At 65.9% G+C, this 56287-nt stretch carries 53 protein-coding genes and 3 tRNA genes; 32 read left to right on the top strand and 24 right to left on the bottom strand.

All coding sequences use genetic code 11. The features are described 5' to 3' along the window. Positions 1-47 precede the first annotated feature (47 nt). From lpxD to rpsB, 11 genes are all read right to left on the bottom strand, one after another. Positions 48-1061: a UDP-3-O-(3-hydroxymyristoyl)glucosamine N-acyltransferase gene (gene lpxD / locus F792_RS0112325; RefSeq protein WP_018169863.1), complete on the bottom strand. Its 1014-nt coding sequence runs from the start codon at positions 1059-1061 to the stop codon at positions 48-50. Continuing rightward, the gene (locus F792_RS0112330; protein WP_018145581.1) at positions 1039-1542 is read right to left on the bottom strand and encodes an OmpH family outer membrane protein; all 504 of its coding nucleotides are present in this window, start codon (positions 1540-1542) and stop codon (positions 1039-1041) included. The genes lpxD and F792_RS0112330 overlap by 23 nt, the downstream gene beginning before the upstream one ends. Positions 1543-1586: 44 nt before the next feature. Beyond that, on the bottom strand, positions 1587-3920 hold the full coding sequence (gene bamA, locus F792_RS0112335) for an outer membrane protein assembly factor BamA (protein WP_369772414.1): 2334 nt from the start codon (positions 3918-3920) through the stop codon (positions 1587-1589). Between the two features lie 73 nt (positions 3921-3993). Then, positions 3994-5355, bottom strand: a complete 1362-nt coding sequence (gene rseP, locus F792_RS0112340) for an RIP metalloprotease RseP (protein WP_018169865.1) — start codon at positions 5353-5355, stop codon at positions 3994-3996. Continuing rightward, the gene (ispC, locus tag F792_RS0112345; protein ID WP_018169866.1) at positions 5352-6554 is read right to left on the bottom strand and encodes a 1-deoxy-D-xylulose-5-phosphate reductoisomerase; all 1203 of its coding nucleotides are present in this window, start codon (positions 6552-6554) and stop codon (positions 5352-5354) included. The genes rseP and ispC overlap by 4 nt, the downstream gene beginning before the upstream one ends. A gap of 21 nt (positions 6555-6575) precedes the next feature. Further along, positions 6576-7412 carry a phosphatidate cytidylyltransferase gene (locus F792_RS0112350; RefSeq protein WP_018169867.1) on the bottom strand — a complete coding sequence of 279 codons (837 nt, stop codon included), beginning with the start codon at positions 7410-7412 and terminating at the stop codon, positions 6576-6578. Continuing rightward, positions 7405-8154: a polyprenyl diphosphate synthase gene (uppS, locus tag F792_RS0112355; protein WP_026304822.1), complete on the bottom strand. Its 750-nt coding sequence runs from the start codon at positions 8152-8154 to the stop codon at positions 7405-7407. Before uppS ends, F792_RS0112350 begins: the two co-directional genes overlap by 8 nt. Before the next feature lie 12 nt (positions 8155-8166). Beyond that, positions 8167-8724: a ribosome recycling factor gene (gene frr, locus F792_RS0112360; protein ID WP_018169869.1), complete on the bottom strand. Its 558-nt coding sequence runs from the start codon at positions 8722-8724 to the stop codon at positions 8167-8169. Next, positions 8717-9454: a UMP kinase gene (pyrH, locus tag F792_RS0112365; protein WP_018145574.1), complete on the bottom strand. Its 738-nt coding sequence runs from the start codon at positions 9452-9454 to the stop codon at positions 8717-8719. Before pyrH ends, frr begins: the two co-directional genes overlap by 8 nt. Positions 9455-9557: 103 nt before the next feature. Then, entirely contained in the window at positions 9558-10427 is an 870-nt protein-coding gene (gene tsf / locus F792_RS0112370; RefSeq protein ID WP_018145573.1) for a translation elongation factor Ts, read from the bottom strand. A 60-nt stretch (positions 10428-10487) separates the two neighbouring features. Beyond that, entirely contained in the window at positions 10488-11264 is a 777-nt protein-coding gene (gene rpsB, locus F792_RS0112375; RefSeq protein WP_018145572.1) for a 30S ribosomal protein S2, read from the bottom strand. A gap of 244 nt (positions 11265-11508) precedes the next feature. Between rpsB and map the strand changes: the two genes are divergently transcribed. Both map and glnD read left to right on the top strand, forming a co-directional pair. Continuing rightward, the gene (map, locus tag F792_RS0112380; protein ID WP_018145571.1) at positions 11509-12294 is read left to right on the top strand and encodes a type I methionyl aminopeptidase; all 786 of its coding nucleotides are present in this window, start codon (positions 11509-11511) and stop codon (positions 12292-12294) included. A 58-nt stretch (positions 12295-12352) separates the two neighbouring features. Beyond that, complete coding sequence (gene glnD / locus F792_RS0112385) at positions 12353-15028, top strand: [protein-PII] uridylyltransferase (RefSeq protein ID WP_018169870.1); 2676 nt, start codon at positions 12353-12355, stop codon at positions 15026-15028. An 11-nt stretch (positions 15029-15039) separates the two neighbouring features. Here glnD and F792_RS0112390 read toward each other — a convergent pair whose 3' ends face one another. Both F792_RS0112390 and F792_RS0112395 read right to left on the bottom strand, forming a co-directional pair. After that, positions 15040-15807 carry an OmpA family protein gene (locus tag F792_RS0112390; RefSeq protein ID WP_018169871.1) on the bottom strand — a complete coding sequence of 256 codons (768 nt, stop codon included), beginning with the start codon at positions 15805-15807 and terminating at the stop codon, positions 15040-15042. Then, positions 15807-16862 (bottom strand): hypothetical protein, encoded by a 1056-nt coding sequence (locus F792_RS0112395; protein WP_018169872.1) that lies wholly within the window; start codon positions 16860-16862, stop codon positions 15807-15809. The genes F792_RS0112390 and F792_RS0112395 overlap by 1 nt, the downstream gene beginning before the upstream one ends. A gap of 391 nt (positions 16863-17253) precedes the next feature. Here F792_RS0112395 and F792_RS0112400 point away from each other — a divergent pair, with 391 nt between their 5' ends. From F792_RS0112400 to hpnC, 8 genes are all read left to right on the top strand, one after another. Beyond that, positions 17254-18114, top strand: a complete 861-nt coding sequence (locus tag F792_RS0112400; RefSeq protein WP_026305974.1) for a PhnD/SsuA/transferrin family substrate-binding protein — start codon at positions 17254-17256, stop codon at positions 18112-18114. Between the two features lie 321 nt (positions 18115-18435). Further along, entirely contained in the window at positions 18436-21228 is a 2793-nt protein-coding gene (locus F792_RS0112405; RefSeq protein WP_018169874.1) for an EAL domain-containing protein, read from the top strand. Positions 21229-21336: 108 nt separating this feature from the next. Then, positions 21337-21957: an NAD(P)H:quinone oxidoreductase gene (wrbA, locus tag F792_RS0112410; RefSeq protein ID WP_018169875.1), complete on the top strand. Its 621-nt coding sequence runs from the start codon at positions 21337-21339 to the stop codon at positions 21955-21957. Between the two features lie 131 nt (positions 21958-22088). After that, positions 22089-22481, top strand: coding sequence for a DoxX family protein (locus F792_RS0112415; RefSeq protein ID WP_018169876.1), 393 nt, complete (start codon positions 22089-22091; stop codon positions 22479-22481). Between the two features lie 82 nt (positions 22482-22563). After that, complete coding sequence (locus F792_RS0112420; protein WP_018169877.1) at positions 22564-23898, top strand: TRZ/ATZ family hydrolase; 1335 nt, start codon at positions 22564-22566, stop codon at positions 23896-23898. A gap of 14 nt (positions 23899-23912) precedes the next feature. Beyond that, the gene (gene ubiG, locus F792_RS0112425) at positions 23913-24659 is read left to right on the top strand and encodes a bifunctional 2-polyprenyl-6-hydroxyphenol methylase/3-demethylubiquinol 3-O-methyltransferase UbiG (protein ID WP_018145562.1); all 747 of its coding nucleotides are present in this window, start codon (positions 23913-23915) and stop codon (positions 24657-24659) included. After that, positions 24656-25345 (top strand): phosphoglycolate phosphatase, encoded by a 690-nt coding sequence (gph, locus tag F792_RS0112430; protein WP_018169878.1) that lies wholly within the window; start codon positions 24656-24658, stop codon positions 25343-25345. Before ubiG ends, gph begins: the two co-directional genes overlap by 4 nt. A 49-nt stretch (positions 25346-25394) precedes the next feature. Next, entirely contained in the window at positions 25395-26264 is an 870-nt protein-coding gene (gene hpnC, locus F792_RS0112435; RefSeq protein ID WP_018169879.1) for a squalene synthase HpnC, read from the top strand. Positions 26265-26298: 34 nt separating this feature from the next. Here hpnC and hemN read toward each other — a convergent pair whose 3' ends face one another. Next, the gene (gene hemN, locus F792_RS0112440; RefSeq protein ID WP_018169880.1) at positions 26299-27687 is read right to left on the bottom strand and encodes an oxygen-independent coproporphyrinogen III oxidase; all 1389 of its coding nucleotides are present in this window, start codon (positions 27685-27687) and stop codon (positions 26299-26301) included. Positions 27688-27864: 177 nt separating this feature from the next. Between hemN and hpnD the strand changes: the two genes are divergently transcribed. Genes hpnD through F792_RS0112455 form a run of 3 tightly spaced genes read left to right on the top strand, consistent with a single transcriptional unit; the run spans position 27865 to position 30861 of the window. After that, entirely contained in the window at positions 27865-28725 is an 861-nt protein-coding gene (gene hpnD, locus F792_RS0112445; protein WP_018169881.1) for a presqualene diphosphate synthase HpnD, read from the top strand. Between the two features lie 4 nt (positions 28726-28729). Further along, the gene (gene hpnE, locus F792_RS0112450) at positions 28730-30076 is read left to right on the top strand and encodes a hydroxysqualene dehydroxylase HpnE (protein WP_018169882.1); all 1347 of its coding nucleotides are present in this window, start codon (positions 28730-28732) and stop codon (positions 30074-30076) included. After that, the gene (locus tag F792_RS0112455) at positions 30073-30861 is read left to right on the top strand and encodes an SDR family NAD(P)-dependent oxidoreductase (RefSeq protein ID WP_018169883.1); all 789 of its coding nucleotides are present in this window, start codon (positions 30073-30075) and stop codon (positions 30859-30861) included. The genes hpnE and F792_RS0112455 overlap by 4 nt, the downstream gene beginning before the upstream one ends. A gap of 12 nt (positions 30862-30873) precedes the next feature. On the opposite strand, the gene F792_RS0112460 is transcribed toward F792_RS0112455, so the two are convergent. The 3 genes from F792_RS0112460 to F792_RS0112470 form a co-directional block, all read right to left on the bottom strand. Next, positions 30874-33183, bottom strand: coding sequence for a YgiQ family radical SAM protein (locus tag F792_RS0112460; protein ID WP_018169884.1), 2310 nt, complete (start codon positions 33181-33183; stop codon positions 30874-30876). 139 nt (positions 33184-33322) lie between these two features. Beyond that, positions 33323-33721, bottom strand: coding sequence for a globin (locus F792_RS0112465; RefSeq protein WP_018169885.1), 399 nt, complete (start codon positions 33719-33721; stop codon positions 33323-33325). A gap of 117 nt (positions 33722-33838) precedes the next feature. After that, on the bottom strand, positions 33839-35401 hold the full coding sequence (locus F792_RS0112470; RefSeq protein WP_018169886.1) for a glutamate synthase-related protein: 1563 nt from the start codon (positions 35399-35401) through the stop codon (positions 33839-33841). A 119-nt stretch (positions 35402-35520) separates the two neighbouring features. On the opposite strand from F792_RS0112470, the gene pdxH reads away from it, so the two are divergent. Further along, positions 35521-36165 carry a pyridoxamine 5'-phosphate oxidase gene (pdxH, locus tag F792_RS0112475; protein ID WP_018169887.1) on the top strand — a complete coding sequence of 215 codons (645 nt, stop codon included), beginning with the start codon at positions 35521-35523 and terminating at the stop codon, positions 36163-36165. Between the two features lie 82 nt (positions 36166-36247). Further along, positions 36248-36337 (top strand) — tRNA-Ser (locus F792_RS0112480). Between the two features lie 272 nt (positions 36338-36609). Here F792_RS0112480 and F792_RS0112485 read toward each other — a convergent pair. Next, positions 36610-36684 (bottom strand) — tRNA-Val (locus tag F792_RS0112485). Positions 36685-36829: 145 nt separating this feature from the next. Here F792_RS0112485 and F792_RS0112490 point away from each other — a divergent pair. The 6 genes from F792_RS0112490 (at position 36830) to F792_RS0112515 (ending at position 42369) form a co-directional block, all read left to right on the top strand. Then, positions 36830-36919, top strand: a tRNA-Ser gene (locus F792_RS0112490). A gap of 490 nt (positions 36920-37409) precedes the next feature. Beyond that, positions 37410-39482, top strand: coding sequence for a SulP family inorganic anion transporter (locus tag F792_RS0112495; protein WP_018169888.1), 2073 nt, complete (start codon positions 37410-37412; stop codon positions 39480-39482). Positions 39483-39604: 122 nt separating this feature from the next. Then, the gene (locus tag F792_RS0112500; protein WP_018145549.1) at positions 39605-40294 is read left to right on the top strand and encodes a Bax inhibitor-1/YccA family protein; all 690 of its coding nucleotides are present in this window, start codon (positions 39605-39607) and stop codon (positions 40292-40294) included. Positions 40295-40397: 103 nt separating this feature from the next. Further along, entirely contained in the window at positions 40398-41369 is a 972-nt protein-coding gene (locus F792_RS0112505) for a D-2-hydroxyacid dehydrogenase (protein WP_018169889.1), read from the top strand. Positions 41370-41374: 5 nt separating this feature from the next. After that, a complete protein-coding gene (locus tag F792_RS0112510) occupies positions 41375-41593 on the top strand; it encodes a SlyX family protein (RefSeq protein WP_018145547.1) in 219 nt (72 codons plus the stop codon). Between the two features lie 5 nt (positions 41594-41598). Continuing rightward, positions 41599-42369, top strand: a complete 771-nt coding sequence (locus tag F792_RS0112515; RefSeq protein WP_018169890.1) for a class I SAM-dependent methyltransferase — start codon at positions 41599-41601, stop codon at positions 42367-42369. A gap of 129 nt (positions 42370-42498) precedes the next feature. Here the strand turns inward: F792_RS0112515 and F792_RS0112520 are convergent, their stop codons facing one another. Next, the gene (locus F792_RS0112520; RefSeq protein ID WP_018169891.1) at positions 42499-43059 is read right to left on the bottom strand and encodes a hypothetical protein; all 561 of its coding nucleotides are present in this window, start codon (positions 43057-43059) and stop codon (positions 42499-42501) included. Between the two features lie 371 nt (positions 43060-43430). Here F792_RS0112520 and F792_RS0112525 point away from each other — a divergent pair, with 371 nt between their 5' ends. Genes F792_RS0112525 through cyaY form a run of 3 tightly spaced genes read left to right on the top strand, consistent with a single transcriptional unit; the run spans position 43431 to position 44528 of the window. Then, the gene (locus tag F792_RS0112525) at positions 43431-43766 is read left to right on the top strand and encodes a hypothetical protein (protein WP_018145544.1); all 336 of its coding nucleotides are present in this window, start codon (positions 43431-43433) and stop codon (positions 43764-43766) included. Further along, on the top strand, positions 43766-44152 hold the full coding sequence (locus F792_RS0112530; protein ID WP_018169892.1) for a DUF423 domain-containing protein: 387 nt from the start codon (positions 43766-43768) through the stop codon (positions 44150-44152). Before F792_RS0112525 ends, F792_RS0112530 begins: the two co-directional genes overlap by 1 nt. A gap of 52 nt (positions 44153-44204) precedes the next feature. Next, the gene (gene cyaY, locus F792_RS0112535; RefSeq protein ID WP_018145542.1) at positions 44205-44528 is read left to right on the top strand and encodes an iron donor protein CyaY; all 324 of its coding nucleotides are present in this window, start codon (positions 44205-44207) and stop codon (positions 44526-44528) included. Positions 44529-44549: 21 nt separating this feature from the next. Here the strand turns inward: cyaY and F792_RS0112540 are convergent, their stop codons facing one another. From F792_RS0112540 to crcB, 4 genes are all read right to left on the bottom strand, one after another. Next, entirely contained in the window at positions 44550-44972 is a 423-nt protein-coding gene (locus F792_RS0112540; RefSeq protein WP_018169893.1) for a hypothetical protein, read from the bottom strand. 29 nt (positions 44973-45001) lie between these two features. Continuing rightward, positions 45002-46006 (bottom strand): thioredoxin fold domain-containing protein, encoded by a 1005-nt coding sequence (locus F792_RS0112545; protein ID WP_018169894.1) that lies wholly within the window; start codon positions 46004-46006, stop codon positions 45002-45004. A gap of 88 nt (positions 46007-46094) precedes the next feature. Beyond that, complete coding sequence (gene serS, locus F792_RS0112550) at positions 46095-47381, bottom strand: serine--tRNA ligase (protein WP_018169895.1); 1287 nt, start codon at positions 47379-47381, stop codon at positions 46095-46097. An 85-nt stretch (positions 47382-47466) separates the two neighbouring features. Next, entirely contained in the window at positions 47467-47877 is a 411-nt protein-coding gene (gene crcB / locus F792_RS0112555; protein WP_018145538.1) for a fluoride efflux transporter CrcB, read from the bottom strand. Between the two features lie 81 nt (positions 47878-47958). On the opposite strand from crcB, the gene F792_RS0112560 reads away from it, so the two are divergent. The 8 genes from F792_RS0112560 (at position 47959) to F792_RS0112595 (ending at position 55173) form a co-directional block, all read left to right on the top strand. Then, complete coding sequence (locus tag F792_RS0112560; protein WP_018169896.1) at positions 47959-49455, top strand: FAD-linked oxidase C-terminal domain-containing protein; 1497 nt, start codon at positions 47959-47961, stop codon at positions 49453-49455. A gap of 35 nt (positions 49456-49490) precedes the next feature. Continuing rightward, a complete protein-coding gene (locus F792_RS0112565) occupies positions 49491-50441 on the top strand; it encodes a GGDEF domain-containing protein (protein WP_018169897.1) in 951 nt (316 codons plus the stop codon). A gap of 56 nt (positions 50442-50497) precedes the next feature. Continuing rightward, positions 50498-51469, top strand: coding sequence for a sensor domain-containing diguanylate cyclase (locus F792_RS0112570; RefSeq protein WP_018169898.1), 972 nt, complete (start codon positions 50498-50500; stop codon positions 51467-51469). 138 nt (positions 51470-51607) lie between these two features. Further along, positions 51608-52912 carry a citrate synthase gene (locus F792_RS0112575; protein WP_018169899.1) on the top strand — a complete coding sequence of 435 codons (1305 nt, stop codon included), beginning with the start codon at positions 51608-51610 and terminating at the stop codon, positions 52910-52912. Between the two features lie 318 nt (positions 52913-53230). After that, on the top strand, positions 53231-53434 hold the full coding sequence (locus F792_RS0112580; protein WP_018169900.1) for a DUF2892 domain-containing protein: 204 nt from the start codon (positions 53231-53233) through the stop codon (positions 53432-53434). 114 nt (positions 53435-53548) lie between these two features. Next, the gene (locus F792_RS0112585; protein WP_018145532.1) at positions 53549-53752 is read left to right on the top strand and encodes a DUF2892 domain-containing protein; all 204 of its coding nucleotides are present in this window, start codon (positions 53549-53551) and stop codon (positions 53750-53752) included. Between the two features lie 133 nt (positions 53753-53885). After that, positions 53886-54542 (top strand): phosphoribosyltransferase, encoded by a 657-nt coding sequence (locus F792_RS0112590; protein ID WP_018169901.1) that lies wholly within the window; start codon positions 53886-53888, stop codon positions 54540-54542. Then, a complete protein-coding gene (locus tag F792_RS0112595) occupies positions 54526-55173 on the top strand; it encodes a dienelactone hydrolase family protein (RefSeq protein WP_018169902.1) in 648 nt (215 codons plus the stop codon). Before F792_RS0112590 ends, F792_RS0112595 begins: the two co-directional genes overlap by 17 nt. On the opposite strand, the gene F792_RS0112600 is transcribed toward F792_RS0112595, so the two are convergent. Further along, a complete protein-coding gene (locus tag F792_RS0112600; protein WP_018169903.1) occupies positions 55163-56218 on the bottom strand; it encodes an NAD(P)-dependent alcohol dehydrogenase in 1056 nt (351 codons plus the stop codon). The genes F792_RS0112595 and F792_RS0112600 overlap by 11 nt on opposite strands. Between the last annotated feature and the right edge of the window lie 69 nt (positions 56219-56287).

A 56287-nucleotide genomic window follows, 5' to 3' on the forward strand; every position in this document is an offset into this window, starting at 1 on the left:
CGGCAAGGCCAGTTACTACCAGGGCCGATCGATCGCCCCTCGATCGCCTAACGCGCCAGACGGCGCAGTCGGGCCAGCATGCGATTCCACAACCGGGCCTCTTGATGCGGGACTCCAGAGGCGTAGTGACCCGGCCGCGTAATGGAGCGCGTGACCAGGGTCATCGCGTGAATGGTGACGTGATCCACAATGGACAGGTGACCCAGGATCCCGGCGCCGCCCCCGATTGCACAATGCGCGCCGATCCGGGCACTGCCCGCGATCCCCACACAGCCGGCAATGGCTGTATGGTCGCCAATCTCGACGTTATGGGCAACATGAACTAGGTTGTCGATCTTTACACCCCTCCCGATCCGCGTTGCGCGCAACGCCCCGCGATCGATGGTCGTGTTCGCTCCGATTTCCACATCGGAACCGATCACGACATGGCCCAGCTGTTCGATCTTCTCCCAACCCTGGTCGCCCGCGGGGGCGAATCCGAAGCCATCGGCCCCGATCACGCAACCACTGTGCAGGATGCAGCGATCCCCCACCTCGACCCCTTCGAGCAGGGTCACCCGGGGGTGCAGGAAGGTATCGGCCCCCACCGTCACCCCCTCGCCCACCACGCAGTGCGCCTCCACGACGCTCTGGCGCCCCACCGAAGCCCCTGCCCCGATCACCGCCCCAGGTCCCACGAATGCGTCGGGAGAAACCGACGACTCGGGATCGACAAACGCACCCGGATGGACACCCGCAGGCCGTGCCCGACGCGGCCTGCCCAGGCACTGACTCGCTCGCGCATAGCCCAGATAGACATCATCCAGGTGGATCAGGGTTCGGGAAGACGTCGCTTGCAGGCCCGCGGCCTCCGGCACCAGGACCACACCCGCGGCACTCGCCGCCAGGGCCTCGGCATGACGCCCGGCGTCCGTCACAAAACTCAGATCGCAGGGGCCCGCGGTGGCCAGCGGGCTCAACCCGGTGAAGCGGCGTTGGCCATCTCCCGTGAGCTGCCCGCCCAGCGCCTCGGCCAGCTCGCGGGCCGAATACCCGCCGTCAGTCTCGCTGCATTGTGGCAAGGATGTCGTCCGTGATGTCGATCCGGTCGCTGGCATACAGCACGTTGCGCTCGGTCAGGATCAGATCGATGTCGCGTTCCCGGGCGAGATCGACGATGGCATCGTTGATCCGTCGCTGCAGTTTGGCCAGCTCCTCGTTGCGGCGTACGTTCAGGTCTTCGCTGAAGCTCTCCTGCGCCCGCCGGAATTCGCGCGAACGTTGCGAGAACTCCCGCTCCAGGTCCGCCCGTTCCGATGGGTTCATCAGGTCCCCGTCACGTTCCAGCCGGTCACGCAGCCGCTGCAGCTCCTCACGCTCCGCCACCAGCTCCGAATCGCGCGGCGAGAACTCGCGCTCCAGTTCGCGCATGGCCTCTTCGGCCTGCGGCGAATCCTCGAGAATCCGGTTCATCGTCACGAATGCGACGTTCTGCGCCCCGGCGACAGCGGGTACCACCAGCCATCCGCTGACGACGAGAATCACCGCCGCGAACCAGGCCATCCCGGATCTCATGACGCCTCCCGATGCGCTTGCATCGATCATCCTCAGAAACTGGCCCCCAGCAGGAACTGGAAGCGCTGCAGCTCGTCACCCGGCTGATCGTTGAACGGCTCGGCCACGCTGAAGCTCAGCGGCCCCACCGGCGAGAACCAGGTCACCGCCACACCCGCCGATGCCCGCAACTCGCTGGTATCAAAGTCCGACACATCATGGAACACATTCCCCGCGTCCACAAAGGTACTCATGCGGACTGCATCGTTGTCGGCCGCAAACGGCATCGGGAAGAACAATTCCGCGGACAGCGTAGTCCGGAACCGCCCACCGTAGGGATCATCATTGGAATCGCGCGTCGCCACCTGACCATCGCGGATCGGTCGCAGATCGCCCAGCTGGTTGTCCTCGTAGCCGCGGACCGAGCGAATGCCCCCGGCAAACAGCCGTTCGTAGAACGGGACGTCATCCCCTCCGTAGCCATCCGCGTACGCGAGTCCGGCGGAGAGGCTGAAGGAGTACCGATCGGACAGCCGGAAGATCTCCTGGCCCGAATAGGTGAGCTTGTAGAACTCGCGGTCACTGCCCGGCACCGTGACTTCCAGGCCGACCCGATGGCGACGGCCTTCCGAGGCGAAGGTCGTGCTGTCCCGCGTATCGTGGACATAGCTGGTCTCGAGCTTGTAGAGGTTCGCGGAATCGCCAAATTCGTCCAGCTCGTCGATGATCTCGTCCGGGGTTCCGATACGAGTGTCGGACCGTTCGACCGTCTCGATTTCGATGTTCTCGAAACCCGGTCGCACCTGAATCCGGTCGAACTCCGACAGCGGAATCCCGTAAGTCACGTCGAAGCCAAAGCGGTTGGATGAATACCGCGAGATGTTGGCCTCCTCGGCGTCGATCTTGCGATAAAACACGGAGAACCCGCGACTCGCACCGGAGGGGGTGAAGTGCGGATTGGTGACGCTCATGCGGAACAGCTGGTTGACCTTGCTGGTACTCACCTCGGTGGAGAAGCGATTGCCGGTCCCAAGGAAGTTGTCCTGTGTCAGGCTCGCGGTCAGCAGCAGCCCCTGGTTCTGCGAGAACCCGGCGCCCAGCGACAAGGCCCCGGACTGCTGCTCGGTCACGGTGATATTCAGGTCCACTTCGTCATCGGTGCCGGCGACCCGCTCGGTCTCCACGTTCACGCTCTGGACGAACGGCAGCCGCTGGACACGCACCCGGGAACGTTCGACCAATGCCCCGTTGTACCAGGCACTCTCCATCTGCCGCATCTCGCGGCGATACACCCGTTCCTCGGTGTTCTGATTGCCGGTGATCCGGATGTTCCGAACATAGACGCGCGGGCCCGGGTCGACGAAGAACGTGATCGCCACTTCGCGGTTGTCCTCGTCCACGTCGGGTACCGGGTTCACGTTGGCGAATGCGAAACCCTCCCGAGTCAGGCGCTCGCTGATCCGTTCGGCGGATTCGGTCACCTGGCTGCGCGAAAACGGCGCATCGATGTCCACGTCAATCAGGCTCTCCAGCTCCTCCCGCGGGATCACGAACTCCCCGGCGAGATCCACACCGGTCACCGTATAGCGATCGCCCTCGTCGACGTTAATCGTGATGAACAGATCCCGCCGATCCGGCGTCAGCGTCACCTGAGTGGAGTCGATATCGAACTCCAGGAAACCCTGATCCAGATAATGCGAACGGAGCTGTTCCAGATCCCCGGACAGCTTCTCGCGCGAGTAATTGTCCCGCCGGCTGAAAAAGGCCCACCAGCGTGGCACGCCGGACTCGAAACGCCGGGTCAGTTCACGACCCGAGTAGCTCTCGTTACCCACCACATTGACCTGGCGGATTTTGGCCACCGGCCCTTCGGTAATGTCGATCTCGATGTCCACGCGGTTACGCGGCAGTTCCACGATCTCCACATCGACCTGCACGTTGTAGCGTCCGCGCGCGAAATACTGCTGGCGCAGCTCGCTCTCGATGCGGTCCAGCATCGTGCGGTTGAATACCCGCCCGGAACGCAGGCCGGCCGAATCCAGCGCCTCGCGCAAGCCCTCGTCGGGGATATCCCGGTTACCGGAAAAATTGATCTCGTTGATCGCAGGGCGTTCAGAGACGATCACAACCAGGACATCCCCGCGCCGGGCAATCTCCACATCGTCGAAGAAGCCGGTCTGGAACAGCTCGCGGATCACCTCCGGACTGCGATTGTCGTCGAAGGTATCCCCAACCTGCACGGGCAGATAACTGAGCGCGGTACCGGCGGTGATCCGTTCCAGCCCCTCGATCTCGATATCCTCGATCTCGTAGGCCTGGCCCCAGGCCGTCCCCGCCAGGCCCAGCAAACCGACCAGGGCCATTCCTCTCAAGCTGTTTCGCGCCATGCTCTCCGCCAAAAAATAGGCCGTTCGGTGGGCTGATCGAGGCACCCGGGATGCCGCTCCAGAGTGCCCTCGCCTAACCGAACAGTCGTGTCAAATCATTGTACAGGGCCAGCACCATCAGCCCCGCGATCGCCAGCAGACCCACCTGCTGACCGATTATCTGGGTGCGCTCCGACACCGGGCTGCCCTTCACCGCCTCGGCGGCGTAGTACAGCAAATGGCCGCCATCCAGCATCGGGATCGGCAGCAGATTGATGATCCCGAGCGACACGCTCACCAGCCCGAGAAATCCCAGGAACGCCGAAATCCCGATCAACGCCGAGACCCCCGCAAACTCGGCTATGGTAACCGGTCCGCTGATATTTTTAACCGACGCATCCCCGGTGATCATTCGCCAGAGGATGCCCAGTGTCAGGACGGTCACATCCCACGTCCGCTCCGCCCCCGAGACAAATGCCGATCCCGGACCCTGGCGCACCAGTACGGCCATGTCCCGTGCCGCCGATTGATCCGTATCCACGCCCGCGCCGATACGGCCAATGGCCACCCCCTCGTGATCCGTCGCCTCCGGCGTCATTCGTAGTTCCAGGGTGCGCCCGTCGCGCTCCACGGTGACCCGCAGATCGGCTTCTGGATGCGCACGCACCACCTCGACCCAGCGATTCCAGTCCGCGACCGGCTCGCCGTCCACTGCCAGCACACGATCCCCGACCTCCAGTCCGGCCGCCGCCGCCGGGCTCCCACCCTCGACGGCACCGATCCGCGGTTCCAGCATCGGCCGATAGGGCTGCAATCCCAGCTTGTCGAGGAACTGCCCCTCTGCCAGCAACGCCTGGCGATCCCGCAGATCCACCTCCCGCTCGATCTCAAGACCGTCCGTGCCGCGCAGCAGCAGGGTGACCGCGTCGCCGCGAACCGCATGGTCCAGCAGGCGCAGGTTGGCCTGCTCCCAGTCCGCCACTTCACGATCGCCCACCCGCAGGATCTCCTGCCCCCGCTCGAGGCCTGCCTCGGCGGCCGGCGTATCCGGCGCCACCTCGCCGAGAATGGGCTTGATCCCGCCCACACCCACCATGAACATCACGGCGTAGACCAGGATCGCCAGCAGGAAATTCGCCGCCGGACCGGCCGACACCACGAACGTACGGGCCCCAAGACCTTTCTGGTTGAAAGCCCGCGGGACCTCTTCCTGCGCCACCGGACCCTCGCGCTCGTCGAGCATCTTCACGTAGCCACCCAGCGGCAATGCGGCAATCACGAATTCCGTCCGGTCCCGCCCGAAGTAGCGCTTGAAAATCGGCCGGCCGAAACCCACCGAGAAGCGCAGCACCTTCACCCCCACCAGACGGGCGGCGAGGTAGTGCCCATATTCGTGCACGGTCACCAGTACGCCAATGGCCACCGCAAACGCCAGCAGGCTCGTCAGGAACGTCATGACAGGACGGGTCGTGCGTTCGCGACATACTCGCTCGCGACCTCGCGAGCCCGCCGGTCCGCACCCAGGACGCGCTCCAGCGAATCGGCTGCCTCGGCCTCGATCGCTTCCAGGGTCGTGGCGATCACCGCCGGGATCTCGCTGAAGGGCAGGCGCTCTCCCAGGAAGGCATCCACCGCCACTTCATTGGCCGCGTTGAGAACCGCGGTGGCCGTCCCTCCACGCTCCAGTGCGGCGTAGGCGAGACCGAGCGCCGGGAAACGTTCCGCTTCCGGCTCGGAGAACTCCAGCTTGCCCATCGTGAGCAGATCCAGCGGTTCAACGCCCGACTCCATACGCTCGGGCCAGGCCAGCGCATGGGCGATCGGTGTGCGCATGTCGGGATTGCCGAGTTGCGCGAGTACCGACCCGTCATCGTAGGCCACCATCGAATGCACGATGCTCTGCGGGTGAAGTACCACCTGAATCGTCGAGGGCGCCACGGCAAACAGCCAGCAGGCCTCGATCACCTCGAGCCCCTTGTTCATCATGGTCGCCGAGTCCACCGAGATCTTGCGCCCCATATCCCAATTGGGGTGGGCGCAGGCTTCGTCCGGCGTAATCCCGGCAAAGCTGTCCAGCGGACGGTCGCGAAACGGCCCCCCCGATGCGGTGAGCCAGATCCGGCGTGCCCCGTGCGGTGTCACCGACTCGGCACAGACGTAGCCATTGGGAAGGCACTGAAAGATCGCGTTGTGCTCGGAATCGATCGGCAACAGACAGGCACCGGAGCGGCGCACGGCATCCATCAGCAAGGCCCCGGACATGACCAGGGCCTCCTTGTTGGCGAGCAGCACCCGTTTGCCCGCCTCGGCCGCGGCCAGCGTCGGCAACAGCCCGGCTGCGCCCACGATCGCCGCCATCACCGCGTCGACCCGGGGCTCCCGGGCGACCTCCGCCAGGGCCTCCGCACCCGCCCGCACCTCGGTACGCGAGCCGACCGCCGCCAAAGCCGTGCGCAGAGCCTCGGCGGCATCGGGATCGACCATCACGGCCACCTCCGGGTGGTGGGCCAGGCACTGCGCGCGCATGCGCTCCACATTGCAATGCGCCGTCAGGGCATACACGCGGAAGCGTTCCGGCTGACGCGCCACGACATCGAGCGTACTCAACCCGATGCTGCCGGTTGATCCGAGAATGGTGATCTGCGTCGTCTTCATGGGTACCTGCGTCCGTTCGCGCTATGCCGCCACCGGCGGGGCCGGAATCAGCGCCAGCCACAACAACCCGGCCAGGAAAACCGGAGCCGCCGCGACCATGCTGTCGAACCGGTCCAGAATACCCCCGTGGCCCGGCAGCAAGGAACCACTGTCCTTCTCGCCAGCCTGTCGCTTCAGGATGCTCTCGAACAGGTCCCCCACGACCGAGACCAGCCCGATCAGCACCGACAGCAGCAGGAATACCATCGCGTCCATCGGCTCGAGGCCCCAAACGGCCGCCACCACGATCGCGAAGGCCAGCACCGTCAGTAGCCCGCCAAGCAAGCCCTCGCGGGTCTTCCCCGGACTGATATGCGGCGCCAACGGGTTGCGCCCGAACGCCTTCCCGGCGAAATACGCCCCGGTGTCGGCCAGGCCAACCAGCACCACCAGATAGACCACCAGCAAAGGCGCCAGGGCATGCAGCCAAACCAGGCCCATTCCCGCCGGCACCAACGTCATGATCGCGGCCACCGCAAAGAGGGTCCGACTGGATGCCGGTGCGGCCTTCTCGCGTTCGCGATAAAACGGCAACAGCAACAGGATCACCAGCCACCACAGCAACACCAGACCCAGGATCAGGTAGTGCAACCCCGCAACCGGCGCCAGACCAAGCGCAACCACGGGAACCACCACGGCCGCCACCAGCGCACCGCGTGCCAACGGGTTTTCGAGCCCGGCCAGTCCGCCCCACTCCCAGGTCGCCAACCCGAGGACCAGCGCGACCAGCGCCAGCACCGCCCAGTTCGGGCCCCAGGCCACCAGAGCCAGCGCCGGCAAACCCAGCGCCGCGGCCGTCAGAATCCGTTGTTTAAGCACTCGGCACCTCCCGCGCACTTGCCTCGGCGGCTCCGGTCACGCAGCCGAAACGCCGCTGGCGACTCGCATACCACGCCAGCCCCTGTCGCAGATCATCGGCTGTGATGTCCGGCCAGAACGTCTCGACGAAGAGCAACTCGGCATACGCCGCCTGCCACAGGAGGAAATTGCTGATGCGGCGTTCGCCGCCGGTGCGGATCAACAGATCGACGTCGGGCATCCCGGCCGTGCTCAAATAGCCGGCGAAAGAAGTCTCGGGATTCGCCCCTTCGTCGCCGGCGGCCACCCAGCGGCGGGCCGCCTGCAGGATGTCCCAGCGGCCACCGTATCCCAGTGCCACGACAACCCGCATACCCTCGTTGGCGGCAGAGGCCTGCTCGGCTTCCGCCATCCGCGTCTGCAGATCCGACGGGAAGCTTGCGCGATCGCCAATAAAGGTGAGCGCGATCCCGCGCTCGATCAGTTCCGGGAGTTCCGCCTCGATGGCGGACACAAACAGATCGAACAGTGCCTCGACCTCTTCGCGCGGGCGGCCCCAGTTCTCGCTGCTAAAGGCGAACAGCGTCAGGGTGCCCACGCCTTGTTCGGCGAAAAACCGCACGGCATGCCGCGTCGCCTCCAGCCCCGCCCGGTGGCCTTCGGAACGACTCAGACCTCGGGCCTCGGCCCAACGCCCGTTGCCGTCCATGACGATGGCCACGTGCGCAGGGAGCGCCTCGCTGGGTGAAGTAGTAACCGGCATCGCCTGCGCCGGTCAGACTTCCATCAACTCGGCTTCCTTGTCCGCAAGCATCGCGTCGACCTTGGCGATGTGGTCGTCGGTCAGCTTCTGGATCAGCTCCTGCGCCTTGTGCTCGTCGTCTTCGGACATCTCCTTGTCCTTGACCAGCTGCTTGAAGGCGTTGTTGGCATCCCGCCGGATATTGCGCACGGCCACCCGCGCGTGCTCGGCTTCGGCCCGGACGACCTTGACCAGGTCACGCCGACGCTCTTCGGTCAGCGCCGGCAGCGGCACACGGATCGTCGTCCCCATGCTCGCCGGATTGAGTCCCAGATCCGAAGTCATGATGGCCTTCTCGATCTTGCCGACCATGTCCTTCTCGTACGGGACCACGGAGAGCGTGCGTGCGTCCTCGGCATTGATGTTCGCGACCTGGTTGATCGGCACATCCATGCCGTAGTACTCCACATGCACATGTTCGAGCAGCGTGGGGTGCGCACGGCCGGTTCGAATCTTCGATAGCTCGTTGCGCAACGCTTCCAGGCTCTTGTCCATGCGTTCGCGCGCATCTTTCAGGGTGGCGTCACTCATTACGGGCTCCCTCGACCAAGGTGCCGACCGCCTCGCCCATCACGAGCCGCTGCAGGTCGCCCTTGGCAAACATGTTCATTACACGGATCGGCAGGCCATTGTCTCGGCACATCACCAGGGCCGTGGTATCCATTACGCCCAGACGCTGTTCCAGCGCATCGTCGAAGGTCAGCCGCTCGTAGCGTCGGGCATCCTTGGTGGTCATCGGATCGGCATCGTAGACCCCGTCGACCTTGGTCGCCTTGATCATGATGTCGGCGTTGATCTCGATCGCCCGCAGGCTCGCCGCGGAATCCGTGGTGAAGAACGGATTGCCGGTTCCGGCCGCAAACACCACGATGCGCCCCTTTTCCAGGTGCCGTACCGCACGCCGGCGGATGTAGTCCTCGCACACCTGGTTGATGCGGATCGCCGACATCACCCGCGAAAAACGCCCGGCGCGCTCGATCGCATCCTGCAGCGCCAACGCATTGATCACCGTTGCCAGCATGCCCATGTGGTCGCCGGTCACCCGGTCCATGCCGCCTTGTGCCAGCCCCGCACCACGGAAGATGTTGCCGCCACCGATCACGATGCCGACCTCGACCCCCATGCGGGAGAGCTCCGAGACCTCTTCGGCCACCTGCGCCAGGACATCCGGGTCAACCCCATAGGATTGCTGACCCATCAGGGCCTCCCCACTCAACTTCAGAAGGATGCGCCGGAACGCGGGCTGGCTGTCCTGACTCATGGGGTTCCTTATCTCGGGCTCGGTTGTTCTCGCTTGCCAGTTTTTTCTGGCCCTTTTATCCGGAAGCGGCCGCATCAAGCGGCCGCCCCGGAGTCCTGCTGGATCAGGCGCCGCGCGCCTGAGCCATTACCTCTTCGGCAAAGTTCTCGGTCTTCTTCTCGATCCCCTCGCCCACCTCGAAGCGGATGAAGCCGGAGACCGAAGCCCCCTTGCTTTCCAGCAGCTGTGCGACCGTCTGATCGGGATCCTTCACGAACGGCTGGCCCACCAGGGTGATCTCGCCCAGATACTTGCGGATACGCCCCTCGATCATCTTCTCGATGATGTTCTCCGGCTTGCCCGATTCCTCGGCCTGGGCCTTGAAGATCGCACGTTCCTTGTCGAGCATCTCGGTCGGCACCTGACTCTCGTCGATGCACACCGGATGGCTCGCCGCGATATGCATCGCGATATCCTTGGCCAGCTGCTCGTCACCACCGTTCAGACCAACCAGCACGCCAATCCGGGCACCATGCTGATAGAAACCCAGCGCACCTTCCGCCGTCATGCGTTCGAAACGGCGGACCTGGACGTTCTCGCCGACCTTGGCGATCAGCTGAGTACGCTGCTCTTCCAGGGTCTGACCATCGACGGTCTCGGTCATCAGGCCTTCCACCGAATCGGCGGCGGTGTTCAGCGCCACATTGGCGCAGGCGCTGGTGAAGGCACGGAAGTTGTCGTCATTGCCGACGAAGTCCGTCTCGCAGTTGATCTCGACGATCACCGCGCGCGAACCGTCGCTGGCAATCTCGACGCGACCTTCGGCCGCGACACGATCCGCCTTTTTGTCGGCCTTGGCCATGCCGGACTTGCGCATTGCCTCGACCGCCGCTTCCAGATCGCCGCCGGTTTCGGTCAGGGCCTTCTTGCATTCCATCATGCCGGCGCCAGTGCGCTCGCGCAGTTCTTTTACTTGTGCAGCAGTAATCTGCATCGTTGCTTGCTCCTGAATCATGCTCGAGCCGGCCGCCAGCGTGGCGACCGGCTCCTGTTATCAAGCGGGGTTGGCGGGCGACGCGGTGTCGGGGGCGTCAGTCGTTGCAGCGGCCGGCTCGGCGGCTTCTGCTTCGCCCATGCCACCCGTGGTCACCGCACCCTTGGCCTCGATGATGGTATCGGCGATCGCAGCCACATAGAGCTGAATCGCACGCATCGCGTCATCGTTGCCCGGGATCACGTAATCCACGCCTTCCGGGGAATGGTTGGAATCCACCACGGCGACGACCGGAATGCCGCGCTTCTTCGCCTCGGCCACCGCAATCTTCTCGTAGCCGACGTCAATCACGAACATCGCATCGGGCATGCGGTTCATGTCCTTGATACCGCCCAGGCTGCGATCCAGCTTGTCCTTTTCGCGGCGACGGCTCAGGGCCTCGCGCTTGTTCAGGACCTGGAAGCTGCCATCGGCGTCCATCGTCTCGAGGTCCTTCAGGCGCTTGATCGACTGCTTGACGGTGTTGAAGTTGGTCAGCATGCCGCCCAGCCAGCGGTGGCTCACGTGCGGCATGCCGCAACGGTTTGCCTCTTCGGCCACCACGTCGCGGGCCGAGCGCTTGGTGCCGACGAACATGATCTGGCCACCGTCGGCAGCGATCTTGCCGAGGAAGTTCAACGCATCGTTGAACATCGGCAGGGACTTCTCGAGGTTGATGATATGAATCTTGTTGCGTTCCCCGAAGATGTACGGGGCCATCTTGGGATGCCAGTAACGCGTCTGGTGGCCGAAGTGCACACCGGCCTCCAGCATCTGTCGCATAGTCACGAGGGACATGAGTTTTCTCCTGTAACGGGTTGAGCCTCCACGCATCCCGATCTGAAACCCGAACCGAATCTTCTCCGAGGGCGGGCACCCGACAGATCGTGCCGATGCGTGTGTGGATTAAGGTTTCGGGAGTCGCCCCGCAAAAGGCGGCTTCCGACCCCGCCGAATTGCCAGCGAGGCGCGCGCTTTATAGCATAGGACACTTACCCGAACCAAACGCCGAGCCCCTCCGGGCGCCGCGGCGGGAGCCCCCATGTCCGTTTCCATCAAGACCCCCGAAGAGATCGAACACATGCGCGTCGCCGGCCGCCTGGCCGCCGAAGTCCTCGAGATGATCGAGCCCCACGTGCAAGCCGGCGTGACGACCGGGGAACTGGACCGGATCTGTCACGACTACATCGTGAACACCCAGGACGCGATCCCGGCCCCACTCAACTATCGCGGCTTCCCAAGGTCGATCTGTACCTCGGTGAACCATCAGGTCTGCCACGGCATCCCGGGGGATCGCAAGCTGAAGAACGGCGATATCCTCAATATCGATATCACCGTGATCAAGGACGGCTTCCACGGCGACACCAGCCGCATGTTCGTGATCGGCAAGGCCGGTATCCAGGCCCAGCGGGTGATCGACGTGGCACGTACCAGCATGTACCTCGGCATCCAGCAGGTTCGCCCGGGCGCAACGCTGGGCGATATCGGCCACGCGATTCAGGTGTACGCCGAGGCACAACGCTGCTCCGTGGTGCGCGAGTTCTGCGGCCACGGGATCGGGCGCGGCTTCCACGAGGATCCGCAGGTCCTGCACTATGGCAAGCCTGGCACCGGCATGACCCTGAGAGAAGGCATGTGCTTTACCATCGAGCCGATGATCAATGCCGGCCGCCGCCACACCCGCATCCTGGCGGATGGCTGGACCGCCGTGACCAAGGATCACAGTCCGTCGGCGCAGTGGGAACACACACTACTGGTCACCGCCGACGGATACGAGATCCTGACCCTGCGCAAGGACGAAACCCCACCGCAGGAGATCGCGGCCTGATCGAACGCCATCACGCCTGTTCCCCGCCGATTCGAACCGCCCACTCCACGGAGCCCCAATGAATCCTGCGGGCAGCACCCCCGGCGAACTCGATACTCCGGCCTTCACCCCCGGCTGGGGCGAGGACTACCAGCGGCTGAGCCGCAACCCGGGGAATATTGCGCTGTTTCGGGACCGGCGCCGCGCCATCCTGGAACAGCAATACCAGGGCTTTCGCGACGGCATGCCGATCGCCGAGCTGATCCATGGCCACGCCCGGCGCATCGACGAGCTTCTCAAGCTGATCTGGGCTCAGAAGGGCCTCGCGGATGACGACCAGCTATGCCTGATCGCGGTCGGTGGCTATGGCCGCGGCGAACTGCACCCGGCCTCCGATATCGACATCCAGATCATCCTCGAGGGCGAACATGACCCCGCCCTCTTCGACCGGATCAGCGACTTCGTCACGTTCCTCTGGGACATCGGCATCGAGGTCGGGCACAGCGTGCGCAGTATCGACGACTGCACCCGCGAGGCGCGCGACGACATCACCGTCGCGACCAACCTGATCGAGGCCCGGTACCTGGCCGGCCATCTCAGCCTGTTCAACGACTTCCGTGGCGCCATAGAGCCCGACCGCATCTGGGACTCGCGCAGTTTCTATGCCGCCAAGCTGGCCGAACAACAAGCACGCCACCGGCGTTTTGGCGAGACCGCCTACCGCCTTGAGCCGAACGTCAAGGAAGGCCCCGGCGGCCTGCGCGACATCCAGATGATCGGCTGGGTCACCAAGCGTCATTATGGCGCCGAGCGCATCGAGGAGCTGGTGTCACTGGGCTTCCTTCGCGAGGGTGAGTTCCGCGAGATGATGGAGGGCCAGAACTTCCTCTGGCGGGTACGCTTTGCCCTGCACATGCTCGCTGGCCGCCGCGAGGACCGCCTGCTTTTCGATCTGCAGCGCCAGCTGGCCAACACCTTCGGCTTCGTCGACCAGAACCACAACCGGGCGGTCGAGCAGTTCATGCAGCGCTACTTCCGCACCATCAACGATCTCGAGCGGCTGAACGAACTGCTGCTGCAACACTTCAACGAGGCCATCCTCGACGATCCGGAAGCCCTCCAGGACCCCGTACGCATCCACCAGCGTTTCCAGGTCCGGGGCGGCTACCTCGAGGCGGCGCACGATCAGGTCTTCATGATCTATCCGCCGGCGCTGCTGGAGGTCTTCCGCCTGCTCCAGGAACACCCGGAGATCCAGGGCATCCGCGCCTCCACCATCCGCCTGATCCGGGCCCACCGCCACCTGATCGATGGGCACTTCCGCCGCAATCCGGTGTGCCGCGAGCTCTTCATGGACATCCTGCGCGCCCCGCGCGGGATCACCAGCCAGCTGCGCCGCATGAACCGCTACGGCGTGCTGGGCAATTACCTGCCGGCCTTCGGGCGCATCATCGGACGCATGCAGTACGACCTGTTCCACGCCTACACCGTGGACGAGCACACCCTGAACGTGGTGCGCAACGCGCGCCGCCTGGCGCTGCCCGAGTTCGCGCACGAACAGCCACTGGCGCACCAGATCTACTCCGGACTGGTGCGCCCCGAACGTCTGGTGCTGGCCGCCCTGTTTCACGACATCGCCAAGGGCCGCGGGGGTGATCATTCCGAGCTGGGGGCCCACGATGCCCTGCATTTCTGCCAGCATCACGGCCTGTCGGACGCGGATGCCGGCCTGGTCGCCTGGCTGGTGCGTTCCCACCTGCTGATGTCGCTGACGGCCCAGCGCAAGGACATCTCCGACCCCGAGGTCGTCATGGGTTTCGCCCGCGAGGTGGTCACCCGCGAACGCCTGGACTTTCTCTATCTGCTGACCATTGCCGATATCCGCGGAACCAATCCGGAGCTGTGGAACAGCTGGAAGGATTCCCTGCTCCAAACCCTTTATCACGCCACCCGCAATGTCCTGGACCGGGGTCTGGATACCCCGCCGGACATGGACGAACAGATCCGGCAAACCCGCACCGAGGCACTCGCGTTAATCGAACAACAAGGCTTCGATACCGATCAGGCCCGGAAGTTGTGGGACGAACTGGACGACGAATACTTCCTGCGCCATTCCGCCGACGAGATCGCCTGGCACGCCCGGGCCCTGCTGCCACTCCCCCCGGACGCCCTCCCCCTGATCCTGGTGCGCCCGAAGACCTCGCGCGGGAGCACGGAGATCTTCGTCTACGCCAGCGACCATCCCCGGATCTTCGCGCGCATCACCAGCGCCCTGACCCAGTTGGGACTGGACATCGTGGACGCACGGATCATCACGACCGCAGCCGGCCGCACGCTGGATACCTTTCTGGTTCTCGAAAGCGGCGGGGGCCAGACGGTGGATGCCGGTTATCGCTCCGAAGAGATCCGCCAGAGCCTCGAACGTGAACTCGAACGCGAAGGGACCATCCCCAACCCGGCCTCACGCCAGCTTCCACGCCGCCTCAAGCACTTCGACGTGGATACGCAGATCGAATTCGAACCCGCTGCGGGCGGCCAGGCAACGCGCATGCGGCTGCGCGCTTTGGACCGACCCGGCCTGCTGTCGACCATCGGGCATGTCCTTGCCGAGCAGGGAATCGACGTGCGGACTGCACGCATCGCCACGGCCGGGGAACAGGTCGAGGACAGTTTCCTCCTCAGCCGCCCCGACCACGCGGCGCTCGACGACGAGGATCAGGCCCGCCTGCGCAAGGCCCTGCTCGGCGCCATCTGACGGCAACCGGGTCAGCGGACGCGCGCCTCCAGAGGTCGAGGCCCTGCCTCGTCCGACGCCGTCCCCGCGCCCAGCAGGCGCGCCTCGAAATCGGTCAGGACACTGAACTCGACTCGGCGGGATGCCCGACGATCCTCCTCGCCGCGCTCGTCCAGCACCCGGCGCGAAGAGGACAACCCCACGGCCGCGACCCGCGAGCGGAACCAGTCCGCCTCCTGCAGGGGCTCCAGCTGATAGGCATATTCCAGCACCGCGCGCGTGCGGCGCTGGCTAAGATCCATGTTTCCGAAATAGGCATCCAGCGCATCGTCGCTGCCGGCCCACTCGCTGGAGGTGTGGCCCTCGATCCGCACCTCCCGAATGACCTCGGCGAACGGACGCAACTGTTCCGCGTAGCGCGGCATGAAGTCCTCGAGAATCGCCTCGAAGCGCGGCCGGATGCGTGCCGAACTGCGCTCGAACAGGACCTCCGGCTCGCGAAAGCGCAAGGTCAGGCTATCGCGGTCCAGTTCCGCATTCCAGCGCGGCAAATCCTCGCGAAACTCCTCCTCCAGAACCGAATAAATCGCCGCGCGCAAGGCGGCCGCCTCGTTGCGAACCTCGGTATGCACCGCACTCTCGCGCTCCACCTGAACCATGTGCAGCAGCGCGAGGAACAGGAAGATCATCATCAGCGCGGCCATCAGGTCCGCCACCGCCAGCCAGTGCGAACCCTGGTCGGCCTCGTTTCCCGCGGCCACACCTTGTCGCCGACGGCGTCGCGCCAACCAGGAAAACATCAGTTACGCCCGCCCGCGGAGGCGATGGCGGCGGAACGTTCCCCACCCCAGCGCGTCTCCGCCGCGAGCCCTGCCTGGACGGCATTCTCGATACTCTCGAGCATCGCCTCCAGCCGTGCGTCCATCGCCGGGAAGGCCTCGGTGGCACGATCCCGCAGGGCCGCGATGCTCCCCAGCAGGGCCTCCAGTTCCACCGTCTCGCGCCGCAGACTGGAGAGCGTCGATTCCTGATCCTCCACGTGCCGGGTGATCTGCAAGGCCTGCCCGGTCATGCGCTCCAGGGTCTGCTCGGTCTGTTCGACCCCGGCACGGGCCTGGTCGAAGGCCCGATGCAGGGTGTCCATCTGCTCGCGATACTGAGCCTGCCACTCCACCAGGCGAGCGACCGAGTCATCCAGACGCCGGAAGTTCTCGCCAAACTGTTCACCCAGGCGATCGTTGAAATCGTGGATCACCCGCTCCAGGGCCTCTACCAGGTGTCCGCTGCTCATTTCGGTGATACGTTCGGCCATGCCATCGAGCGCGCCGGTCAGTTCGCGGTGCTGTTGCTCCAGCCGGGCATCCAGGCGCTGATCGAGGGCCCGCACCGCCTCCACTACGGCCAGCGAGGCATCCCGTTGTTGTGCCGCCAGGTGCGCATTATCCAATGGTGCATCCGACGCACCCTCCGCAGACGGTTCGGGGGATGCCGTCGGTGCGGGTACCATCACCTGAACCATCCGCAACACCGCAGCCAGCAAGATGCCCACGATACTGGTCACGAAGGCCAGCTTGAGCCCCTCCAGCAAGGCCGGGATACTGGCCTCCACCCGTCCAGCATCAAAATCCAGCAGCCCAATGGCGACCCCGAGGAAGGTGCCGAGAATCCCCACGGTGGTCAGCAGCGCGGGCGCCGCTCCCTGCAAGGACTCGGCGCGGCGCAATGCCGTCGCCGTCAACGCCGCCAGGAACAGCCCAAACAGCAACAGCGCGAACAAGCCAATCACGCTTAATGGACTGAGCCCCTGCAACGTGGCCAACAGCGCCTCGGCGACCCGATCGAAAATTCCGGTCATGTGCTTCCTCCGTCCCGCGGCGCCGGTAGCGCCCGCGCGGTCGTGCGATTCGTAAGAACCGGATGCAAGCAAAAACAACGCCAGACCCACCAAAGACCGGTGGAACGGGGCTTTCAGGCATGACCGGACCGGGCGCGCCACAAGATGCCGACGGATTCCCGACACCCACGGACCAGACGGCCAAGCCCAACCAAAGCCCAATCGTCCATTCTTTGACGCCCCGGAACGGGACGAAATCGCGCGCCTGCCCCGTCTTACCTAGTGAAGCCCAATAGACGGTGGCTCCATGCCTGCGACGGTCACGCCTGCTGCGAACATGTCATGCAAGCCCACCGGCCCGCCCCGGCGGCGGCCGGCGCTCGTCTGGCTGGCACTCGCCATCCTGCTCTGGTTGCTGAGCACCCCGGCTCAGGCACAAGCCCCATTCACCTTCGGGATTCAGCCATTTGCCAGCCCGCCAGCGCTGTTCACACGCTACGCGCCCCTGCGCGACTGGCTGGGAACGGAACTCGGCCAGCCGGTACGGCTAGAGTCCGCACGCGACCTGCCGACGCTCCTCGAACGCACCCGAGAGGGCCGCTACGACTTGATCCTCGTGGCACCGCAGGTAGTGCCGCTCCTCACGGAAAACGGGCCCTACCGCTTACTGGTACGCAGCGAGGAAGAGCTGGCGATGGTCCTCCTGGTGCGGCCCGGGGGTGGCATCGATTCGCTTGCCGGCCTCGCAGGCCGATCCCTCGCAGTCCCGTACAAGGAAAGCCGCGCCGCGACCCTCGCACGCAGCCTGACTGACGCCGAGGACTGGCCCGACCCACCCGGCCCGCCCCGCTACCTGCACTATCACCACAACAACGCGGCAGTGGCCGCATTCCAACGCGGAATCGCCGATGCCCTCGTCATGATCATCGAAGGCAACGTATTGCCGGTACGACCGGATATGGAAGGCACCCGCCAACGCCACATGTCGCTGGGCGACGGAAGCCTGGTGCGTATCCTCGCCCAATCCGAACGGTTCCCGGGGCTTACCCTTCTGGTCCACAAACGTCTGGATAGCGACACCCCGCGGTTGCACCATCGCCTGATCACGCTGCAGCAGAGCCCGTCCGGCACGGCACTCCTGAGGCATATCGGACACCGCGGATTCATCGCGGCGCATGCCGGCGAGTACGCGGCCTTCCAGGGTGCGCTGGATGAGTTGGAAGCCAAATTCGATCTCCGGACCCCCATCCCGGCCGGGAACCCGACCCCGTAAGTCCAGCCCGCAGCATCCATCACGCCCGCCGCGCGGGCGCGGACCGCTCCTGGGCTTTCCGGCTTCTCCCCCGCTACCTCGCCATCCACCCACCCCAACGATCGCCCCCGACCGCCGTGGCCTTCCCCACATTTCAAATGCGGGACGGGCATCCTTCGTCCAGTACCGCTAAAATGGGCGCGATAAATCCATGGCCGCACCACGCGGTGACTCTGGCGCGCACGCAACCCGGATTCCGTCGATGCCCCTTCCCGGCCCGGCTCCAACCAGCTCTGGCCCAACCTCTGCCGGCATCGCCCCACAGGCGTCGGCGCCCCCCACATGCGCCTGAATTTCGCCTGGCAGATCATCATCGGCACCGTCGCGATCCAGGTCGCGATGGTGGCAGCGCTGATGATCAGCGGCATCTCCCAGGTGCAGCACAACCAGTCGCAGATGCTGGAACGCTTTGCCGAACAGCAGGGCCGCCTGCTCTCCAGCGCGCTGACCCCCGGCCTGGCCTACGCGGATCCGGCGATGCTGCAGGACCTGCTCGAGCTCGTCGCGGACGACTCCCATGTCCTCTATGCCGTGGTACTCGATGCCCAGGACCAGCCGATGGCGTCGGTGGGCATCTCGCCGGACACCATCCCGGCACGCCCGGACGGCACTCGCACCACGCCCGGGCAGATCGAGATCCTGCGCGACATTGAGCTGGCCGGGCAACCGCTCGGGACCCTGGCGGTGGGCTATTCCACCGATGCGATCGACGCCCTGTCCGCCACCCTCCTGCAGCGCAACGTCCTGCTGGCACTGGGCGTGCTCGTGTTGTCCATGCTGGCCGCGGTGGTCTTCAGCCTGGTTATTACTCGCCGCCTGCGCCTGTTGAACCAGGGCGGCAAGGCGCTACAGGGCGGCCGTCTGGACCATCGCATCCCGGTGCGGTCGCACGACGAGTTCGGCGACCTCGCGCGCACCTTCAACGATGTCGCCGCCCATCTGGGGTCCACCCAGACCACCCTGGAACAACAGAACCAGCAACTGAACCGCTCGGTCGCACGCCTGGAGTCCATGCTCGGCGGTGCCAATGCGATCTTGTGGGAGGCTGACCCGCGCACCCACGAATGGGAGTTCGTGTCCGGCGACACCCGCCGTCTGCTGGGCTTCCCGGCCCACAACCTGGGCCGGGGCGAGCTGCGCGCCCGGCATATCCACCCTGCCGACCTGCCGCGCGTGCAGAACGCCGCCCGCGAGAGCCGGACCAGCCCGCGCACGGTGGACTACCGCTTCGCCCATCGCGACGGCCAGTGGATCTGGCTGCGAGACATCCTCTCCTGGGCCCGTGACGCGGACGGCCGGGAGAGCCTGCGCGGCCTGACCCTGGATATCACCACCCACCGACGCACCACCGATGCTCTGGCGGAAAGCGAGAACCGCTACCGCGACGTGGTGGACCACATCTCCGAGGTCATCTTCCGTACCGATGCCGAAGGCCACTGGACCCTGCTGAATCCAGCCTGGGAGGCCCTGACGGGGTTCAGCGTGGAAGAGACTCTCGGCCGCCCGCTGTGCGACTTTGTAGCCCCCGAGGACCACGACGACGCCCATAGCTTCTGTGCCACCCTCCTCGAGGGCGGCTCCCATTCGCAATCCGAGGAGATCCGTCTGCGCACCCGCGACGGTGACATCCGCTGGGTCAGCATCTACGCCAGTGCCCGCTTCGATGACCACGACCAGGTGATGGCGACCTTCGGCACGATGACCGACATCTCCGATCGCAAGCAGGCCGAGGACGAGATCCGGCGTCTCGCCTTCTTCGACGGGCTGACCCAACTGCCCAATCGCACCCTGCTGCACGACCGGCTGGGTCAGAGTCTCGCCAATACCGAACGCACCCGACTGCATGGCGCGTTGCTGTTCATCGATCTCGACAACTTCAAGGACATCAACGACACCCTCGGCCATGCAGTCGGCGACGACCTGCTACGCCAGGTCGCCGAGCGCATGCTGAACTCCGTGCGCGAGGCGGACACCCTCGCCCGCCTCGGGGGCGACGAGTTTGTCATCATCCTCAATGATCTCCACCCGGACCCGGCACGCGCGGCGACCCAGGCCGAGGCCGTGGGTCGCAAGCTCATCGAGATTCTGCGCGATCCATTCAAGCTGGCGGGACAGAGGCGGCATGTAACGCCCAGTATCGGCGCCACACTGTTCAGCGGCCGCAGTCTGAGCGTGGAGGAGATCCTCAAGCAGGCGGACCTCGCCATGTACCGGGCCAAGAACGCCGGGCGCAACACTGTGCGCTTCTACGACCCCGAGCTGCACCGCGCCGTCGAGGCCCGATTCGAACTGGAGAGCGAGCTTCGCCACGCCCTGGATCAGGACGCCTTCAGCGTGCACTACCAGCCACAGGTGAACACGTCGGGCGCGGTTATCGGGGCCGAGATCCTGCTGCGCTGGAAGCACGCCAGCCGCGGGATGATCTCGCCCGCCGAGTTCATCCCCGTGGCTGAACAGACCGGTCTGATTGTCCCGATTGGCCGCAAGGTGCTGCGCGCGGCCTGTGAGCAGCTGGCCGCCTGGAAACACCAGCCCGCCTTTCGGGACCTCACCCTGTCGGTCAACGTCAGCGCGCGCCAATTCCGGCACAAGTACTTCGTGCGCGATCTGGCCGAGACGCTCGAGGCTACCGGCGCCCCGGGGCACCGCCTGAAGCTGGAGCTGACCGAGAGCATGCTGCTCGAAAACGTGGAGACCGTCATTGCCCACATCGAGGAATTGCGGAGCTTCGGCATCGAGTTCTCCCTGGACGACTTCGGGACCGGCTACTCCTCTCTCGCCTACCTCAAGCGACTGCCCCTCGCTCAGCTGAAGATCGATCAGTCCTTCGTACGCGACGTCCTGGACGATCCCAACGATGCCGCGATCGCCCAGATGGTGGTCAACCTGGCTCACACCCTCGACCTGGACGTCATCGCCGAAGGTGTCGAGAACGACCAGCAGCGGGCCTTCCTGTTCGGCCTCGGCTGCCGCCACTTTCAGGGCTACCTGTACGGCCATCCCGACACGCTGGCAGAACTTGAGGCCCTGGTACTGCGCCAGAGCGGCAACGGAAACGCCGCAACCCACCCCTAACCATTCGTATTATTCGAATCGTTTGAGCCGTTTTTCGCCATTTTCATTCGTATAAATCGGATCTAAGGTTGCGGGTATTGCAACCTAGCCAACCAGAGGCGACTCGCCATGAGCACCAAGATCCTGATCCTGTACTACTCCACCTGGGGCCACATCGAGCAGATGGCCGAAGCTGTGGCTCGCGGCGCCCGTGAGGTCCCGGAGACCGAAGTCACGATCAAGCGCGTCCCCGAGCTGATGCCGGACGACGTGGCCCGCAATGCCGGCGCCAAGCTCGACCAGGCCGCCCCCATCGCCAAGCCCGAAGAACTGGCGGACTACGACGCGATCATCATCGGCACCCCTACCCGCTTCGGCCGGATGGCCGCGCAGATGGCCAATTTCCTCGATCAAACCGGTGCCCTGTGGTTCGGCGACAAGCTGGTCGGCAAGGTCGGGAGCGTGTTCAGTTCCACCGCCTCGCAGCACGGCGGCCAGGAGACCACCCTGATCTCGACCATCGTGAACCTGCTGCACTACGGTATGACCGTGGTTGGTCTACCCTACACCGAGAAGCGCCTGCTCGATGTCAGCGAGGTCTGCGGCGGCACCCCCTACGGGGCGACCACGCTGGCCGACGGCGACGGCTCGCGCCAGCCGAGCGAGAACGAACTGGGCATGGCCGCCTCGCAGGGGCGTCACGTCGCCGAGGTCGCCCGGGCCCAGCGTCTGGGGCGCGACGCCGGCTGACCCGCCACAGGTACATCCCAAAGGGGCGCATGCCCTGGCCGGATGTTGCCCGGGGACAAACCCGGTCGGGCACAGGCCCGACCGTAGCGACTGGGGACATCGATCCGCAGCACGACAAGGAGAGGATGGCAATGGACAACACGCTAGACGACAGTGGCAAGCTCGTACTCCGCCTGGCCCTCGGGATCATGATCCTGCTGCACGGCATCGCCAAGCTGACTGGCGGGATCAGCGGCATCGAAGGCATGGTTACCAACGCCGGACTCCCGGCGATCCTCGCCTATGGCGTCTACATCGGCGAGATCCTCGCCCCGATCCTCGTCATCATCGGCCTGTATTCGCGCATCGGCGCGGTGATTATCGCCATCAACATGCTCTTCGCCATCGCGCTCGCCCACACCCACGAGGTCTTCCTGCTCACCGGCACCGGCGGCTGGGCCCTCGAGCTGCAGGGCATGTTCCTGTTCACGGCCATCGCCCTGGCACTGACCGGTCCGGGCCGCCTGGCGATTAATCGCTGGTAGTCCCGGCCGTTTCCCGGGGCGGCGCAATGCCGCCCCTTTCGGGTACCATGCGCGACCCTGGCCCCCGCGCAGACATACCGCCATGCACAACGCCCAGACGCTGATCCTCGGCGCCCCGCAGATCCTCCCGGTCATTCCCCGCGACACCATCCTGCGGGATCACGCCCTGGTGATTCGTAACGGCGTGATCGAAGCCATCGAGCCGCAAGCCACCGCTCGCGCAAACCATCCCGACGCCGAGTACCGGGACCACCCCGGACAGGTCCTGATCCCGGGCCTGGTGAACGCCCATACGCATTCCGGCATGAGCCTCCTGCGCGGCATCGGCAGCGACCACACATTGATGGATTGGCTCAAGCGCTATATCTGGCCCGCCGAGGGCAAGCTGCTCTCCCCCGAATTCGTACGCGCAGGCACCCGCCTCTCCATAGCCGAGATGCTGCGCGGGGGCACGACGTGCTTCAGTGACATGTACCTGTTTGTGGACGATGCGGCCCGGGTGGTCGACGAGACCGGCATCCGCGCCTCGCTGGGCCTCACCGTGTTCGACTTCCCAACGCCCTGGGCAAGCACGGCAGACGAATACTTCCAGCGCGGCGCAGACGTCGTCGCGAACTGGGGGCACCATGACCGCATCGCCTTCAATGTCGCCCCGCACGCGCCATACACCGTGGGGGATACAAGCCTGGAGCGCGTGGCGGCCCGTGCCCGCGAACTGAACGTGCCCATCCACATGCATGTCCACGAGACGGCCAGCGAGGTCGCCGACGCCCTGCGCGACCAGGGCGAACGACCATTGGCCCGCCTCGCACGCCTTGGCATGCTGGACCAGCCCTTCATCGCGGTGCACATGACCCAGGTAGACGATACCGATCTGGATCTGCTGCGCGAACGCCCGATCTCCATCGCCCACTGCCCGGAATCCAATCTGAAACTCGCCTCCGGCTTCTGCCCGGTCACGCGGTTACAGGCCGCCGGCATCAACATCGCCCTCGGGACCGACGGCACCGCCTCCAACAACGATCTCGACATGATCGGCGAGATGCGCACCGCTGCACTGCTGGCCAAGGGCGTCAGTGGCGATGCCGCCGCCCTGCCCGCCACCGCCGCGCTGGAAATGGCGACGCTGGGGAGTGCCAAAGCCCTGGGACTCGCGGATCGGATCGGCTCCCTGGAGCCCGGCAAACAGGCCGATGTGGTCGCAGTAGACCTGCAGGCGCTGGAACTGCAACCGGCGCACGACCCCAGTGCACAGATCGTTTACGCCGCCACCCGCGATGCCGTGCGCGATGTCTACGTGGCCGGACGGCCGTTGCTACGCGACCGCGAACTGCTTACGCTGAACTCGCAGGATCTCCACGCCGAAGCCGAGTACTGGCGCATCCGGGTGCTGGAAACCCAGCAGCCCACTGCCTGAGCGAGACAGACGCCATGAGCCCCGAACCCCTCTCCCAAACTTCTGCGCACGCAAACGTCGATAGCGCCGAGATCCACAAATTCACCCATCGGGCCCACGAATGGTGGGACCCGAAGGGCCCCTTCGCCACGTTGCACGCGATCAACCCGTTGCGCCTCGAATGGATCGACGGCCAGGCCGATCTCGCCGGCAAGAAGGTGCTGGATGTAGGCTGCGGCGCCGGCATCCTCTCCGAGGCAATGGCGGTTCGCGGCGCTCAGGTCACCGCGCTGGACGCCGGCGCCGAACACCTGGAGGTGGCGCGCGAACATGCGGTGGAGGCAGGGCTTGAGATCCACTACCTGCACACCACCGCCGAGGCACACGCCGAACGTCACGCCGGCGACTACGACGTGGTGACCTGCCTGGAGATGCTGGAACACGTGCCCGATCCGGATGCCGTCATCGACGCCCTTGCAAAGCTCGTGCGCCCCGGCGGCTGGCTGTTCCTGTCCACCATCAACCGAACTCCGCGCGCCTTTGCCGAGGCCATCGTGGGGGCCGAATACGTGTTGCACATGCTGCCCACCGGCACCCATGAGTACGGCCGCTTCATCCGTCCCTCCGAACTGGGCACCGCCCTGCGCCGCCACGGGTTCGAGGTCACCGCGATGACCGGCCTGACCTATTCGCCCCTGAGCGGGCGTTATCGCCTGGTCGCCCGCACCGACGTGAACTACCTGATGGCCGCCCGCCGCGACGAAGCCGGCCCCGACGAATGACCCACGAACTCGGATCGGTCCTGTTCGACCTCGACGGGACCCTGCTGGACACCGCTCCCGACATGCATGCGGCCCTGGTCACCCTGATGGCCGAACACGACCGTGCGCCGCTGGCGTTCGAGGTCGTGCGTAACTTTGTCTCCCACGGGTCCCGGGCCCTGGTGGATCTCGCCTTCCCGGACGCCGATCCCGCCTTCGCGGAGCATCTCAAGAAGCGCTACCTGGAGATCTACGCCCGCGACCTGTGCCGGACCACCGCCCTGTTTCCCGGACTCGCAGAGCTGCTGGACGCCTGCGAGGCCCGCGGCTGGTCCATCGGCGTGGTGACCAACAAGCCGGGCTGGCTGACCGATCCACTGCTGGAGGCCCTCGGGCTGCATGCGCGCATGGCAGCCGTCGTCAGCGGCGATACCCTGCCCCAGCGCAAACCCGCCCCGGAACCCATGTGGCTGGCCGCCCGGCAGACTGGCCTGCCGCCGGAACGCCACTGCTACTGGGGCGATGCAGAACGCGACATCGCGGCCGGACGGGCCGCCGGCATGCCCACCCTGATCGCCAACTGGGGCTACATCGACGCCAACCAGCGTCCGGATCAATGGGGCGCCGATGCCGCCCTGGAACAGCCGAACGACTTCTGGGCCTGGTACGCCGACGGAGCCGCCACGGAGCCCGGGCTTGCGCGCTGAATCCGCCCACCCCGGCGCCCCGCACGCCGGAAACAGGGCCTGAGCACCCATGTCGCCCCGTATCCGTTCGGCCTACCGCCACTGTCGCCAGCGTGCCAAGGCGCATTACGAGAACTTCCCCGTGGCCTCCTGGCTGCTGCCCAGTCGCCTGCGCGGCCCCGTAGCGGCGATCTACTGCTTCGCACGCGATGCCGACGACCTGGCCGACGAGGACCCGCGTCCGGTCGCCGAGCGGCGCCAGGCGCTGCTGACGATGCAGGAACGGGTGCAGATCCTGGAAGACCCCGCCGCCGAACACGAACCCGAATGGATTGCCCTTGCCGACGCCCGCGCCCGCTTCGACCTCCCGGCCGCGCCGTTCTCCGACCTGATCGACGCCTTCCTGCAGGATCTGGAACAGACCCGCTATGCGACCTTCGGCGAGGTCATGGACTACTGCCGCCGCTCAGCCAACCCGGTTGGCCGGCTGATGCTGCACCTGAACGGCAACCCGACCGACGAGATGCTGGGGTACTCGGACGCCATCTGCTCGGCGCTGCAGCTGATCAACTTCTACCAGGACCTGCAGCAGGACCTGCAGGAGAACAACCGCATCTACCTGCCGCAGGAAGAGATGGACCAGTACGGCGTGACCGAAGCGATGCTGGCCACCGGGCAGACCACCTTCCAGCTACGCAACCTGATGCAGTTTCAATACGCCCGCGCCGACCGGCTGCTGCGCGCCGGGGCGCCGCTGGGCGGCATGCTGCGCGGGCGCATGGGCCTGGAGATCTGCGCAATCATCAACGGCGGGGCGCGCATCCTATGGCGGCTGCGCCAGCAGGATGACGTCTTTGCCCGCCCGCGCCTGCGTACCCGCGACGCCTGGATCATCCTGAGCCACAGCCTGCGCCCGCGGCGGCGCACCCGGGCCCGCTGACGGGGCCTTTTGCATCAGGCGCGTTTCACCGCCGTCAGACCACCTTGCTGTAGCGCTGCGCGCTCTCCGTCTTCAGGTAGGCGTCGAAGGCCATGGCGACGTTGCGCAGCAGCAGGCGCCCGCGCGGCAGGATCTCCAGGCGCTCCGCGCCGATCCGTACCAGTCCATCGGCCTCCATGCCCTGAAGCCGCTCCAGTGCATCCCCAAGGACCTCGCCGAACACGATCCCGTGGCGCGCCTCGATCGCGGCGAAATCGATGCGCGAGTGGCACATGAGTTCGGTAATCACGTCCCGGCGCAGCCGATCGTCGGCACTCAGTTCGAGTCCGCGAAAGACCGGCAGGCGCCCGGCATCCAGCCGCGCGTAATAGGCATCCAGTTCGCGCAGGTTCTGGCTGTAGGTGGCGCCCACCTTGCCGATAGCCGTCGGCCCCAGTGCCACCAGGTCGTACTCCGCCCGTGTGGAGTAGCCCTGGAAATTGCGCTGCAGCGTCCCGGCGCGCTGGGCCGTGGCCAGTTCGTCGTCCGGCAGGGCGAAATGATCCATCCCGATGTAGACATAGCCGGCATCGGTCAGGCGAGCGATGGTGGTCTCGAAGATCGCCAGCTTCTCCGCGGCGTCCGGCAGGTCGGCCTCGCGGATCTGGCGCTGAGTCTTGAACATCTGCGGCAGGTGCGCGTAGTTGTAGATCGCCAGGCGCTCCGGGCGCAGCTCCAGCGCGCGTTCCAGGGTGGCGGTATAGGTCTCCACCGTCTGCAAGGGAAGGCCGTAGATCAGATCCAGGTTGGTGGATTCGAAGCCGTTGGCCCGCGCCTGCTCCACCGCCTGCGCGGTCACCTTGAACGGCTGGATGCGGTTCACCGCCCGCTGCACGTTCGGGTCGAAATCCTGCACCCCGAGGCTGATCCGGTTAAAACCCAGCTCGCCCAGCAGCGGGATGGTCCCGGGCCGCACCGCGCGCGGATCAATCTCGATGGAGAACTCGCGGGCATCGCTTTCGTCCAGGCGGAAGTGCCTCGCCAGCGTCGCCATCACCCGGCGCAGATCGTCATCGCCAAGATAGGTCGGCGTGCCGCCCCCGAAGTGCAGCTGCCCGACAGTGCGTTCCCGATCGAACAGCTCGCCCTGCAATTCGGCCTCGCGCTCCAGATACTGCAGGTAGCGCTGGGCGCGCTGGTAATTTCCGGTGATGACCTTGTTGCAGGCGCAGTAGAAGCACACCGTGTCGCAGAACGGGACATGCACGTACAGCGACAGGGGGCGCGCCGGATCGGCCCCGTTGGTCGCCTGCGCCGCCTCGGCATAGGCGCGGTCGTCGAAGCCCTCGTGAAACTGTGGCGCGGTGGGATACGACGTGTACCGCGGCCCACTCACGTCGTAGCGGCGCAGGATTTCGGGATCAAACACCAGGCGTTGTTCCATTGGGAGCTCCACAGCCGTCGCCGCGCACTCGCGACCTTGGTTCTGCAGACTACGGCCGCACGCCAGGCCCGAGCTTGATACAGGTCAACAATCCGCCTTCATGGCGCCCTCTCCCGCCCCCTGTGCTGCCTGTGCTAGCCTTCTCCTCCCTGTTCGACACCCGCCACGCGAGAGCGCATGTCCCCCGACGAGTATTGCGAGGAGAAGGCCGCGCAAAGCGGCTCCAGCTTCTACTACGCGTTCCGCTTTCTGGAACCGGATCGCCGTCGCGCCATCACGGCGCTGTACGCCTTCTGCCGGGAAGTCGACGACATCGTCGACGAGGTGAGCGAGGAGAGCATTGCGCGCACCAAGCTCGACTGGTGGCGCCAGGAGATCGAGCGCCTGTTCGCCGGCGAACCCCGCCACCCCATCACCCAGGCACTGCAGCCGCATATCGCCGCCTTTGACCTCGGGCGCGAGTATTTCGACGAGATCATCGACGGCATGCAGATGGATCTCGACTACGACAGCTATCCGGACTTCACCACGCTGTCGCTGTACTGCTACCGCGCGGCCAGCGTCGTAGGCATCCTGTCCGCTCACATCTTCGGCTACACCGATCGGCGCACTCTCAAGTACGCCCACGACCTCGGCATGGCGTTGCAGCTCACCAACATCCTGCGCGACGTGCACGAGGACGCCATGCGCGGCCGCGTGTACATCCCCATGGACGAGCTCAGCAAGCACGGGGTCAAGCCGGAGGAATTCCAGATCAACATCACCGACGACCGCCACCGCGCCCTGTTCGCGGAGCAGGCGGAACGGGCGCGACGCTACTACGAACGCGCCGAGGAACACCTCCCGGACGCCGACCGCTACGCCCAGCGCCCGGGCCTGATCATGGCAGCCATCTACCGCACCCTGCTCGACGAGATCGCGGACGATGGCTATCGCGTGCTGGAACACCGCGTACGCCTGACCCCGATCCGCAAGCTGTGGATCGCGTGGCGCACCGCGCGCCGCCTGAAGCGCGAACAACGCCGCCGCGCGGCCTGATGCCATGACCTCCAGCTCCCCCCCGGCCCCGGCGGTCGTGGTCGGCGCGGGCTGGGCCGGCCTGACCGCTGCGCTGGCGCTTGCTCGCGCCGGGCAATCCGTGTACCTGATCGAGGCCGGCAAGACCCCCGGTGGCCGTGCCCGCAACCTCGACCTGGACGGCACCCCGCTCGACAACGGCCAGCACATCCTGGTCGGGGCCTGCCAGCAGACCCTGCAGCAGATCCGTTCGGTCGGCATCAACCCCGAGCAGGCGTTTCAGGCCCTGCCCTTCGGCCTGCGCATGTTCGAGCCTACCGGCCGGCCGCAGGCCCCGGCGTTCCTGCTGGAACCGCGTTCGCCCCGGTTGCCCGCCCTGGCCGCCGCGCTTTACCGGGCGCTTGCGAAGCACTCCCTTGGTACACGCCTGCGTGCCCTGTCCGGCGCCGCCGCCATGTTGCACCGGCCCCTGCGCGACGATCTCCCCGTCCTCGACTGGCTGCGCCAGCGCCGTCAGCCCGACGCCCTCATTCGCAGCCTGTGGGACCCGTTGTGCCTGGCGGTGATGAACACCCCGACCCGAACCGCCTCGGCCCGCATCTTCCAGAACGTCCTGCGCCTGGCGCTCAACCATGGCCCGGAGGCCGCGCGCCTTCTCGTCCCCGCGCGGCCACTCGGCGAGCTGTTCCCGGAACCGGCTGTCCAGGAACTCCGGGAGCGTGGCGCCAGAGTGGATCTGGGCCGCCGCATCACCGCCATTGAGCGCAGCACGACTCACGACGCCGCCCCCTTCCGCCTGCGCGACCGCCAGGGCGTGGCGAGCCCGGCGCGCGGCGTGATCATGGCGACCCCTCCAGCCGCCGCCGCTGCCCTGCTGCCACACGAAACCGGCTGGGAGGCCACGCACCAGGGCCTGAATGCCATGGGCGCCCGCAGCATCTGCACGGTCTACCTGCGCTATGCGCGGCGCCTTGATGATCTTCCGCCACTACAGGGGCTGCTGGACCAGCATGGCCAATGGCTGATCGCGCGGCATGTCGCCGGGGCACCACACTGGCTGGCGGTCGTGATCTCGGCGGCCGACGACCTCGAACCGTTGACGGCGGATGCGCGATGGCGCACCGTCGCCCGCTCCCTGGCCCAAACCTTCCCCGAACTGGGCGAACCCGAGACCGGCCACAGCATTTGCGAACGCCGCGCGACGCTGGACGCGCAAGCCGGTCTGGATGCACGTCGCCCGCCGGCCCGCACGCCCTGGCCGGGGTGTTATCTGGCCGGGGATTACCTGACGCCTGCACTGCCGTCCACGCTCGAAGCGGCCGTACAATCTGGACTAGAATCGGCGCACCTGTATCTGGAGGACCATCCTTGACCGATCTCGATATTCCCCGCCTGCTCGCCTACCGCCCGGAACCCGGCGCCTTCGATGAACGCGTGATCCTGGTCACTGGGGCCGCCGACGGCATCGGCCGCGCGGTTGCCGAGGCCTGTGCCGCGGCCGGCGCGATCGTGGTCCTGCTGGACAAGGACCTGAAGGGCCTCGAAGCGGTCTATGACCGGATCGAACAGGCCGGTCACCCGCAGCCCGCGATCTACCCACTGAATCTCGAAGGCGCGACGGTCAAGGACTATGGTGACCTGGCGGAGAACATCCGCGACTCCCTCGGCCGCCTGGACGGGCTGGTAATGAACGCGGGCTGGGCCGGCGCCCTGATGCCGATGAAGAACTACGACCCGGAGCTGTGGTTCAAGGTCATCAACAGTAACCTGCACGGCCCGTTCTTCCTCACGCAGGCCGTCCTGCCGCTGCTGGAGGCCAGTCCCACCGGGAGCCTGGTCGTGTCCACTCAGAACGCCCGCAAGGCCTTCTGGGGCGCCTTCGGCATGGCCAAGGCGGCCCAGGACGGCCTGATCGACATCCTGTCGCACGAGCATCGCAACGAACCGCGCTTCCTGCACGTGAACGGTATCGACACCGGCCCGGTGCGCACCCGCTTCCGCGCCGGCCATTATCCCGGGGAAAACCCCGACCTCCTGCCCGAGCCCGAGGCCGTGGTCGGCCCCTATCTGTACTTCCTGGACCCCGGCGACCGCACCACCACCGGTCTGAACATCAGTCTGGAAGGCCAGGTCCCGGTGCCCGACGCGGCGTCCTGAACCGCAGCGGCGTCAGGCGCGCGGTCGTTTTCCGGCCGGGCGCCCTTTGCGCACCTTCCCACCACCCGCGCGCGGCTTGCCGCCCTTGGGCGCGGCAGAGCGTGCCCCGGCCTTGCCCGCTGGCGCTGGCTTGCCACCGGGACGCGCCGCAGCCTCGACGCCGTTGTGCTGCGTCTGGAAGGTCTGGCCGCGCTTTTTCAGCGCCTTGCCGCCACGGGTAATCCGCCCGCCGGTGGACGGACGTGCCGCACCCTGACCGGTCCCGGCCGGCTGCCAGGTCGGCACCAGGTGATGCTTGCCATTGCCGATCAGATCCGCACGCCCCATCCGTTGCAGGGCATCACGCAGTAGCGGCCAGTTGTTCGGATCGTGATAGCGCAGGAACGCCTTGTGCAGACGCCGCGCGCGCACCCCGCGAGGCACCGGGACGCGTTCGCTGGTCGTGCGCCGGATGCCGCGCAGCGGGTCACGCCCGGAATGCCACATGGCAGTGGCCAGGGCCATGGGACTGGGCAGAAACGCCTGCACCTGGTCGGCGCGGAAGTCGTTGCGCTTCAGCCAGAGCGCGAGCTGCAGCATGTCCTGGTCGGTGGTGCCGGGATGCGCGGCAATGAAATACGGGATCAGGTACTGCTCCTTCCCGGCCGCCTTCGAGTACTTCTCGAACATGGCCTTGAACCGGTCATAGGTCCCCATGCCCGGCTTCATCATGCGCGAAAGTGGTCCGGTTTCCGTATGTTCCGGGGCAATCTTCAGGTAACCCCCCACATGGTGGGTCACCAGTTCCTTCACGTATTCCGGTGACTCGATCGCCAGGTCATAGCGCAGACCCGATGCAATCAGGATCTTCTTGATGCCCGGCAACGCCCGTGCCTTGCGGTACAGGCGAATGAGCGGCGCGTGGTCGGTGTCCAGGTTGCTGCAAATGCCCGGGTACACGCAGGACAGTCGCCGACAGCTCTGTTCGATCTTCGGATCCTTGCAGGCCAGGCGGTACATGTTGGCGGTCGGGCCGCCCAGATCCGAGATCACGCCGGTGAACCCGTCCACCTTGTCGCGGATCTCCTCGATCTCGCGCAGCACGCTGTCCTCGGAGCGGCTCTGGATGATCCGCCCTTCGTGTTCGGTGATGGAACAGAACGTACAGCCGCCGAAACAGCCGCGCATGATGTTCACCGAGAAGCGGATCATCTCCCAGGCGGGGATGCGCGCATCCCCGTAGGACGGATGCGGGGCCCGCGCATAGGGCAGATCGAACACCGCGTCCATCTCGGGCGTCGACAGCGGGATCGGTGGCGGGTTGAGCCAGACCTCCTTGTCCCCGTGGCGCTGCACGATCGCGCGGGCATTCCCCGGGTTGGTCTCCAGGTGCAGCACCCGCGAGGCATGCGCGTAGAGCACCGCGTCGCCCTTCACCTGCTCGAAGGCCGGAATACGGATCACCGTTTGCTCGCGCGGGGTGCCGCGCGGGATATCCCGGTGAAAACGCACGACCTTCGCGCCCGCCTCCGCTTCGGCCGCCTGCGCATCCTGTGCCTCGGCATCGGCGCAGGTCTCGGGCGAGACCATGGCGTAGGGGTCGGGGTTGGCATCCACCGGTCCGGGGGTATCGACCTCGCTGGAATCCAGCTCCACGTAGCCGGCCGGCACCGCATCGCGCAGCAGGGCCGTCCCGCGCAGGTCCGTGATCTCGCGCGGGTCCTCGCCCGCCGCGACGCGATGGGCGAGTTCCACCAGGGCGCGCTCGGCATTGCCGAACAGCAGGATGTCGGCGCGCGAATCCAGCAAGACGGAGCGACGCACCTTGTCCTGCCAGTAGTCGTAGTGCGCGATACGCCGCAGGCTGGCCTCGATCCCGCCGGCCACGACCGGCACGTCCTTGTAGGCCTCGCGGGCGCGCTGGGCGTAGACGATCACCGCGCGGTCCGGGCGTTTGCCGTGCACGTCCCCCGGCGTATAGGCATCGTTGGAGCGGATCTTCCGCTCCGCGGTGTAGTGGTTGACCATCGAGTCCATGTTCCCGGCGGTCACGCCGAAGAACAGGTTCGGCCGCCCCAGGGCCCGGAACGGCTCGGCCGAGGTCCAGTCCGGCTGCGCAAGGATCCCCACGCGGAACCCCTGCGCCTCCAGCAGCCGGCCGATGATCGCCATGCCGAAGCTCGGGTGGTCCACGTAGGCATCGCCGGTCACCAGCACGATGTCGCAGCTGTCCCAGCCGAGATCGTCCATTTCCTCGCGCGTGGTTGGCAGAAACGGCGCCGTGCCAAAGCGCTTGGCCCAGTAGGGCTTGCGGGCGAACAGGGAATCGGGTGCTGCGGACATGACCAGGCTTCTTCCGGCGGACGCCGGCAACAGGAAATGCGCGCATTACACGCCGGGGGCGCCCCAAGATCAACAGGGCACGCCCGCGGGCGGGACTTCGCAGTGGGTAACCGGGCCGCCGGAAACGGCCCGGCTCGCGTCAGTAGCGCTCGATAAACAGATCGATCGCAGGACTCAGCGCGCCGCGCCAGCGCTGCGCCAGGGACTCCTCCCAGCGCGGATCCACCTCGCGGGCCGTCTCCACCATGCAGTTCAGCCACACCCCGTAGAGTTCCGGCGCCACCGGTACGCGGCCATGACGGCTATGCACCTCGGCCATCTTCTCCATGGTCGGGGCCACGAAGCTCTCGCCCTCGGCGTAACTGATCGCAGTGGAGATTGCCTGCCCGAGGGCCCGCTTCTGCTGCGACCAGTTGGTGGTCGTGAACGCCTGCGCCACCCGCTCGTCGGCGGCGAGAAAGCGTTCGTAGAAGCGATCCACGAAGTTGCCGGCTCGCCGACAACGCCCGTAGCTTTGGTGGACATCGGAGTAGCTCATCAAAAACCCCATTTCCGAAAAAGCGCGATTCTACCGGGATTGCTCCGAGGCGGGCTAATCCAGATCACCCCCGGGAGCAGGAACACATCGGGGTTACCCGGCTCCAGAGGACGGCCATCAACGTCCCTCGAGAACCCCTGCGTACTGGATACCGGCGAGACGTGCGAGATCGCGATCGAACGTGGTCAGATCATTCGGCCCGAAGTCCTCCAGACTGGAATGCCCACAGGCCCGCGCCAGTACTTTCATCAACTCGGTGGAACCATTCAGGAAACGCTCCAGCCGCTCGCTCCCCTCCTGCGGGTCCAGCCGGCTGCGCAGTTTCGGATCCTGGGTCGCTACACCACTGGGGCACTGATTGGTATGGCACATCCGCGCGCTCACGCAGCCCACGGCCTGGATCGCCGAATTGGCGAGGGCAATCCCGTCCGCACCGAGGGCCAGGGCCTTCACGAAGTCCGCGGGCGTGCGCAGCCCACCGGTAACCAGCAGCGTCACCCGTCCAGTGGCGCCGTTGGCATCGAGAAAGCGCCGCGCCCGTGCGAGCGCCGGGATGCTAGGCACGCTGATGTGATCGCGCAGCAGGGCCGGCGCGGCTCCCGTGCCGCCGCCTCGGCCATCCAGGATCAGGTAGTCGGCGCCAGCCTCCAGGGCAAAGGCCAGGTCCGCCTCGATGTGGTTGGCCGACAGCTTGAATCCGACCGGCACACCACCGGTCTTCTCGCGCACCGCGTCGGCAAACCGGCGGAAATCGTCCGGGCTTTGCAGATCGGCATGGGCAGCGGGTGAATGGGCATCCTGCCCCGCCTCGATCCCACGCACCCGCGCAATCTCGTCACTCACCTTGCTGCCCGGAAGAACCCCGCCCAGCCCGGTCTTCGCCGCTTGCCCGGCCTTGAAGTGAAACGCCTGAATCTGGTCCAGCACCTCGTCCGAATAGCCAAACTGCGCCGGCCCCAACTCGAACAGGTAGCGCGAATTCTCTGCCTGCTCGGCGTCCAGCATGCCCCCCTCGCCGGAGCAGATACCGGTCCCGGCCCGCTCTGCCCCGCGCGCCAGGGCGATCTTTGCCTCGCGCGAAAGCGCACCAAAGCTCATGTCCGACACCAGCAGCGGAATCGCCAGTTCCAGCGGGCGCTTCGCCTCGGGCCCGATCACCAGCGAGGTGCCCACGTCGGCATCTTCGTCGAGCGGGCGTGTGGCCAGTTGCGCCGCCAGGAGCTGCAGCCCGTCCCACGCGGGCAATCGATCGCGCGGGACACCCATGGCCACCGTTGTGCCATGGCGGCCCACACCCTCCAAGCCATCGCGTGCCAGGGCGTGAATCCACTCGACATGCGGTTCAACCGCGCTGTTACGGGGGCTCGGGGCCTGATCGCCCTGATCCGATGCCTCGGAATCCCCTTCCGCCGCGCTCGCGGGCTGACCCACCGCGTCCTGATCGAACTGCGCATGCGTCCCGTCGCAGTACGGCAGATTGCCGGACTGCTTGCACTGACACAGGTACGCCTCGCCGTCCTCTTCCGCCGTGAAAATCAGCGGCTCGATACCTGTGCCCTCGTGCGAGCCGTCGCAGAATGGCTGATCCTTCGAGCGCCCGCAGCGACAGAACGCGTACTCCTCGCCCTTTGTCAGTTCCACTCCCCGGGGTTCCACTGCGGCGATAATCGGTTCAGCCATCAGATGCTCCTTGCGCTCGAATTGAATCGTCCTCATCTGTGACAGTGAAAGTCGCACAAATTTCCGAATCCCCGCCGGCGCCGTATGATGACGTCGTCGCATCCAGCCCAGGGGGCCCCATGAGCACCGCCGACCACCGCCATACCCGCCGCGATTACACCCACGCCGAACTTCGCCGCAGCGACCTGCACGAAAACCCGCTCGGCCTGCTGAATGACTGGCTCGAGGCCGCCCGTGAAGCCGGCAACCCGGACCCAACCGCCATGATCCTGGCCACCGCCGGCGCCGACGGCCAGCCCTCCGCTCGCACCGTTCTGCTCAAGCACGTCGATCCCGAGGGCCTGGCCTGGTACACCGACTCGCGCAGCCGCAAGGGCCAGGACCTGAGCGAAAACCCGCAGGCCGCCCTATTGTTCTACTGGCCCGAGACCGAGCGCCAGATCCGGGTCGAAGGCCCGGTCACCGCCCTCCCGGGCGAACTGGCCGATACCTACTTCCACCAGCGCCCGCGCGGCAGCCAGATTGCCGCGGCGGCCTCGACCCAAAGCCACCCGGTCGCCGGCCGCGACGAACTCGAGCAGCGTGTGCGTTCGCTGGAGCAGCAATACCCGGAGGGCGACATTCCGCGCGATCCCGCCTGGATCGGCTACCGCCTGCAGCCCGAACTGTTCGAATTCTGGCAGGGCCGCCCCAATCGGCTGCACGACCGGTTCCAATACCACCGCGTGGGCAGCGACTGGGAGATCACCCGTCTGATGCCCTAAGGGAGACGCTACCGCTCGGCCAACCGAATCTGCTAGGATTCGCTCCGTCGTAGCGGCTCGACCCCGCGCGGCAAGAAGATTCGGAGAGGTGCCGGAGTGGTCGAACGGGGCGGTCTCGAAAACCGTTGTACTCTCGCGAGTACCGAGGGTTCGAATCCCTCCCTCTCCGCCAGATTCAAGCAAGGGGGCCCTAGTGGCCCCTTTCGCGTTCTTGGCCACAGATGCCTGGAGATTCGAACCCGAGGAATCGGAAACGATGGTTCGACCGGTGGCGCGCACGCGACACCAGAACGCCGCAGCAAAGCGAAAGCGGCCAGCCGCGCTGGCCGTAATCCCTCCCGCTCCGCCAGATTCCGCAAGCGCCTCTCATGTCACATGCGACCGTCTCACAGGCACAAAAAAAGCGGCCCTGTTTCCCGAGGCCGCTTTCTTGTTATTCAAAGCTGGTGGGCGGTACTAGGTTCGAACTAGTGACCCCTGCCGTGTGAAGGCAGTGCTCTACCGCTGAGCTAACCGCCCGGAGCGCGGACAAGATTAGGGTTCAAGCGATCGAACGTCAAGCGTTGCATGCCGAATATCCCGCTCCCATCGACCCCTTCGCCGGGAGACCCGGCACCGCCCCCGGTTGCCAGCCCGTCCCCCTTGCCAGACAATGCTCAGCCTCGGAGAGGTGGCAGAGTGGTCGATTGCACCGGTCTTGAAAACCGGCAGGGGTGAAAGCCCCTCGAGGGTTCGAATCCCTCCCTCTCCGCCAACTTTCAGCTAAGGGCCCAAAGCGGCTCCTTTCGCATTTCCAGACCCAGCGTTCCGCGATTCGAACCCGAGATTCCAGAAAGCGGGTTCGACCGGTGGCGCAACGCGACACCGGAACGCCGTAGCAACGCGAAGGCGACCCGAAGGGCGGCCAGCGGGGCTGGCCGTAATCCCTCCCTCTCCGCCATTTCCAGCCTCCCGGCCGCAGTCATCTCCCGGCTCCGGCAGACGAATCCCCTTCGCAGCTTCCTCGCAATACATAGCCGATATGGTATGTGTCATATAGAACAAGTTAGATAGAAGAAAATGGACTGACCGCCTATAATCTGGCGCTACTTTCGCGACTGCGCCCGTGCATCCGACCGGGCCCAGCACCGGCTGCCAGTATTGTGACGACGGCCCTGGCAAGCCCCGGCCCGGACTGCCCTTGGGCCCATTGCATCGGTTCCGGCCGTCGTCAACCCTCACGAACTGGCCAAGCGAGCGACCCGATGAATTCGATTCTGCTGCGAGTGTTCCCCTTCCTCAGCTGGCGCCCGACGAAGCAAACCCTCAACGCGGACCTCATCGCCGGGATCTCGGTCGCCCTGGTCCTGATCCCGCAGTCCATGGCCTATGCCCAGCTGGCCGGGCTGCCGCCGGTGTACGGGCTTTACGCCTCCCTGCTGCCCGTCATGGTCGCCGCGCTGTGGGGTTCATCGAACCAGCTCGCCACCGGCCCGGTCGCCGTGGTCTCGCTGCTTACCGCCTCGGCGCTGATACCGCTGGCCGCCGAGGGCTCTTCCGAATTTGTCATGCTGGCCATTGCCCTGGCATTCATCGTGGGCCTGGTCCAGTTGATGCTGGGGTTGTTCAAGCTTGGCGCGCTGGTCAGCTTTATCTCGCATCCGGTCATCGTCGGCTTCACCAATGCCGCGGCCATCATCATCGCCCTGTCGCAGCTGAACAAGATCCTCGGCGTCCCGATTGATACCAGCGGCCACTTCATGCTGGGTCTCTGGGGCGTGATGACGGAACTGGGCAGCGTCCACTGGCCCACGCTGGCGTTCGGCGTCGGCGCCATTGGCCTGATGGTGCTGATGAAACGGTTCGTGCCGAAGATCCCGGGGGTACTTGTCGCCGTGGTCGTGGCGATCCTGGTGAGCTGGGCAATCGGCTACGAGCAGAAGGCCGAGACGTCCCTTCAGCAGATCGCCCCGGCCCAGGTTCTGACTCTCGCGCAGTCCATCGAGAGCGATGGCAGGCGCCTCGCCGATCTCGACGAGCAGATCCGTCGGCTGGAAGCAGAGCTCCAGGAACAGGAAGGCGCCGAGGCCGTGCGCCTGCGCCACGAGGCCGACCAGCTGCGTCTGCAGCGCGATGAACTGCGCCCCGAACTTGCCGGCATGCGCGAGGAGATCCGCGACATCACGCTGCGTCGCGTCCCCGGCGAGAACGATCAGCCTGCGCGGTTCATTGCAGACGATCACCTGACTGATGCCGAACGTGCACGCGCCGATCGCGCCGCATGGCGTATCGAACGGGTCGGTGAAGATACCGTGCATCTGAATGGCGGCGGCGCCGTGGTGGGCAATGTGCCCCAGGGCCTCCCCGGGTTCTCGATCCCGGATATCACCTTCGGCACCTTCACCACGCTGCTGACCACCGCCTTCGTCATCGCGCTGGTGGGCTTCACCGAGGCCATCGCGATCGCCAAGGCCATGGCAGCACGGACCGGCCAGCGCCTGGACCCCAGCAAGGAGTTGATGGGTCAGGGTCTGGCGAACATCGCCGGCGGCTTCACCCAGGGCTACCCGGTCAGCGGCTCGTTCTCGCGATCAGCGGTCAACCTGAACTCCGGCGCCAAGACCGGCCTCTCCTCGGTCTTTACTGCGGTACTCATCGGCCTGGCCCTGCTGTTCCTGACGCCGCTGATCTATCACCTGCCACAGGCGGTCCTCGCTGCGATCATCATGATGGCGGTTGCCGGGCTCGTGAACTTCAAGGCCATCAAGCACGCATGGGTGGCCAACAAGCACGATGGCGCTGCCGCGGCCGTGACCTTCGTTGCGACCCTCGCAATGGCTCCGAACCTGGACTACGGCATCCTCACCGGTGCCGGTCTGGCCATCGTGCTGTATCTGTACCGCACCATGAAGCCGCGTGTCTCGGAACTGGCACGCTATGAGGACGGCACCCTGCGCGAGGCCCAGCGCTACGGCCTGGAGACCAACGAGAAGGTCGGCATCATGCGCTTCGATGGGTCGTTGTACTTCGCCAACGTGCCCTACTTCGAAGATGCCGTACTGGACCTGCTGGCCCGCCACCCACAATCCAAATATCTGATCGTCGTCGGCAAGGGCATCAACGAGATCGACGCCTCCGGCGAAGAGGTCATCCATCAACTGGTTCACCGCCTCAAGGCGCGCGGCATCACGCTCGTGTTCGCCGGCGTCAAGGCCCAGATCATGGAGGTCATGCAGCGCACGGGGCTGGACGACATCATCGGCAAGGACAACATCTTCAAGTCCACCGACCATGCGGTGAAGACCATCTCGGAAAAGGTCGGCGAGCCGATCAAGTAACCCGCGCCGGGCCGATCACCGCGTGATCGGCCCGCATGCCCTGAAACCGCAAGGGAAACGCTGCAACCGGGAACGCTTGTCGCTACACTGTGCTTGTTTCGAATCCAATGAGGAGTTGACCCGTGTCCCGAGACCAGATCGTCCGCTCGAGTCGCAATCCGTCCAGCACTGGTTCCATCAGCGAGACCATCTCCACCAACAAAGTGATCCGGCAGACCTACATGCTGCTGTCGCTCACCCTGGCGTTCAGCGCGATCACCGCGTTCATCGCCATGGCGGTCAACGCGCCGCCGGTGCACTGGATCATCATGCTGGGGGTGCTGATCGGCGGCCCGTTCGCCATCCACGCCGCGCGCAACTCGGCGCTGGGCATCGTGCTGACCTTCGCCTTCACCGGCGTGCTGGGCTTCTTCCTCGGCCCGATCCTGAGCATGTACCTGGGTCTGCCGAACGGGCCACAGATCGTCGGCAACGCCTTCGCCGCCACTGCGGTCGCGTTTGTCACGCTTTCCGGCTACGCCCTGGCTACCAAGAAGGACTTCAGCTTCCTCGGCGGCTTCCTGGTCGTCGGCCTGATCGTCGCCCTGCTGGCCATCGTTGCCAACCTGTTCCTGGCGATCCCGGCTCTGTCGCTGGCCATCTCGGCCGCGGTTGTCCTGCTGCTGTCGGCCGCCATCCTGTTCGACACCAGCCGGATGATTCACGATCCCGAGGCCAACTACATCGTGATGACGGTCTCGCTGTACGCGAACCTCTATGTGATGTTCCTGCACCTGCTGAACCTGTTCCACGCCTTCATGGGCGACAACTAGGGTTCCGCGCTGCACAGCACGGCAGGAATGCGTTCCAGGGCCCCGCACAGCGGGGCCCTTTTCATTGGACACCATCTTCATTGAATACGGATACACGCCGATCATGAGCCACCTTCAACGCGGCGTCTTTCTCGATCTCGCCACGGTCGACCGCGACGATCTTGACCTGACCGAACTCCGGGCCAGCCTTCCCGTGTGGTCCTTCCACGAGCACACCGAGCCGGATCAGCGGCTGGGCCGGATCGGCGATGCCGAGGTGATCGTCACCAACAAGGTCGAGCTGAATGCGGAGGCACTGGCCGCCGCACCCCGCCTGCGACTCGTCTGCGCCGCCGCCACCGGCACCAACAATATCGACGTGGAGGCAGCCCGCCGCCTGGGTATCGTCGTCAGCAATGCGCGCGACTACGCCACCGACTCCGTGGTGCAGCACGTCTTCGCCCTGCTGCTGACGCTGGTCACCCAACTGGACGCCTACCGCGCGGACATTCGCGCCGGTCGCTGGAGCGCCTCCGATCAGTTCTGTCTCCTCGACCACCCCATCGGCACCGTGGCCGGAATGCGCCTCGGCATCATCGGCTGGGGCGTACTGGGCCGGGCCACCGCGCGCGTCGCCGAGGCCTTTGGCATGGAGGTGCTGGTCGCCGAGAGCCTGAATCCGGACCGCGCAGCACAAGAGGATCGCGTGCCGCTGGAACGGTTGCTGGGACAATGCGACGTCATCAGCCTGCACTGCCCCCTGACCGCGACGACCCGGCACCTCATCGATGATGCCGCCCTGCGCCAGATGCGTCCGGGGGCCCTGCTGCTGAACACCGCCCGGGGTGGCCTGGTCGATCCCGAGGCCCTGGCCAGGTACCTGCGCAGCGGGCATCTCGGCGGCGCCGGCATCGACGTACTGGAACCGGAACCCCCACCGGCGGATCACCCCCTGCTGGCCGACGATATCCCCAACCTCGTCCTCACGCCCCACACCGCCTGGGCCGCGCGAACCGCCCGACAGCGGGTGATCGACGAGGTTACGGCCAATATCCACGGCTTCGCGAGCGACCAGCCGCGCAACGTGGTGGAGTAACCCACATGGATTCGGAAGCCCTGCAAAAACGCATCGAGGATCTGGAGATCCGCCTGGCCCATCAGGAATACACCCAGGAGGAGCAGGCCCGCGTGCAACTGGAGCTGCAACAGGCCAATACCGAGCTGCGCCAGCAGGTCCAGTGGCTGCGCGATCGCATGCGCGACCTCGAGGAACACGGCGGCGGGCCGGAGGGCGCCGAACCACCCCCGCCGCACTACTGACGCCCATGCCACTCACCGTACGCGCGGCCCCCGGCCACGAGTCCGCCGCCAACGCACTGCGCCAGGCCTTGGCGGCGCGCGGCTACGCCCATGCCGGGGAAGCCACGCTCGTGCTGGAGACGGGAGATCGCGGGCTCGAACTGGTCCGCGAGGACGTACACCCGCCGCTGCGACTGCAGCTGGACTTTGCCGCCGGGCGCCAGGGCTATCGCCTCGCCCATGCCGGTCACCAGCGCGAGGGCCTGATCCGCGCCTTCGGCAGACTCCCGCGTGACGGCCATGTGCTGGATGCCTCCGCCGGCCTGGGCCGCGACACCCTCCTGCTGGCCGCGCACGGCTTCCGGGTCACGGCCTGGGAGCGGCATCCCGTGGTGTACCACCTGCTCGCCGACGCGCTGGAACGCGCGGCGGCCAGTCCGGAACTCGCGCCCATCATCGGACGCATCACCCTGCACGAGGGAAAGGCCGATCCGGCGCATCTCGCCGTCCCGGCAATGGCCGCGGTCTTCGATCCCATGTTCCCGGAACGGGCCAAGCGGGCCGCGGTGAAAAAGGACATGCAGCTGATGCAGGCGCTGATGCCCGAGGCGGCCGACCCCGACGCAGAGCAAACCCTGGCCACCCTGCGCCAGAACGTGGAACGTCGCGTCATCGTCAAGCGCCCGCTGCATGCGCCCGCCCTCGGTCCCGACTCGCCCCAGGCGAGCATCAAGGGCAAGAGCGTGCGCTTTGACCTCTACCCTGCCATCACCCTCGCGAAGGTGGAGGACGGCTGACTCAGACCGTCCAGGCCGGACACGGTTTTCCGCGTCCGCAGAGACACCCGCATACCGGGTTGGCGCCTCCCGGAACCACGTCACCCCTGGGGCCCTGTGAAAGAGCCGGGGCCGCTTGGGAGGTGACCTTCACGGTCTGCCCAGGATCAGTTGGTCATCCCCGGCGAAGCGATAGTCGGGGATGGGCAGGTTGCGCCGGGCCGATTGGTCCGCATATACGCGGCCGGCGCCGTCGTAACGTCCGCCCCGGCAGCGGTCGACAAAGCCACCGCTCCAGCCGTCGGCCTCGTCCGGGTGGACCAGGTCCAGCTCGCAACCCAGATCCGCACTTTCGCCGATCACCACCAGCCACTCGGGCCGGAAGCTGCGCAATGGCCGATCCAGCCCGTCCGGTTGCTGGCCGCGGCGGGCCTCCGGGTCGACCAGCTCGTCATCACCGGCCAGGGCGGCCTGCCACGCCGCATCGCGATGGACCACAAGCACGTGGCGGCTACCGTGAATCACACGCAGGGCCTCGCCCGGGGCAATCTCGGCAAGATCCACCCGCAGCGTCTCGCCACGGGTATCGCCCGGTCCGGAAAAGGCGTACCGGAGCATCACCCCAACCAGCAGCAGGGCGGCCCCGAGAACCATCAGTTTGATCAGGGCGCGGATGCGTACCCGAGTCAGCGAGTCGTTTGTTGCGTGCACCTGGTATCCCCGTTCGCGTCCGGAAGCCCCCGGAACCCGCGTCGAAATCGCTTTGCCTGAGACGGACGCACGCCGAGGGACATACTGATGAATGTACACCCTCGCGCTCGAGTCGCTTTTGCGTGCGAACAAGGCGCGGTGAGCGAAGTGTAGCCGAGCTACATAAGCGAGCCGCAACGCTGGGCGCACGCAAAAGCGGCCGAGCCCCTGCATTCAATGGTTTATGGGGTTGGCACCCCAGGTTCCCCGATCCTGCGTTGCGCCGCTTGCGGGTAGAACCACTACCCGCTGCACGACGCGCCTTGTCTCGGAAAACCTGGGGTGCCAACGCGAGTGTGTACATTCATCAGTATTTCCCTAGACTATGCAGCATGAATGAACCCAAACGCTCCAGTCGCACCTACGTCGGCCTGTACAACGACATGTACGCCGGCATGACCCCCATCGGCAATTTCATCCGCGATGCCTGGGTATTCGGCATCCTCCCGGAGGACGAAACCTGCGATGGCTGGGATGTCTCGCGCATCCAGATGCTGCATGACCAGGTCAACGCCGAGTGGGACAAATACAGCCTGCGCATCAGCAACCTCCCGCCCGAGCTGCGCGAGCGCCATGAACGCATCCATAACGAAGCCATCGAGCGCGCCCGTGAGCACGGCTGGGTCGCCGGCCAGGACATCGACAGCGAGATGGGCGACGACGCCTGATGGGGGCCAGCGAACCGCTGATTCGCCCCCTTGTTGTCATCGCTGCCCTGTTGGCAGGGATTGCCGTCGTCCTCGGCGCCTTCGGCGCCCACGCCCTGCAGGAACGCCTGACGGAACAGGCCCTCGCGACCTGGCATACCGGCGTCCAGTATCACTTCATCCATGCCCTGGCCCTGCTGCTGATCGCGGCGTTGTGGGCCCACCTGGCCAACGGCTGGGCCGCTGCCAGTGCTGTGGCGTTCGTGATCGGCATCCTGCTGTTCTCTGGGAGCCTGTATGCCCTGGCGCTCGGCGCACCCCGTATCCTCGGCGCGATTGCACCGCTGGGCGGCACGGCGTTTATCCTCGGCTGGGCCGGGTTGGCCATTGCCGCCTGGCGCGGCTGACCTATAATCGCGGCGCAGCCAACCCCCTCTTCCCGACCGTATCGAGATCCCCATGAGCCAGACCTCCTTCGCCGTATTCGCCGAAAACACCCTGGACGACATCCAGACCCGCCTCACCGAGCAAAGCGCGCTGGACGACCTGGACATTGACCTGATCGACGGCGTGATGACGATCGAATTCGACGATGGCGCCCAGATGATCCTGAACCGCCAGGAGGCCGCACAGCAGATCTGGCTCTCCTCGCCCGAAGGACCGGCCCATTTCGGCTATTCCGACGAGGAAGGCACCTGGATCGACGATCGCAACGGCGAAGAGCTGCACGCGACCCTGGTGCGGGTCATCGAACAGAAACTGGGCGTACCCGTCGAGCTCTGATCCGGAGATCACAGGTCGCTGTCAGTCGCCCTTGCCGGCCCCCTTCTTCGAATCGTCCGGGCCCGCGGCCTCGCGTTCCTCCTGCGTTGCGGGCGCCTCTTCCAGCGCCCGCAGATGCGCCTCGACCTCGGCCAGTACCGGGTGGGGCTTGTCCTGTTCCAGCGCCATATCGATCGCCTTGAGCGCCTCCACCGCCTCCGCATCGCCGCGTAGCGGCATGCGCGCTACGCCCAGCGCCAGCATGCGGAACTGGCGGAACACCAGATAGCTGAGCGTCGCCACCACCAGGGCGGCCCACACGTTGTCCTGGAACCAGAGCCATACCGCCGCCCCGTAGCCCCCGAAGGTCAGCGCGAAGATTCCCAGCGCCACGCGGTGGGAACGGGCAACGATACCTTCCAGCACTTCACGGTTGCGGATTACGAAGTCACGGTCGAAATGCAAAGGGATGATTCCTTGAGTCAGCGGCGTGGTCAGGGGCGCGGCGGCTGCTGGGCACGCCAGCGTTCGAAGGTCGGATACTCCTCGTAGCCACGGGTCAGGACAAAGTCCAGCACGTTGCGCAGCCGATTCTGGTGGACGACCGAATCGATGCGGATAATCTCTTCGCCACGCTCGTCGAAGAAAATGAGCGTGGGCGCCCAGTGCACACCCAGTTCCGCGGCCCAGTCTTTTGCGTTGGTGCGGTCGCCACCCGGCGTCAGCACCGGCGTATCGGCATCGTCGGCATCCAGCTGCACCGCATCCATCAGGCCGATGCGCTCCAGCACCTCGTCCTGCTGCAGCGGCTCGGAGTGCATGATATCGCAGGCATGGCAGGCCTCGCGCTCAAAGAACACCACCAGTGGGCGTTCGGCGGGGATTCGGCTCCGATCCAGCGCATACGGCTGGTTGATGAAGAACTCCCGCTGGTTGATGTCGTCGAGATCGAACTTTGGCGGTGGGTCGGCGCGCTCCAGATAGTCGCGAAAACTCTCCTCGCGATCATGCCGGTCAATCACGTATTCCAGCAGCGCGCGGAACCGGTATGGCGGGTAGTAACCGCGCATCTGATGGATGCGCTCGCCGTCCTCGTCGTAAAAGGCAATCGAGGGGGTAAAGTTCAGCCGTTGTTCGGCGGCGTAGCGCCGTTCGAGCCAGGTCTCGCCGTCCAGGTCCGTGACTTCACGTGTGCCCAGCGCGTCGATAGCCACCACGTTGAAGTGTGACGCCAGGTACTCGCGGATATCGTCCTGTGCGAAGTTCTTGTCGAACAGCGCCTCGCAATAGGGGCAGTCATCCATGCCGAAGTAGACGGCCAGCCCCATCTTTCCCTGCTCCACCGCATCTTCCAGGTCCTCGCGCAGATCGAGGAAGCTCAGCTCGAACCAGTCGGGCGTATGCAGCCCAATCGGGCGCGGGGTGTCATCGAACACGATCCCCTCGTCGGATTCGACGGATTCGTCCGCCACCGAGGCGGTCGCGAACAACATCACCATGCCTACCAGCGAGACGCTCGCCAGCCAACCAAACCAACTCTTCCTGCCAAGGGCGTTATTCACGTCAAGCCGACTCCCGGTGGACCTCCTATTCGGACGGTGGCTCCATCACCGAGGTTCCCCCGAGATACGGGCGCAGTTTTTCCGGGATGCGGATCGAGCCGTCCGCCTGCTGGTGATTCTCCAGCAATGCGACCAAGGCCCGGCCCACCGCAACCCCGGACCCGTTGATGGTATGCACTAGCTCCGGGCGCTCGCCCGCCTTCGGCCGGAAGCGCGCTTGCATGCGGCGCGCCTGGAAGGCCTGGAAGTTGGAGCACGAGGAGATCTCGCGGTAGGCATCCTGGGCCGGCAGCCAGACTTCCAGGTCATAGGTGCGCGCCGCGGCAAAGCCCATGTCCCCGGCGCTCAGGAGCATCACGCGGTAGGGCAGTTCCAGCGCCTGCAAGACCCGCTCGGCATGGCCCAGGAGTTCCTCCAGTGCGGCATCCGAGGTCTCCGGCTGCACGATCTGCACCAGTTCCACCTTCTCGAACTGGTGCTGCCGGATCAGGCCGCGCACATCGCGCCCATAGCTGCCCGCCTCGGAACGAAAACACGGGGTGTGGGCCACCATCTTCAGCGGCAAGGCCTCGGCATCGAGGATCTGCTCGCGCACCAGGTTGGTCAGGGTGACCTCGGCGGTGGGGATCAGACGGTAGCGCTGGTCACAGTCGACCGAGAACAGGTCATCGTCGAACTTCGGCAATTGCCCGGTCCCCTCCAGCGATTCGGGATTGGCCAGGTAGGGGACGTAGGTCTCCTGGTAGCCGTGTTCGCCGGTATGGAGATCGAGCATGAACTGGGTCAGTGCCCGGTGCAGGCGCGCCATCTGACCGCGCATCACCACGAAACGCGAACCGGCCACCCGCACCGCGGCCTCGAAGTCCAGCCAGCCACCGGGCAGGCCCAGGTCCACGTGATCGCGCGGCGTGAAATCGAAGGTCCGCGGGGTCCCCTCGCGGCGGACCTCGACGTTGTCTTTCTCGTCCAGTCCGTCGGGCACGTCCACCTGCGGCAGATTCGGGATCTGCATCAGCATCGCATCCAGCTCCTGCTGGACCCCGTGCAGATCGGTCTCGCACTGCTTGAGCTCGTCGCCCAGGCGCCCGACCTCGGCCTTCAGCGGCTCGATGTCCTCGCCCCGCGCCTTCGCCTGCCCGATACCCTTGGAGCGAGTGTTGCGGTCGGCCTGCAGCTCCTGGGTGCGCATCTGCAACGCCTTGCGGCGGGCCTCCAGGGCCTTGAAGCGTTCGCGGTCCAGGGTATAGCCACGGCGTTCCAGAGCGGTGGCAGTCGCATCCAGGTCCTGGCGCAGGCTGTGGATATCAAGCATGACGGATTTCCGGCAAGGGGTGGAAAGAACGACGGGGAAGTCTACGGTTGCCGCCCCGTGGCGTCCACGGTCGCGGCCAATGCCCTCACGAGGCGACCGGCCCGACCCCCAGCAGGAATCGAGTTCCGTGGAGCCCCGCTGCCGCAGCCAGCACGCAGACCAGCAGGCTCGCGAGCATGTAGCCCAGTGCACGCGCCCAGGCGCCTACATCCACCATGTGAACGACTTCCAGGGAGAAGGTGGAGAACGTCGTAAAGCCACCCAGCACCCCGACGACCAGCAACAAGCGCCAGGCCGGGTGCAGTTCCAGGCGCTCCACCAGCACCACGGCCAGTACCCCGATCAGGAACGAGCCGAGGATGTTGATGCTCAACGTACCCCAGGGAAAGGCACGCCCGAAGTGCGCCACCATCCACTCCTGCATCCCCAGCCGCAGTGCCGAGCCCAGCGCACCGCCTGCCGCCACTGCCAGATACGAGCCCAGCCCAATGCCCATCATCACGTCCCGCTTGCGGAAAAGACCCACAGTTTATGCGATCACCTCACACGGACCCAGCAGACCCCTACCATCGAGGCCATGAGCGCCCATCCCGCCACACCGCCGACCGAGGCCGCCGCACAGGCGCTGGCTGCGGTCATTGAGGGTCTGACCACCGAGCTGCCCTCGGACGCCCTGGTGGTCGAGGCCGCGGAACGCCGAGCCTATGAGTGCGACGGTCTCTCCGCCTACCGCCAGATCCCCGGGGCCGTGGCCCTGCCACGGACCCACGAGGAACTGCTGACCTGCCTCCGGCTTTGCCGCGAGCACGGGGTCCCGATCGTGCCACGCGGGGCTGGCACCGGGCTGTCCGGCGGCGCCCTGCCCAGCGAGACTGGGCTGCTGCTATCCCTGGCGCGCTTCAATCGCATCCTGGAGATCGATGCCGACAACCGCTGCGCGGTCGTCCAGCCCGGCGTGCGCAACCTCGCGATCTCCGAGGCGGCGGCCCCGCAGGGGCTCTACTACGCACCCGACCCGTCCTCGCAGATCGCGTGTTCCATCGGCGGCAACGTGGCCGAGAACGCGGGAGGCGTGCATTGCCTGAAGTACGGACTCACCGTGCACAACGTGATCGGGCTGGAACTGGTCACCCTCGAGGGCGAGATCATCCGCCTCGGCGGCAAGACGCTGGATAGTGCCGGACTGGACCTGCTCGCCTTCATGGTTGGCTCGGAGGGCATGCTGGGCATCGTCACCGAAGTCACCGTGCGCCTGCTGCCCCGCCCCGAGCGCACCCAGGTCCTGCTGGCCAGCTTTGACCAGGCCGAGGCCGCCGGACGCGCAGTGGCAGGCATCATCGCCGCCGGACTGATTCCCGCCGGGCTGGAAATGATGGACAACGCTGCCATCCGCGCTGCGGAGGACTTCGTCCACGCCGGCTACCCGGTGGAGGCGGCCGCGATCCTCTTGTGCGAACTCGACGGGACCAACGCCGAGGTCTCCGAGGACGTCATGGTGGTACGCCAGAAGCTCCTGGATCTGGGGGCCACCGAGGTGCACACCGCCCGCGACGACGCCGAACGCGCATTGTTCTGGGCCGGGCGCAAGGCCGCGTTCCCTGCCGCCGGGCGTATTTCGCCGGACTACTACTGCATGGACGGGACCATCCCGCGCCACCAGATCGGGACGGTGCTGGAACGGATCAACACCCTGTCGCGCGAGGTTGGCCTCGGCGTGTGCAACGTGTTCCACGCCGGCGACGGCAACCTGCATCCACTGATCCTCTACGACGCCAACCAGCCCGGGCAACTGGAAACGGCGGAGGCCTTCGGCCAGCAGATCCTCGAACTCTGCGTGGAGGTGGGTGGCACCGTCACCGGGGAACACGGCGTAGGCGTGGAAAAGCTGGACGGCATGTGCGTGCAGTTCGCCGCGCCGGAACTGGAGCAGTTTCACCACCTGCGCCGCGCGTTCGACCCGCTCGGGCTGCTCAACCCCGGCAAGGCCATCCCCACCCTCGCCCGCTGCGCCGAGTTCGGACGCCAACACGTCCACGGTGGGCAGCTGTCGCACCCAGAACTCCCGCGCCTGTAGGATGACCGGCTCGACCGAACCGAGCTAAACCTCCAATGCCCCGGGCCACCCTTGCTACCGCACTGGCCGACGACTTCTCCGGAGCCGTCGACGCCACCCTGAGGGCGCTGCAGGCGTTGATCCCGCTGGACATGTGGATGCTCACGCGGGTCGAATCCGACGACTGGGTGGTATTGCACACCCACGGCCACGCACCGCGCATCCGTCCCGGGGCGGCATTCAGCTGGCAGCACTCCTACTGCGTGCACATGAACGCCGGAGACGGACCGAACATCGCCGCCGACACACGCACGGTTCCAGCCTATGCCAGTGCCCCGATCAATGACGTCGCAACGATTGGCTGCTACATCGGGTTCCCGCTGTACGATGCCGATGGCGAACTCTTCGGCACGCTTTGCGGATTGCATCCCGAACCCATGGACCCCGCGATCGAACACCATGAGCCGGTCGTTCGTGCCCTGGCAGGATCGCTGGGGCACCTGCTGCGCCTCAGCCAGCGCGCCGAGGGGCTGGACCGGTTGCGACAGCACGCGGCCCTGGCCGCCCACGGTGATCCCCTGACCGGCGTGCTCAACCGCCACGGCTGGGAGCTCGCGGTAGACGCAGAGGAGACCCGCTGCCAACAGAGCGGCCAACCCGCCGGCATCATCCTGTTCGATCTCTTCCCCGGGGACTCGAGCGTGGACAGCACTGGCATTCAGGATGACACCGAACTGGTTCGCGCGATCCTCGCCCTGCAGGGCCTGGCAGGCCCCAGCGACCTGATCGGTCGACTCGGTGGCACCCGCTTCGGCCTGCTCGCGATCGACCTGAGGGCGCAACCCCTGGCGGCGCGGGCGCAACACATCCGACAGGCCCTGTCCGCAAAGGCCATCCCCGCGGCCATTGGCCACGCCATGCGCGAACCCGGTGCTGGAAGCCTGGAACACGCCCTGAAGCGCGCGGAACGCGAACTGCGCCCGGCAGCGCGACCTGCGATCTCCTAGACTTTTTCCATCCTGCGCGGCGAACAGCCGCCCCCACCGTCTCGACGGAATGCCCCATGGCCCGAATCTTCGATCCCCCCGATACCGCGCCCTCGCCGTTCAACCTCGGGGTCGATCACGTCCTGAAACTGCTCCGCCGGATCGCCCCCCTGGACGTCTGGATGCTGACCCGCATCGAGGGCAACGAGCAGATCGTGGTGCGCGCCGACGACCACGGGTACGGCATTCAGGCCGGCACGGCCTTTGACTGGAGCAACTCCTTCTGCATCCGCATGCTCGCCGAACGCGGCCCGCGAATCACGCCGGACGTACAACAGGTTCCCGCCTACCAGGAAGCCCTCGCCGCACAACCCGATCCCCCCGCCATCGGCAGCTACATCGGGTTTCCGGTACAGGACCACGAATACGAGATGTATGGCGTACTTTGCGCGATGAATCCGGAGCCCATATCGGCCGACATCGAAGCGCAATCCGACCAGATCCAGGCCGCCGTCACCGTCATCGAGTCACTGATCCGCCAGCGCCGCCAGATCGACGAACTGGAACGCGAGCGCGAGGCCCTGCGACTGGAGGCCTACAACGACGCCCTCACCGGCACCTGCAACCGGCGCGGCTGGCTACTCGCGTTGAGCGCCGAGGAACAGCGCTGCCAGGATCACAGCCTCCCGGCGGGTCTCGTCGCCATCGACCTCGACAACCTGAAGACCGTCAACGACCAGGAAGGCCATGACGCCGGCGACCGATTGATCAAGGCGGCTGGCCAGGCCCTGCGGGATGCCAGTCGCGAAATCGACATCATTGCCCGCCTGGGTGGAGACGAATTTGGCGTGCTGCTTCCGGAGACGCCGGCCGACCACCTCCCCGGGATCGCGAACCGGCTGCGGGCGGCGCTGCAGGAGGCCGGTGTGTCGGCGTCCATCGGTTACGCCTGCCGCACCGTCAGCGGGTCCCTGCCCGAGGCCCAGACCAGCGCCGATGCCGCGATGTACGCCGACAAGCGCCAGCGCCGCGGAACCCCCGGGCCCTGACGCCCTCGCGCGGCAAGCGCGATCGCCCTTTTCCTCCGAGCTCAACACACTTCACGCACCCCTCTGCCGCGGGCCGGTCGATGGTTTACCATTCACCTAATCCGCATCCGGACGACCCCTTCGCTACGAGGCCGTTTCATGAGCAAAACCGTCACGCTGACCGACAACACCACCGGCAAGAGCATCGAGCTGCCGATCCAGGAGGGCTCGCACGGCCCCAACTGCCTGGACGTCCGCACCCTGTACAAGGAGCTCGGCTACTTCACCTATGACCCGGGGTTCATGTCCACGGCCAGCTGTCGTTCGGACGTCACCTTTATCGACGGCGACGAGGGCACCCTGCTCTACCGTGGCTACCCAATTGAGCAGCTGGCGGAGGAAAGCACCTATCTCGAGGTCTGCTACCTGCTGCTGAACGGCGACCTGCCCGCCGCCGACGATCTGCACGACTTCTCGCGCATCATCAAGGAGCATTCGATGCTGCACGAGGCGGTGCGCCGCTTCTTCGACGGCTTCCGCCACGACGCGCACCCGATGGCGATCATGGTCGGCGTGGTTGGCGCGCTGTCGGCCTTCTATCACGACAACGTGGACGTGCATAACCCGGAACATCGGCGCATCGCCGCGCACCGGCTGATCTCCAAGATGCCCACCATTGCCGCATGGTCGTACAAGTACGCCAACGGCCAGCCGTTCATGTACCCGGACAACAACCTGTCCTACACCGCCAACTTCCTCGCGATGATGTTCGGCGTGCCCAGCGAGCCCTACCAGCCGAACCCGGTGTTCGTGCGCGCGCTCGACCTGATCCTGATCCTGCACGCCGACCATGAGCAGAACGCATCGACCTCCACCGTGCGCCTGTCCGGCTCCTCCGAGGCCAACCCGTTCGCCGCGATCTCCGCCGGCATCGCCTCGCTTTGGGGTCCACTGCATGGGGGTGCGAACGAGAAGGTCATCCGCATGCTCGAGGAGATCGTGCACTCCGACAAGAGCGTGGAGGACTTCGTGGCCCGCGCGAAGGACAAGAACGACTCCTTCCGCCTGATGGGCTTCGGCCATCGCGTGTACAAGAACTACGATCCGCGCGCCAAGATCATCCGCAAGATGTGCCACGACCTGCTGGCGGAGATGGGCGACATGGGCGCCGATAACCAGCCCCTGTTCGACGTCGCCATGGAGCTGGAACGTATCGCGATGGAGGACGACTACTTCATCGAGCGCAAGCTCTACCCCAACGTGGACTTCTACTCCGGCATCATCCTGCGCGCGATGGGCATCCCGTTGAACATGTTCACCGTGATCTTTGCCCTCGCCCGCACCGTCGGCTGGATCTCGCACTGGAACGAAATGATGCAGGATCCCGAATCCCGCATCGGCCGCCCGCGCCAGCTCTACACCGGCTACCGCTCGCGCGACTACACCTCCATCGAGGAACGCTAGAGAGACACGGATCCATGCGTACGTCCGCGTTGGCACCCCGTGTTTTCCGCGACCCGATACGGCACGCAGACGGGTAGACGCGCTACCGGCCTGTGTCCTCTCATTGGAGGTCGCAACGCAGATCGGGGAGCGTGGAGGACCCACCTCACGACCGATGGAACGCCGGGGCTTGGCCGCTTCTGCCCACCGACGGTGTTGCCGCGCGAGCGCGAACGCGTGCGTTGATCCGCATCCACCCCAGGCGGGCATCCGGTCCGATGCTTGCCGAACTCCCGCGCCGGTGCTATCTACTGGGTAGTAACAAGGGAGGGAGTGCTCATGTCCACCGACCGTTTCTTCATGTTGTTTGCCGGTATTGTCGTCCTGATCAGCGTACTGCTCACCTGGCTGGCCAGCCCCTGGTGGCTGCTGCTCGCCGTCTTCATGGGCATCCACCTGATTCAGGCCTCGTTTACCGGCTTCTGCCCGCTGGTGATGATCCTGAAATCCATGGGGCTCAAGCCCGGCGAAATCTTCCCCTGAACCCGGCCCGCGCGGTGGGTGGCGAGGGAACCCCATCGACTACGCGCCCCTTGTGTTCGTGAGCGTCAGACTGCATATTAGACTTCACTAATACTTAACTAGGAGACACCATCCATGAGCATTGACCGCATCGTCCTCGCCTTCGCCGGCACCGTCGTGATCATCAGCGCCATCCTCGGGTGGGTCTTCACCCCGATGTGGCTGATCCTGACCCTGTTCGTCGGCGCGAACCTGTTGCAGTCCGCCTTCACCGGCTTCTGCCCGCTGGCGATGATCCTGAAGGCGATGGGCGTGAAGCCCGGGGAAGCCTTCAACTAATCCCAAGGGGCCCCCACACCCCTTCCAAGGCCCGGGCACCGCTGGTCCCGGGCCTTTTTGTTTGCGCCGCCCGCGAGTGATCAACGCCTGTCTACACTTCAGGTGATACCCACTCACGCTGAGGGTAGGCCCAATGCGATTTCGAGACCGAAAGGAAGCCGGCGAGCAACTCGCACATGCCCTGGACCGCTATCGCGGCCAACCCGGCGTTGTGTATGCCTTGCCGCGCGGCGGAGTCCCCCTGGGGATCGCCGTCGCCCGGCACCTGGGCATGCCCCTGGATCTCCTGATCCCGCGCAAGATCGGCCACCCGTTCCATCCCGAGTACGCGATCTGTGCCGTGCCCGAGCAGGGCGAACCGGTCTGCAATCCACGCGAGGCGGAACGCGTCGATCCAGGCTGGCTGGACCAGGCCGAGGCACGCGAACGCGCCGAAGCCCGGCGCAGGCGCCAACTGTACTGCACGACGCCTTCCCCGGACGTTGGCGGCAAGCTGGCGATCATTGTCGACGACGGGATCGCCACCGGACTCACCATGCGCGCCGCGATCCGCGACGCACGTCAGCGCCAGCCTCGCCATCTGGTCGTGGCGATCCCGGTGGCACCAGCGGAGACCGCGGCGCTCCTGGAAAACGAGGTCGATGAACTGGTCACCCTGGACATCCCCGAGTACTACCGCGGCTCGGTGGGGGCGTACTACGAGGATTTCGAACAAGTCTCCGACGACGCGGTCATCGCGATGATGGCCTCCGTCCACCGTGCGGAAAACCCCGATGTCTCGCGTGAATGAACAGTCCGTCGACCTGGCCCTGGACGGCCAGGTCCACCAGGGGATTCTCGGCGTACCCGAGACACCCATTGGGCTCGTCGTTTTCGCGCACGGCAGCGGTAGCAGCCGCCTGAGCCCGCGCAATCATCAAGTGGCGCGGACACTGCAGGCCAGCCGCATCGCCACCCTGATGTTCGATCTTCTCACCGAAGAGGAAGATCGCACCTACGCCAACCGCTTCGATATCGAACTCCTCGGCCGGCGGCTGGTGCAGGCCTGCCAATGGGCGTCCGTCCAGCCTCGCCTGGCACCCCTGCCGCTCGGGCTGTTTGGCGCCAGCACCGGCGCCGCCGCAGCGTTGCAGGCCGCTGCAGCAGCTCCGGAGACCATCCGGGCCGTTGTCTCGCGCGGCGGGCGCCCGGATCTGGCGGGCGCCGCCCTGCCCCGAGTCGAGAGCCCCACCCTCCTCATCGTGGGCGGTGACGACACCATGGTGATTCAACTGAATCGCCAGGCGCAGGCGCTCATGCACGCGCGCTGCGAGCTCCAGATCGTACCCGGCGCCAGCCACCTGTTCGAGGAACCGGGCACGCTGGAACAGGCAGCCGAACTCGCGGCCGCCTGGTTCAGCAAGTGCTTGCCTACGGCGTAATGGCGACCTTCAGCACGCCGTCGCGTTGATGCGAGAACAGCTCGTAAGCCGTCTCGATATCCGCCAGCTTGTAACGGTGCGTCACCATCGGCGTCAGGTCCACGCGCCCCGAGGCGACGACCTCCATCAACCGCCGCATGCGTTCTTTCCCGCCGGGGCACAGGGTGGTCACGATGGTGTGATCGCCCAGCCCGGCCGCAATCGCATCCAGCGGCATGGAAAGCTTGCCCGAATACACCCCGAGACTGGAAAGGGTCCCGCCCGGTTTCAGGATGCGCAGACAGGCCTCGAAGGTCTGCTGCTGCCCCAGGGCCTCGATGGCCACATCGACCCCGCGCCCGCCAGTCAGCTCCATGATCGTCTCGACCGGGTCCTGCTCGCGGAAGTTGATCGCCACATCCGCGCCCAGCTTGCGGGCGGTCTCCAGGCGCTCCGGGACCCCGTCCACCACGATGATCCGGGTGGCCCCCATGAGCTTGGCACCCGCCGTGGCACAAAGGCCGATAGGGCCCTGGGCGAACACGGCCACCGTATCGCCGATGTGGATGTGCCCATGCTCGGCGCCGCCGAAACCGGTGCTCATGATGTCCGGACACATCAGTACCTGTTCGTCGCTCAGGCCGTCCGGCACCGGGGTCAGATTCGCCTGCGCATTGGGGATGCGCACGTACTCCGCCTGACAGCCATCGATCGTGTTTCCCAGTTGCCAGCCACCCATGGCCTTGCCACCACACTGGCTGGAGATGCCCTCCAGGCAGGAATGGCATTGCCCGCAGGGCGTGATCGCGCCCGCGATGACCCGCTGGCCGACCTCATAGCCGGTCACTGCGTCCCCGAGGCGTTCGATCACCCCAACCGGTTCGTGCCCCACGATGCGGCCCGCCTCCACCGGGTATTCGCCCTTGAGGATATGCACATCGGTCCCGCAGATGGTCGTGGCCGTCACCCGCAGCAGGGCGTCCGTCGGCCCGATCTCCGGGATTGGACGCTCCTGCAACTCGATCCGCCCGGGTTCGACAAAAACTGCCGCCTTCATCGTGCTCATACCAACCTCCTTTGTAGCGTTCCCGGAAAAACACTGAACCACCCGCTTTCCATGATTTCGAGCGCAGCG

The organism is Thioalkalivibrio sp. ALMg9 (genome assembly GCF_000380625.1).
Lineage (GTDB): Bacteria > Pseudomonadota > Gammaproteobacteria > Ectothiorhodospirales > Ectothiorhodospiraceae > Thioalkalivibrio > Thioalkalivibrio versutus.

What these genes read in the sequence shown, in the direction of transcription:
- F792_RS0112330 (WP_018145581.1), bottom strand. Translation starts at nt 1,542, where the DNA reads ATGGCCTGGTTCGCGGCGGTGATTCTCGTCGTCAGCGGATGGCTGGTG.
- bamA (WP_369772414.1), bottom strand. Translation starts at nt 3,920, where the DNA reads ATGGCGCGAAACAGCTTGAGAGGAATGGCCCTGGTCGGTTTGCTGGGC.
- rseP (WP_018169865.1), bottom strand. Translation starts at nt 5,355, where the DNA reads ATGACGTTCCTGACGAGCCTGCTGGCGTTTGCGGTGGCCATTGGCGTA.
- ispC (WP_018169866.1), bottom strand. Translation starts at nt 6,554, where the DNA reads ATGAAGACGACGCAGATCACCATTCTCGGATCAACCGGCAGCATCGGG.
- uppS (WP_026304822.1), bottom strand. Translation starts at nt 8,154, where the DNA reads ATGCCGGTTACTACTTCACCCAGCGAGGCGCTCCCTGCGCACGTGGCC.
- frr (WP_018169869.1), bottom strand. Translation starts at nt 8,724, where the DNA reads ATGAGTGACGCCACCCTGAAAGATGCGCGCGAACGCATGGACAAGAGC.
- pyrH (WP_018145574.1), bottom strand. Translation starts at nt 9,454, where the DNA reads ATGAGTCAGGACAGCCAGCCCGCGTTCCGGCGCATCCTTCTGAAGTTG.
- tsf (WP_018145573.1), bottom strand. Translation starts at nt 10,427, where the DNA reads ATGCAGATTACTGCTGCACAAGTAAAAGAACTGCGCGAGCGCACTGGC.
- rpsB (WP_018145572.1), bottom strand. Translation starts at nt 11,264, where the DNA reads ATGTCCCTCGTGACTATGCGACAGATGCTGGAGGCCGGTGTGCACTTC.
- map (WP_018145571.1), top strand. Translation starts at nt 11,509, where the DNA reads ATGTCCGTTTCCATCAAGACCCCCGAAGAGATCGAACACATGCGCGTC.
- glnD (WP_018169870.1), top strand. Translation starts at nt 12,353, where the DNA reads ATGAATCCTGCGGGCAGCACCCCCGGCGAACTCGATACTCCGGCCTTC.
- F792_RS0112390 (WP_018169871.1), bottom strand. Translation starts at nt 15,807, where the DNA reads ATGTTTTCCTGGTTGGCGCGACGCCGTCGGCGACAAGGTGTGGCCGCG.
- F792_RS0112395 (WP_018169872.1), bottom strand. Translation starts at nt 16,862, where the DNA reads ATGACCGGAATTTTCGATCGGGTCGCCGAGGCGCTGTTGGCCACGTTG.
- F792_RS0112405 (WP_018169874.1), top strand. Translation starts at nt 18,436, where the DNA reads ATGCGCCTGAATTTCGCCTGGCAGATCATCATCGGCACCGTCGCGATC.
- wrbA (WP_018169875.1), top strand. Translation starts at nt 21,337, where the DNA reads ATGAGCACCAAGATCCTGATCCTGTACTACTCCACCTGGGGCCACATC.
- F792_RS0112415 (WP_018169876.1), top strand. Translation starts at nt 22,089, where the DNA reads ATGGACAACACGCTAGACGACAGTGGCAAGCTCGTACTCCGCCTGGCC.
- F792_RS0112420 (WP_018169877.1), top strand. Translation starts at nt 22,564, where the DNA reads ATGCACAACGCCCAGACGCTGATCCTCGGCGCCCCGCAGATCCTCCCG.
- ubiG (WP_018145562.1), top strand. Translation starts at nt 23,913, where the DNA reads ATGAGCCCCGAACCCCTCTCCCAAACTTCTGCGCACGCAAACGTCGAT.
- gph (WP_018169878.1), top strand. Translation starts at nt 24,656, where the DNA reads ATGACCCACGAACTCGGATCGGTCCTGTTCGACCTCGACGGGACCCTG.
- hpnC (WP_018169879.1), top strand. Translation starts at nt 25,395, where the DNA reads ATGTCGCCCCGTATCCGTTCGGCCTACCGCCACTGTCGCCAGCGTGCC.
- hemN (WP_018169880.1), bottom strand. Translation starts at nt 27,687, where the DNA reads ATGGAACAACGCCTGGTGTTTGATCCCGAAATCCTGCGCCGCTACGAC.
- hpnD (WP_018169881.1), top strand. Translation starts at nt 27,865, where the DNA reads ATGTCCCCCGACGAGTATTGCGAGGAGAAGGCCGCGCAAAGCGGCTCC.
- hpnE (WP_018169882.1), top strand. Translation starts at nt 28,730, where the DNA reads ATGACCTCCAGCTCCCCCCCGGCCCCGGCGGTCGTGGTCGGCGCGGGC.
- F792_RS0112460 (WP_018169884.1), bottom strand. Translation starts at nt 33,183, where the DNA reads ATGTCCGCAGCACCCGATTCCCTGTTCGCCCGCAAGCCCTACTGGGCC.
- F792_RS0112465 (WP_018169885.1), bottom strand. Translation starts at nt 33,721, where the DNA reads ATGAGCTACTCCGATGTCCACCAAAGCTACGGGCGTTGTCGGCGAGCC.
- F792_RS0112470 (WP_018169886.1), bottom strand. Translation starts at nt 35,401, where the DNA reads ATGGCTGAACCGATTATCGCCGCAGTGGAACCCCGGGGAGTGGAACTG.
- pdxH (WP_018169887.1), top strand. Translation starts at nt 35,521, where the DNA reads ATGAGCACCGCCGACCACCGCCATACCCGCCGCGATTACACCCACGCC.
- F792_RS0112495 (WP_018169888.1), top strand. Translation starts at nt 37,410, where the DNA reads ATGAATTCGATTCTGCTGCGAGTGTTCCCCTTCCTCAGCTGGCGCCCG.
- F792_RS0112505 (WP_018169889.1), top strand. Translation starts at nt 40,398, where the DNA reads ATGAGCCACCTTCAACGCGGCGTCTTTCTCGATCTCGCCACGGTCGAC.
- F792_RS0112510 (WP_018145547.1), top strand. Translation starts at nt 41,375, where the DNA reads ATGGATTCGGAAGCCCTGCAAAAACGCATCGAGGATCTGGAGATCCGC.
- F792_RS0112515 (WP_018169890.1), top strand. Translation starts at nt 41,599, where the DNA reads ATGCCACTCACCGTACGCGCGGCCCCCGGCCACGAGTCCGCCGCCAAC.
- F792_RS0112525 (WP_018145544.1), top strand. Translation starts at nt 43,431, where the DNA reads ATGAATGAACCCAAACGCTCCAGTCGCACCTACGTCGGCCTGTACAAC.
- F792_RS0112530 (WP_018169892.1), top strand. Translation starts at nt 43,766, where the DNA reads ATGGGGGCCAGCGAACCGCTGATTCGCCCCCTTGTTGTCATCGCTGCC.
- cyaY (WP_018145542.1), top strand. Translation starts at nt 44,205, where the DNA reads ATGAGCCAGACCTCCTTCGCCGTATTCGCCGAAAACACCCTGGACGAC.
- F792_RS0112545 (WP_018169894.1), bottom strand. Translation starts at nt 46,006, where the DNA reads ATGGTGATGTTGTTCGCGACCGCCTCGGTGGCGGACGAATCCGTCGAA.
- serS (WP_018169895.1), bottom strand. Translation starts at nt 47,381, where the DNA reads ATGCTTGATATCCACAGCCTGCGCCAGGACCTGGATGCGACTGCCACC.
- crcB (WP_018145538.1), bottom strand. Translation starts at nt 47,877, where the DNA reads ATGGGCATTGGGCTGGGCTCGTATCTGGCAGTGGCGGCAGGCGGTGCG.
- F792_RS0112560 (WP_018169896.1), top strand. Translation starts at nt 47,959, where the DNA reads ATGAGCGCCCATCCCGCCACACCGCCGACCGAGGCCGCCGCACAGGCG.
- F792_RS0112565 (WP_018169897.1), top strand. Translation starts at nt 49,491, where the DNA reads ATGCCCCGGGCCACCCTTGCTACCGCACTGGCCGACGACTTCTCCGGA.
- F792_RS0112570 (WP_018169898.1), top strand. Translation starts at nt 50,498, where the DNA reads ATGGCCCGAATCTTCGATCCCCCCGATACCGCGCCCTCGCCGTTCAAC.
- F792_RS0112575 (WP_018169899.1), top strand. Translation starts at nt 51,608, where the DNA reads ATGAGCAAAACCGTCACGCTGACCGACAACACCACCGGCAAGAGCATC.
- F792_RS0112580 (WP_018169900.1), top strand. Translation starts at nt 53,231, where the DNA reads ATGTCCACCGACCGTTTCTTCATGTTGTTTGCCGGTATTGTCGTCCTG.
- F792_RS0112585 (WP_018145532.1), top strand. Translation starts at nt 53,549, where the DNA reads ATGAGCATTGACCGCATCGTCCTCGCCTTCGCCGGCACCGTCGTGATC.
- F792_RS0112590 (WP_018169901.1), top strand. Translation starts at nt 53,886, where the DNA reads ATGCGATTTCGAGACCGAAAGGAAGCCGGCGAGCAACTCGCACATGCC.
- F792_RS0112595 (WP_018169902.1), top strand. Translation starts at nt 54,526, where the DNA reads ATGTCTCGCGTGAATGAACAGTCCGTCGACCTGGCCCTGGACGGCCAG.
- F792_RS0112600 (WP_018169903.1), bottom strand. Translation starts at nt 56,218, where the DNA reads ATGAGCACGATGAAGGCGGCAGTTTTTGTCGAACCCGGGCGGATCGAG.